The 57671-nt window shown below is 65.7% G+C and carries 50 protein-coding genes (2 of these 50 only partly in view); 21 read left to right on the top strand and 29 right to left on the bottom strand.

What is annotated here, in order from left to right; genetic code table 11:
- The 3 genes in view from J3489_RS14760 to J3489_RS14750 are tightly spaced (at most 8 nt apart) and all read right to left on the bottom strand, a layout consistent with a single transcriptional unit that may run on beyond the window.
- A protein-coding gene (locus tag J3489_RS14760) for a PqiB family protein (RefSeq protein WP_206999181.1) crosses the window boundary here: on the bottom strand, window positions 1-1163 show its 5' portion. 508 nt of this gene lie to the left of the window's left edge; the window shows 1163 of its 1671 coding nt (coding positions 1-1163); it begins with the start codon at window positions 1161-1163; its stop codon lies off the left edge, out of view.
- On the bottom strand, window positions 1156-1812 hold the full coding sequence (locus J3489_RS14755; RefSeq protein WP_206999178.1) for a paraquat-inducible protein A: 657 nt from the start codon (window positions 1810-1812) through the stop codon (window positions 1156-1158). The genes J3489_RS14760 and J3489_RS14755 overlap by 8 nt, the downstream gene beginning before the upstream one ends.
- Window positions 1813-1820: 8 nt before the next feature.
- A complete protein-coding gene (locus J3489_RS14750) occupies window positions 1821-2465 on the bottom strand; it encodes a paraquat-inducible protein A (RefSeq protein WP_206999176.1) in 645 nt (214 codons plus the stop codon).
- Window positions 2466-2782: 317 nt separating this feature from the next.
- On the opposite strand from J3489_RS14750, the gene J3489_RS14745 reads away from it, so the two are divergent.
- From J3489_RS14745 to J3489_RS14735, 3 genes are all read left to right on the top strand, one after another.
- Entirely contained in the window at window positions 2783-3340 is a 558-nt protein-coding gene (locus J3489_RS14745; protein WP_206999175.1) for a cytochrome b, read from the top strand.
- A gap of 8 nt (window positions 3341-3348) precedes the next feature.
- Window positions 3349-3912, top strand: coding sequence for a YceI family protein (locus tag J3489_RS14740; RefSeq protein ID WP_206999173.1), 564 nt, complete (start codon window positions 3349-3351; stop codon window positions 3910-3912).
- 64 nt (window positions 3913-3976) lie between these two features.
- Window positions 3977-4546 carry a YceI family protein gene (locus J3489_RS14735; protein ID WP_206999419.1) on the top strand — a complete coding sequence of 190 codons (570 nt, stop codon included), beginning with the start codon at window positions 3977-3979 and terminating at the stop codon, window positions 4544-4546.
- A gap of 186 nt (window positions 4547-4732) precedes the next feature.
- Here J3489_RS14735 and secF read toward each other — a convergent pair whose 3' ends face one another.
- The 5 genes from secF to queA all read right to left on the bottom strand — a co-directional run bounded on the left by secF (window position 4733) and on the right by queA (window position 10975).
- Window positions 4733-5683, bottom strand: coding sequence for a protein translocase subunit SecF (gene secF, locus J3489_RS14730; protein WP_206999171.1), 951 nt, complete (start codon window positions 5681-5683; stop codon window positions 4733-4735).
- Window positions 5684-5698: 15 nt separating this feature from the next.
- Entirely contained in the window at window positions 5699-7735 is a 2037-nt protein-coding gene (secD, locus tag J3489_RS14725) for a protein translocase subunit SecD (RefSeq protein ID WP_206999170.1), read from the bottom strand.
- A gap of 120 nt (window positions 7736-7855) precedes the next feature.
- Entirely contained in the window at window positions 7856-8185 is a 330-nt protein-coding gene (gene yajC, locus J3489_RS14720; RefSeq protein ID WP_206999169.1) for a preprotein translocase subunit YajC, read from the bottom strand.
- A 362-nt stretch (window positions 8186-8547) separates the two neighbouring features.
- A complete protein-coding gene (tgt, locus tag J3489_RS14715; protein ID WP_206999168.1) occupies window positions 8548-9768 on the bottom strand; it encodes a tRNA guanosine(34) transglycosylase Tgt in 1221 nt (406 codons plus the stop codon).
- Between the two features lie 154 nt (window positions 9769-9922).
- Window positions 9923-10975, bottom strand: coding sequence for a tRNA preQ1(34) S-adenosylmethionine ribosyltransferase-isomerase QueA (gene queA / locus J3489_RS14710; RefSeq protein WP_206999167.1), 1053 nt, complete (start codon window positions 10973-10975; stop codon window positions 9923-9925).
- 163 nt (window positions 10976-11138) lie between these two features.
- On the opposite strand from queA, the gene recG reads away from it, so the two are divergent.
- The 7 genes from recG to ubiA all read left to right on the top strand — a co-directional run bounded on the left by recG (window position 11139) and on the right by ubiA (window position 18291).
- Complete coding sequence (gene recG, locus J3489_RS14705) at window positions 11139-13430, top strand: ATP-dependent DNA helicase RecG (protein ID WP_206999166.1); 2292 nt, start codon at window positions 11139-11141, stop codon at window positions 13428-13430.
- Between the two features lie 151 nt (window positions 13431-13581).
- On the top strand, window positions 13582-14541 hold the full coding sequence (locus J3489_RS14700) for a hydrogen peroxide-inducible genes activator (protein ID WP_206999165.1): 960 nt from the start codon (window positions 13582-13584) through the stop codon (window positions 14539-14541).
- A gap of 145 nt (window positions 14542-14686) precedes the next feature.
- Window positions 14687-14839, top strand: a complete 153-nt coding sequence (locus tag J3489_RS14695) for a hypothetical protein (RefSeq protein ID WP_206999163.1) — start codon at window positions 14687-14689, stop codon at window positions 14837-14839.
- 59 nt (window positions 14840-14898) lie between these two features.
- Window positions 14899-16353, top strand: a complete 1455-nt coding sequence (locus J3489_RS14690) for a catalase (protein ID WP_206999160.1) — start codon at window positions 14899-14901, stop codon at window positions 16351-16353.
- 83 nt (window positions 16354-16436) lie between these two features.
- Window positions 16437-16598: a hypothetical protein gene (locus tag J3489_RS14685; RefSeq protein ID WP_206999158.1), complete on the top strand. Its 162-nt coding sequence runs from the start codon at window positions 16437-16439 to the stop codon at window positions 16596-16598.
- Window positions 16599-16730: 132 nt separating this feature from the next.
- Complete coding sequence (locus tag J3489_RS14680) at window positions 16731-17219, top strand: Dps family protein (RefSeq protein ID WP_206999156.1); 489 nt, start codon at window positions 16731-16733, stop codon at window positions 17217-17219.
- Between the two features lie 208 nt (window positions 17220-17427).
- Entirely contained in the window at window positions 17428-18291 is an 864-nt protein-coding gene (ubiA, locus tag J3489_RS14675) for a 4-hydroxybenzoate octaprenyltransferase (protein ID WP_206999154.1), read from the top strand.
- A 23-nt stretch (window positions 18292-18314) separates the two neighbouring features.
- Here ubiA and proC read toward each other — a convergent pair whose 3' ends face one another.
- From proC to J3489_RS14645, 6 genes are all read right to left on the bottom strand, one after another.
- The gene (gene proC / locus J3489_RS14670) at window positions 18315-19127 is read right to left on the bottom strand and encodes a pyrroline-5-carboxylate reductase (protein ID WP_206999152.1); all 813 of its coding nucleotides are present in this window, start codon (window positions 19125-19127) and stop codon (window positions 18315-18317) included.
- A gap of 63 nt (window positions 19128-19190) precedes the next feature.
- A complete protein-coding gene (locus tag J3489_RS14665; RefSeq protein WP_206999150.1) occupies window positions 19191-19889 on the bottom strand; it encodes a YggS family pyridoxal phosphate-dependent enzyme in 699 nt (232 codons plus the stop codon).
- Window positions 19890-20048: 159 nt separating this feature from the next.
- A complete protein-coding gene (glcF, locus tag J3489_RS14660; RefSeq protein ID WP_206999148.1) occupies window positions 20049-21275 on the bottom strand; it encodes a glycolate oxidase subunit GlcF in 1227 nt (408 codons plus the stop codon).
- Window positions 21276-21283: 8 nt separating this feature from the next.
- A complete protein-coding gene (glcE, locus tag J3489_RS14655; protein ID WP_206999146.1) occupies window positions 21284-22372 on the bottom strand; it encodes a glycolate oxidase subunit GlcE in 1089 nt (362 codons plus the stop codon).
- A 388-nt stretch (window positions 22373-22760) separates the two neighbouring features.
- A complete protein-coding gene (locus tag J3489_RS14650) occupies window positions 22761-24254 on the bottom strand; it encodes an FAD-linked oxidase C-terminal domain-containing protein (RefSeq protein WP_206999144.1) in 1494 nt (497 codons plus the stop codon).
- A 197-nt stretch (window positions 24255-24451) separates the two neighbouring features.
- Window positions 24452-25867: an FAD-binding oxidoreductase gene (locus J3489_RS14645; RefSeq protein WP_206999142.1), complete on the bottom strand. Its 1416-nt coding sequence runs from the start codon at window positions 25865-25867 to the stop codon at window positions 24452-24454.
- A gap of 318 nt (window positions 25868-26185) precedes the next feature.
- Here J3489_RS14645 and J3489_RS14640 point away from each other — a divergent pair, with 318 nt between their 5' ends.
- The gene (locus J3489_RS14640) at window positions 26186-26740 is read left to right on the top strand and encodes a cob(I)yrinic acid a,c-diamide adenosyltransferase (protein WP_206999140.1); all 555 of its coding nucleotides are present in this window, start codon (window positions 26186-26188) and stop codon (window positions 26738-26740) included.
- An 81-nt stretch (window positions 26741-26821) separates the two neighbouring features.
- On the opposite strand, the gene aroG is transcribed toward J3489_RS14640, so the two are convergent.
- Entirely contained in the window at window positions 26822-27895 is a 1074-nt protein-coding gene (gene aroG, locus J3489_RS14635; protein ID WP_206999138.1) for a 3-deoxy-7-phosphoheptulonate synthase AroG, read from the bottom strand.
- A 280-nt stretch (window positions 27896-28175) separates the two neighbouring features.
- On the opposite strand from aroG, the gene J3489_RS14630 reads away from it, so the two are divergent.
- Window positions 28176-28322 (top strand): hypothetical protein, encoded by a 147-nt coding sequence (locus tag J3489_RS14630; protein WP_206999434.1) that lies wholly within the window; start codon window positions 28176-28178, stop codon window positions 28320-28322.
- A gap of 60 nt (window positions 28323-28382) precedes the next feature.
- Here the strand turns inward: J3489_RS14630 and tldD are convergent, their stop codons facing one another.
- The 3 genes from tldD to J3489_RS14615 form a co-directional block, all read right to left on the bottom strand.
- Entirely contained in the window at window positions 28383-29849 is a 1467-nt protein-coding gene (gene tldD, locus J3489_RS14625; protein ID WP_206999136.1) for a metalloprotease TldD, read from the bottom strand.
- 109 nt (window positions 29850-29958) lie between these two features.
- Window positions 29959-30786 (bottom strand): carbon-nitrogen hydrolase family protein, encoded by an 828-nt coding sequence (locus J3489_RS14620; protein ID WP_206999134.1) that lies wholly within the window; start codon window positions 30784-30786, stop codon window positions 29959-29961.
- Between the two features lie 90 nt (window positions 30787-30876).
- Window positions 30877-35133 carry a YhdP family protein gene (locus J3489_RS14615; RefSeq protein WP_206999132.1) on the bottom strand — a complete coding sequence of 1419 codons (4257 nt, stop codon included), beginning with the start codon at window positions 35131-35133 and terminating at the stop codon, window positions 30877-30879.
- Window positions 35134-35234: 101 nt separating this feature from the next.
- Here J3489_RS14615 and glnE point away from each other — a divergent pair, with 101 nt between their 5' ends.
- A complete protein-coding gene (gene glnE / locus J3489_RS14610) occupies window positions 35235-38144 on the top strand; it encodes a bifunctional [glutamate--ammonia ligase]-adenylyl-L-tyrosine phosphorylase/[glutamate--ammonia-ligase] adenylyltransferase (protein ID WP_255555073.1) in 2910 nt (969 codons plus the stop codon).
- Between the two features lie 31 nt (window positions 38145-38175).
- Here glnE and recN read toward each other — a convergent pair whose 3' ends face one another.
- Both recN and J3489_RS14600 read right to left on the bottom strand, forming a co-directional pair.
- Complete coding sequence (gene recN / locus J3489_RS14605) at window positions 38176-39843, bottom strand: DNA repair protein RecN (RefSeq protein ID WP_206999128.1); 1668 nt, start codon at window positions 39841-39843, stop codon at window positions 38176-38178.
- A gap of 14 nt (window positions 39844-39857) precedes the next feature.
- Window positions 39858-40760 (bottom strand): NAD kinase, encoded by a 903-nt coding sequence (locus tag J3489_RS14600; protein ID WP_206999127.1) that lies wholly within the window; start codon window positions 40758-40760, stop codon window positions 39858-39860.
- Between the two features lie 314 nt (window positions 40761-41074).
- On the opposite strand from J3489_RS14600, the gene hrcA reads away from it, so the two are divergent.
- The 3 genes from hrcA (at window position 41075) to J3489_RS14585 (ending at window position 43828) form a co-directional block, all read left to right on the top strand.
- Window positions 41075-42094 (top strand): heat-inducible transcriptional repressor HrcA, encoded by a 1020-nt coding sequence (gene hrcA / locus J3489_RS14595; protein ID WP_206999125.1) that lies wholly within the window; start codon window positions 41075-41077, stop codon window positions 42092-42094.
- A 141-nt stretch (window positions 42095-42235) separates the two neighbouring features.
- Window positions 42236-43303, top strand: a complete 1068-nt coding sequence (gene hemH / locus J3489_RS14590; protein ID WP_206999124.1) for a ferrochelatase — start codon at window positions 42236-42238, stop codon at window positions 43301-43303.
- 117 nt (window positions 43304-43420) lie between these two features.
- A complete protein-coding gene (locus J3489_RS14585) occupies window positions 43421-43828 on the top strand; it encodes an RNA-binding S4 domain-containing protein (protein WP_206999123.1) in 408 nt (135 codons plus the stop codon).
- Here the strand turns inward: J3489_RS14585 and J3489_RS14580 are convergent.
- Window positions 43800-43961: a hypothetical protein gene (locus J3489_RS14580; protein ID WP_169708582.1), complete on the bottom strand. Its 162-nt coding sequence runs from the start codon at window positions 43959-43961 to the stop codon at window positions 43800-43802. The genes J3489_RS14585 and J3489_RS14580 overlap by 29 nt on opposite strands.
- Window positions 43962-44324: 363 nt before the next feature.
- Between J3489_RS14580 and grpE the strand changes: the two genes are divergently transcribed.
- From grpE to pabB, 4 genes are all read left to right on the top strand, one after another.
- Window positions 44325-44897 carry a nucleotide exchange factor GrpE gene (gene grpE / locus J3489_RS14575; RefSeq protein ID WP_206999122.1) on the top strand — a complete coding sequence of 191 codons (573 nt, stop codon included), beginning with the start codon at window positions 44325-44327 and terminating at the stop codon, window positions 44895-44897.
- A 267-nt stretch (window positions 44898-45164) separates the two neighbouring features.
- Complete coding sequence (gene dnaK, locus J3489_RS14565; protein WP_206999121.1) at window positions 45165-47138, top strand: molecular chaperone DnaK; 1974 nt, start codon at window positions 45165-45167, stop codon at window positions 47136-47138.
- A gap of 223 nt (window positions 47139-47361) precedes the next feature.
- Entirely contained in the window at window positions 47362-48498 is a 1137-nt protein-coding gene (dnaJ, locus tag J3489_RS14560; protein ID WP_206999120.1) for a molecular chaperone DnaJ, read from the top strand.
- A 47-nt stretch (window positions 48499-48545) separates the two neighbouring features.
- Window positions 48546-50456: an aminodeoxychorismate synthase component I gene (pabB, locus tag J3489_RS14555; protein WP_206999119.1), complete on the top strand. Its 1911-nt coding sequence runs from the start codon at window positions 48546-48548 to the stop codon at window positions 50454-50456.
- Between the two features lie 42 nt (window positions 50457-50498).
- On the opposite strand, the gene J3489_RS38335 is transcribed toward pabB, so the two are convergent.
- The 8 genes from J3489_RS38335 to J3489_RS14520 form a co-directional block, all read right to left on the bottom strand.
- On the bottom strand, window positions 50499-50633 hold the full coding sequence (locus J3489_RS38335) for a hypothetical protein (protein ID WP_255555072.1): 135 nt from the start codon (window positions 50631-50633) through the stop codon (window positions 50499-50501).
- A gap of 269 nt (window positions 50634-50902) precedes the next feature.
- On the bottom strand, window positions 50903-51718 hold the full coding sequence (panB, locus tag J3489_RS14550) for a 3-methyl-2-oxobutanoate hydroxymethyltransferase (RefSeq protein ID WP_206999118.1): 816 nt from the start codon (window positions 51716-51718) through the stop codon (window positions 50903-50905).
- A gap of 43 nt (window positions 51719-51761) precedes the next feature.
- A complete protein-coding gene (locus J3489_RS14545; RefSeq protein WP_206999116.1) occupies window positions 51762-52445 on the bottom strand; it encodes a deoxynucleoside kinase in 684 nt (227 codons plus the stop codon).
- Window positions 52442-52999: a 2-amino-4-hydroxy-6-hydroxymethyldihydropteridine diphosphokinase gene (gene folK, locus J3489_RS14540; RefSeq protein ID WP_206999115.1), complete on the bottom strand. Its 558-nt coding sequence runs from the start codon at window positions 52997-52999 to the stop codon at window positions 52442-52444. The genes J3489_RS14545 and folK overlap by 4 nt, the downstream gene beginning before the upstream one ends.
- Before the next feature lie 61 nt (window positions 53000-53060).
- The gene (gene pcnB / locus J3489_RS14535) at window positions 53061-54752 is read right to left on the bottom strand and encodes a polynucleotide adenylyltransferase PcnB (protein ID WP_206999114.1); all 1692 of its coding nucleotides are present in this window, start codon (window positions 54750-54752) and stop codon (window positions 53061-53063) included.
- Window positions 54749-55435 carry a histidinol-phosphatase gene (locus J3489_RS14530; protein WP_206999113.1) on the bottom strand — a complete coding sequence of 229 codons (687 nt, stop codon included), beginning with the start codon at window positions 55433-55435 and terminating at the stop codon, window positions 54749-54751. Before J3489_RS14530 ends, pcnB begins: the two co-directional genes overlap by 4 nt.
- Window positions 55436-55460: 25 nt before the next feature.
- Complete coding sequence (gene hda / locus J3489_RS14525; protein WP_206999112.1) at window positions 55461-56216, bottom strand: DnaA regulatory inactivator Hda; 756 nt, start codon at window positions 56214-56216, stop codon at window positions 55461-55463.
- Between the two features lie 12 nt (window positions 56217-56228).
- Complete coding sequence (locus tag J3489_RS14520) at window positions 56229-57305, bottom strand: AI-2E family transporter (protein WP_206999111.1); 1077 nt, start codon at window positions 57303-57305, stop codon at window positions 56229-56231.
- 222 nt (window positions 57306-57527) lie between these two features.
- On the opposite strand from J3489_RS14520, the gene purM reads away from it, so the two are divergent.
- A protein-coding gene (gene purM / locus J3489_RS14515) for a phosphoribosylformylglycinamidine cyclo-ligase (RefSeq protein WP_206999110.1) crosses the window boundary here: on the top strand, window positions 57528-57671 show its start. The gene runs 918 nt beyond the window's last position; only the first 144 of its 1062 coding nucleotides appear in the window; it begins with the start codon at window positions 57528-57530; its stop codon lies off the right edge, out of view.

Below are 57671 nucleotides of genomic sequence, written 5' to 3'. Positions count from 1 at the left end.
GCCTTGCCGGCCGCCGTGCCGCCGCTCTCGACCGATTCGCGGAAGCGCCGGCCGAGGCGGTCGGGGTACAGGTTCATCGTCACCGGCATCGTGAAGTTGCGCGCCTTCGGGTCGTAGTCGACCCCGATGTTCGTCACTTCGCCGAGCACGATGCCGCGGAAATCGACCGTCGCGCCCGGCGAGAGCCCGCGCAGCGACTGGTTGAACTTCATCACGACCGTCAGCGCCGGACCGTCCGGCTCGCGCATCGCCGCGCTTTCGTCGGCCGACAGCCGGAACACCGTGTTGACGGGCGCCGGCTCGCCGACCGCCTGCCCCGGCGGCGACTGGAACGCCAGGCCGCCGACGATCACCGTCGCGAGCGACTGCGTATTGAGCTTCAGGCCGCTCGAATCGAGGCGCAGGTCGACGCCGCTCGCGTGCCACCAGCGCGAGTTGGTGCCGACGTACTGATCGTACGGCGCATTGATGAAGACGCCGATGGTCACGCCGGTGCCGTCCTTGTCGAGCGAGAAGCCCACCACCTGGCCGACCTGCACGCGCCGGTAGAACACCGGCGAGCCGATATCGATCGAGCCGAGCGAATCGCCGCGCAGCGTGTATTGATGGCCCTTCTGGTCGCCCGTCACCGCGGGCGGCGTTTCGAGCCCGACGAACTCGGTCTGGCCCTCGGCCGATTTGCCGGCGTCGACGCCGATGTAAGCGCCCGAGAGCAGCGTATTGAGGCCCGACACGCCGCTCGTGCCGATGCGCGGACGCACGACCCAGAAGCGCGTGTCCTTGACCGCGAAGTTCTCGGCCTCCTTGGTCAACTGCACTTCGACGATGACGCGCGAGCGGTCCTTCGACAGCGTGATGGTCCTCACCGAGCCGATATCGACATCCTTGTACTTGACCTTCGTCTTGCCGCCCGGCTCGAGCCCTTCCGCGCTGGAGAAGCTGATCGTGATGGTCGGGCCGCGGTCGACCACCGCCTTCGCGACGAGCGCCACGCCGATCAGCGCGGCAATGAGCGGAATCAGCCAGACGAGCGACGGCAGCCAGCCGCTCTTGCGCACCTGGATCGGATCGGGAATGTCGGGCGGCAGGCCGGAGCCGCCGCCGGTTCCGCCAGGCTCCGTGCCGCGTGGCGCGTTGTGTGACGGTCCTTGCGGGCTATTCATCGTGTTGTCCTGAGTGGTCCACGTTGTCCCAGATAAGCCGAGGGTCGAATTGCATGGCGGCGATCATCGTCAGCACGACGACCGACGCGAACGCGAGCGCGCCCCAGCCCGCCGTGATGACGGCGAGCGAATTGAAGCGCACGAGCGAAACGGTGAGCGTGATCACGAACACGTCGAGCATCGACCAGCGGCCGATCCGCTCGACGAGCCGATAGAGCTTCGCGCGCTCCAGCGGGCGCCAGGGCGAGCGTCGCTGCGCGGTGATGGTGAGCAGCGTCAGCACGACGAGCTTGAGCATCGGCACGAGGATGCTCGCGATGAAGATGATGATCGCGAGCGGCCAGTCGCCCGACGTCCAGAAGTAGACGACGCCGCTCATGATCGTGTCGTCTTGGCTGCCGACGAGCGACGACGTGTGCAAGACCGGCAGCAGATTCGCCGGAATATAGAGGAGTGCCGCGGCGATCAGGAGCGCCCAGGTGCGCGGGATGCTGTCGAGGTTGCGCTGATGGAGCGGCGCGCCGCAGCGCGAGCAGCGCTGCGGCGGCACGCGCTCGTGCGCGCCGGCCGGCGGGGTGGCGCGCTCGTCGACATGGCCGCACGCATGGCAGGCCATGAAGCCGGCTTGGGCCGCTGTGATATAGGTCATCGACTGTTTCAGCTAGTGCGGCGCGCGACGTGTTCGCGCGCGCGGCGATAGGGCAGTGTGTCCGCGATGTCCCACAGTGTGCGCGGGTCGAACATCACGACGACGGCGAACATCAGCGTGAGCGCGCCGAACGCGAAGAGCGAGGCCTCGGGAATGACGCGCGCGAGGCTCAGCATTTTCACGACCGTAATCAGGATGCCGAGCATGAACACTTCGATCATCCCCCAGGGCCGCACGAATTGAATCGCCCGCAAGACCCGGTTGAAGCCGGGCGGCACGAAGCCCGCACGCACCGGAATCAGCACGTAGAGCAGGGCAAGCAGCTCGGTCAGCGGAAAGAGGATCGTCGAGCAGAACACGACGACCGCGACGATCTCCATGTTCTCGTTCCATAGCGCGACCAGTGCGCCGATCAGCGTGGTCTGCGACGTGATGCCGTTGACCTCGAGTTCGACGATGGGAAACGCCTGCGCGATCAGGAATGTGATCAGCGCGCCGAGCGTCACCGCGCAGATGCGCTCGAGGTGAATCGAGCTGCTGCGATAGAGCGTTGCCCCGCACCTTGGGCAGCGTGCGCTCGTCTTTTTGCTTAAACGCGGTTTGTGCAACAGTGCGTCGCATTCATGGCATGCAATCAGATCGGTTCGTTTCATAGGCGCAAATGTCCGCTTGTTGAGCCGCGCGACAGGCGACGCACATGCTATGTGGCTGGAATCCGCGCCAATGTTATCAAATGGTGCGATGCGGGAACGCTTGGGCGGGGTGGGGCAGACTGCGTTGGATAAAATTCTGAGGATCTCGTGCTCGGTTGCGAAGAGGCCGGCTGTCTGCCCGGTCGGAAAATTTTGCCGCCCGGATCTGTCGGTTTTGCTTGCTTGAGTTAGGATGGCGCCGGTAGAGCCTGTCATGCGCGTACGGAACATTTGCGCTGACCGATCCGTTTACCGCTTACGTACCCGCTGCACCTTCCATGACATATCCCATGTTTGCCGAGTCCGATTCCTACACGCGCACCGCCATTGCGCTGCACTGGCTGATCGCGCTCCTGATCGTCTGCGGCTTCGCGCTCGGCTGGGTGATGACCGACATCCCCGGCTTTACCCCCACCAAGCTCAAATACTTCTCGTGGCACAAGTGGATCGGCGTTACTGTGTTCGCGCTCGCCGTGCTGCGCATCCTCTGGCGCGCAACCCACGCCGCGCCGCCGATGCCGCGCCGCATGCCGCAGTGGCAGAAGGCCGCCGCGAACCTCGTCCATGTGCTGCTCTACGTGCTGATGATCGCGATTCCGGTGTCGGGGTATCTTTACAGCTCGGCGGCGAATATACCGGTCGTCTATCTCGGCATCGTGCCGCTGCCGCGGATCATCGCGCCGAATCCGGAGCTCAAGGTCATCCTCAAGGCCGTGCATGTCGCGCTCAACTACAGTCTGCTCGGGCTCGTCGCGCTGCACGTGGCCGGGGCCGCCAAGCATCAGTGGCTCGACCGCGACGGGCTGCTCACCCGCATGATCCCTTTCCTCAAATAAGGATAACCATGAAGGCCTCGTTTTCCCGCTACATGCTGGCCGCCTTCGCCGCGACCTCGCTCGCCGCGGCAAGCGCTGCGTTCGCTCAGGTCGACCTCGCCAAGAGCACGATCACTGCGACTTCCAAGCAGATGAACGTACCCGTCGAAGGCACGTTCAAGAAGTTCTCGGCGCAGGTGAGCTTCGATCCGGCCCAGCCGGCGGCGGGCAGCGCGCAGATTACCATCGACACCAGCAGCTACGATCTCGGCGACCCGGACTACAACAAGCAGGTGGCGGGCACGGACTGGTTCGACGCGAAGGCGTTTCCGACCGCCACGTTCGTCTCCAGCGCGATCGCGCCGGCGGGCGGCAACCAGTTCAAGGTGACGGGCAAGCTGACGATCAAGGGCAAGTCGCAGAGCGTCACCGTGCCGGTTACGGTGGCGCAGCAGGGCGCGACGCAGACCTTCGACGGCACCCTGCCGATCAAGCGCCTGCAGTTCGATATCGGCATGGGCGAGTGGAAAGATACGTCCACCGTTGCCGATGACGTATTGATCAAATTTCACCTCGTTACCGCCAAACGTTGATTTCGGCTTTGATACTGCCGCCCGTGCGGGCGGCCTGCTTTAGGAGACTGACTTGAAAAAGAACCTGTTGATCGCCGTTGGTGTGCTGGCTTCGTCGATGTCGTTCGGTGCGTTTGCCGCCGTCGACACTTACCAGCTCGACCCGAACCATACCTACCCGAGCTTCGAGGCCGACCACCTGGGCGGCGTTTCGATCTGGCGCGGCAAGTTCACGAAGTCGAGCGGCACCGTGACGCTCGATCGCGAAGCGAAGACGGGCACCGTTGACGTGACGGTCGATCCGGCGTCGATCTCGACCGGCGATGGCAAGCTCGACGAGCACCTGAGGACCGATGAGTTCTTCGACGTCGCGAAGTACCCGACCGCGACCTACAAGGGCACGTCGATCAAGTTCGACGGCGACAGGCCGTCCGAAGTGGTCGGCACGCTGACGATGCACGGCGTGACGAAGCCGCTGAACCTGAAGATCGAGTCGTTCAAGTGCATCATGCACCCGGTGTTCAAGCGCCAAGACTGCGGCGTCGAAGCGAGCGCGGAGTTCAATCGTGCCGACTGGGGCATGGATTTCGGCAGCAAGTATGGCTTCAGCATGGAGACCAAGCTGCACATTCAGGCTGAAGGCATCAAGCAGTAAGCCGGGCTGCGTCATTTTCGGCCTTCTCGCCGGGAATTCCCTGCAAAACCGCTTCAGTCGCTTCGTGACGAAGCGGTTTTTCATCATGCGGCCGCTCGGCGCCGTGGCCAAAGAAAAAGGCCGGTTCGTTCGAACCGGCCTTTTTGCTAGCGCATCGAGCGCGCGTTCAACGCAAGGGCTCAGGCATCAAACCTGGGCGCCCGCGTTGGGATCGTTCGGATCGTGCTGGGTCTTCTTTTCCTTGAGCAGATCCTCGCGCTTCACGCCGAGCCACATCGCCAGCGCTGCGGCCACGAACACCGACGAGTAGATGCCGAACAAGATGCCGATCGTCAGCGCCAGCGCGAAGTAATGCAGCGTCGGGCCGCCGAACAGGAACATCGACAGCACCATCATCTGCGTGCAGCCGTGCGTGATGATGGTCCGCGAGATCGTGCTCGTGATCGCGTGGTTGATGACTTCCATGACGGTCATCTTGCGTTCGCGGCGGAACGTCTCGCGGATCCGGTCGAAGATCACGACCGATTCGTTCACCGAGTAGCCGAGCACCGCAAGCACGGCCGCGAGCACCGACAGCGAGAACTCCCACTGGAAGAACGCGAAGAAACCGAGAATGATCACGACGTCGTGCAAGTTCGCGATGACGCCGGCGACCGCGTACTTCCATTCGAAGCGGAACGACAGATAGATGATGATGCCGACCACGACGGACGCGAGCGCCATCAGGCCATCGGTGGCGAGTTCCTTGCCGACCTGCGGACCGACGAATTCGACGCGCTGCAGTTGCACCTGCGCGTTCTGCGCCTTGAGCCCCGTCATCACCTGATCGCTTTGCTGCGCGGACGTAAGGCCGGCTTTCAGCGGCAGGCGGATCAGCACGTCGCGCGACGTGCCGAAATTCTGCACCAGCGCGTCCGGGTAGCCGAGCGTGCCGAGCGTCGAGCGTACCGGTTCGAGCTTCGCGGCCTCCGGATATTGCACCTCGATGACCGTGCCGCCCGTGAACTCCACCGAAAGGTGCAGCCCGCGATGCAGCAGGAAAAACACCGCGGCAATGAACGTCAGGAACGAGATCGCGTTGAAGATCAACGCGCGCTTCATGAACGGAATGTCTTTATGGATGCGGAAAAATTCCATGTTCTTCTCCGGAAATCAGCGGGACGAATCCGGCTTCTTGGGCGAAACGTTGGGTTGGCCCGGTTGCGAGCGGCGGCGCAACGCCGGCTTGCCGGCGCGCGCAGGTGCCCCCTTCGGCGAGCTGGCCGCCGCGATGGCGCGCCCGGTGTCGGTGGCCGAATCGCCTGCGCCCAGATAGGCGCCGCTTTCGACGGTGGCCGGTTTCCACACCTGGCCGATCGCGAGGGACTTGAGCTTCTTCTTGCCGCCGTACCAGAGGTTCACGAGACCCCGCGAGAAGAACACCGACGAGAACATCGACGTCAGAATGCCGATACAGTGCACGATCGCGAAGCCGCGCACCGGGCCGGAGCCGAACGCGAGCAGCGCGAGACCGGCGATCAGTGTCGTGACGTTCGAGTCGAGGATCGTCGCCCAGGCGTGCGCGTAGCCGTTCTGGATCGCCAGTTGCGGGGACGCGCCGTTGCGCAATTCTTCACGCACGCGCTCGTTGATCAGCACGTTCGCGTCGATTGCCATACCGAGCGCGAGCGCGATAGCGGCGATGCCCGGCAGCGTCAGCGTGGCCTGCATCAGCGACAGGACCGCGATGAGCAGCAGGAGGTTCACCGACAGCCCGATCATCGACACCAGGCCAAACAGCATGTAGTACGCGATCATGAAGACGGCGATCGCGGCAAAGCCGTAGACGACTGAATCGAAGCCCTTGTGGATGTTGTCGGCGCCGAGGCTCGGACCGATCGTGCGTTCCTCGATGATGTCCATCGGTGCGGCGAGCGAGCCGGCGCGCAGCAGGAGCGCGAGATCGGCGGCCGATTGCGGGGTCGGCTGGCCGGTGATCTGGAAGCGGTCGCCGAGCTCCGACTGGATCGTCGCGACCGTCAGCACTTGGCCCTTGCCCTTCTCGAACAGCACCATGGCCATCGGCTTGCCGATGTTGTCGCGCGACACCGAGCGCACCGCGCGTCCGCCCGCCGAATTGAGGCGGAGGTTGACCGACGGACGGTTGTGCTCGTCGAAGCCGGCCGAGGCGTCGATGATGCTGTCGCCGGTGAAGATCACCTGCTTGCGCAGCAGCACCGTCAGGCCGTTGGCATCCTTGAACGCTTCGTCTTCCGGCGGGACCGGATCGGTCGGGTTCGCGAGATAGGTGTTGACCGGGTCGGCGAGGCGCGATTCGAGCGTCGCCGTGCGGCCGATGATGTCCTTCGCCTTCGCGGTGTCTTGAACGCCCGGCAATTCGACGACGATGCGGTCGGCGCCTTGCTGCTGGATCACCGGCTCCGACACGCCAAGTTCGTTGACCCGGTTATGCAGCGTCGTGATGTTCTGCTTGACCGCCGCGTCCTGAACGGCCTTCTGCTCGGCCGGCGTGAACGTGCCGACGACCTGGAAGCCGCCGCCCGGAGCCGGCTGGGTTACCCACTGGAGTTCGGTGGTGTTCGTGGAAAGCTGTTGGCGGGCGGCGTCGGCGACGCTCTGGTCGGCAAAACTGACGACCACGGCCTGGCCGACGCGGTTCACGCCGCCGTCACGGATATTCTTGTCGCGCAGGAAGGTGCGCGCATCCGACGCATCGGAGTCGAGGCGCTTGTTCAGCGCGCCCGCCATGTCGACTTGCATCAGGAAGTGCACGCCGCCGCGCAAATCGAGGCCGAGGTACATCGGCAGCGCGTGGAGCGCGGTCAGCCAGTGCGGCGACGCGCTTTGCAAGTTCAGTGCGACGATGAACTGCGGATCGCTCGGATCGGGGTTCAGCGCCTTTTGCAGCAGGTCCTTCACGCGCAATTGCGTGTCGGTGTCCTTCATGCGCACGCGGATGTTCGCGTTGGTCTGCGAGTTGTCGAAGGTGATGTCGTCGGGCTTGATGTTGTCGGCGGTGAGCGCCGACTCGACTGCGGTGAGCGTCGACGAATCGAGGCGGACGGTCGCCTTGCCGCTCAGCACCTGCACCGCCGGCGCTTCGCCGTAGAAATTGGGCAATGTGTAGAGAAGGCCGATGGCGAGCGCCACGGCCATCACGACATATTTCCAGAAGGGGTATCGATTCATGGGATGGGCCGAACGGGAAAGTTGGCTTGGGAGCGTTGCGTCCGGCGTGGTGCGCGGGTCGATGGTTCAACGCGGGATTCTTCGACCCGGCAAGGCCGGGCCGGACGCAAGAGAGCGGCCTTACAGCGACTTGATCGTGCCTTTCGGGAGAATCGTCGTGACCGAAGCCTTCTGCACGGTGATTTCCGTGCCCTCGGCGATCTCGACGCCGACGTACGCTTCGCCGACCTTCGTCACCTTGCCGACAATGCCGCCGTTGGTCACGACTTCATCGCCCTTCGCCATCGCCGCGAGCATGTTGCGATGGTCCTTCTGACGCTTCATTTGCGGGCGGATCATGATGAAGTACAGCACCGCGAACATCAGAATCAGGGGCAAGAAGCTCATCAGGCTCGATTCGGCGCCGCCGCCGGTTAGGCCCTGCGAGAACGCACTGGAAATGAACGACACGTTGGTCTCTCCGTTATGACGATCAAAAAGTTAGCCGGATATTCTACCACCGCCGGTACCGGCCCCGGCTCGCGACGGTATGGCAAATCGGCTTTGGGATCAAGCTTTTATCGCATGATCCCGGCGGATTTCGAGCGATTTGCCAGCCGCGGAAAACCGTGGCGCAGGCCGATTGTAGGGTCGAAGCGGATGCGGGTTGTGGGACCCTTGGCTTCGTCCGCGCAATCGGGCGGCGAATTGAGATAGTGGAGATAGCGACCATAGCTCGCAAGGACTTAAAAATCGGCGCCGGCTCAACACCTCTGGTTACGCGGCACAGGGCGTTCTAGATGCGAGGTGAGTCCGTCCGATGCACCAGCCGTCTAGTCGATGCCTCGTGCCCGCTCATCCGCAAAGCGTTTCTTGAACGCGTCGAACGTATGGGTCTCGATCGCCGCGCGGATTTCGGCCATCAACTGCAAGTAATAGTGCAGATTGTGGATCGTGTTCAACTGCGCGCCGAGAATTTCCCCGACGCGGTGCAGGTGGTGCAGATAACCGCGCGTGAAGTTGCGGCACGTGTAGCAGCCGCAGGTCTCGTCGAGCGGACGCAGCGAGTTCTTGTGCGTCGCGTTGCGGATCTTGACGTCGCCGAAACGCGTGAAGAGCCAGCCGTTGCGCGCGTTGCGGGTCGGCATCACGCAGTCGAACATGTCGATGCCGGCGGCGACGCCCGCTACCAGGTCTTCCGGCGTGCCGACGCCCATCAGGTAGTGCGGCTTGTCGGCCGGGAGCTTCGGGCCGATGTGGTTCAGGACGCGCATCATGTCCTCCTTCGGCTCGCCGACCGAGAGCCCGCCCACCGCGAGGCCGTGGAAGCCGATATCGGAGAGCCCGGCGAGCGATTCGTCGCGCAGGTCCTCGAACATGCCGCCCTGGACGATCCCGAAAAGCCCGTTCGGATTGCCGAGGCGGTTGAATTCGTCGATCGAGCGCTTCGCCCAGCGCATCGACATGCGCATCGAGCCGGCGGCCTCGTCGCGCGTCGTCGGCACGCCGTTGACCGCGTACGGCGTGCATTCGTCGAACTGCATCACGATGTCCGAGTTCAGCACCTTCTGGATCTGCATCGACACTTCCGGTGACAGGAACAGCTTGTCGCCGTTGATCGGCGACGCGAACGTGACGCCGTCCTCGGTGATCTTGCGCAGGTCGCCGAGCGAAAAGACTTGGAAGCCGCCCGAATCGGTGAGGATCGGCCGCTTCCAGCCCATGAAGCCGTGCAGGCCGCCGTGCGCCGCAATCGCGTCGAGGCCGGGGCGCAGCCACAGGTGGAACGTGTTGCCGAGGATGATCTGCGCGCGGATTTCTTCGAGTTCGCGCGGCTGGATCGCCTTGACCGTGCCGTAGGTGCCGACCGGCATGAAGATCGGCGTTTCGACGACGCCGTGGTTCAGCGTGAGGCGGCCGCGGCGCGCTTGGCCGTCGGTCGTGAGAAGGTCGAATTCGAGGCCGTTTTCGGGGGCTTCGTGCGGGACGTGGGTGCCGGTGGGGGCGTGGGCGTGGCCGCACTCGTTGCTATCGTGGGTATGACCGTCGGTCATGCTTTGGCTCCTATGCCACCGGAATGCGTTGCATGGGATAGGAGTAAGCGCTGAAGCGCTAACTCCTATCGACACAGTCCGGCGCAAACAATAAATGCCGCCGGGCGTAGCCAGGCGGCGATCGAATCTGCGAAATAGTTGTTACGCGCGGATCTTACGCATCCTCGCGCCGCGTGAGCAGCATCGCGTCGCCATAGCTGAAAAAGCGATAGCGCTCCTCGATCGCGTGCCGATACGCGCTCTTGATCGTCTCGACACCCGCAAACGCCGACACCAGCATCAAGAGCGTCGACTTCGGCAAATGGAAATTCGTCACGAGCCGGTCGACCACACGGAAACGATAGCCGGGCGTGATGAAAATATCGGTCTCGGCGGACGTGGCGGCGAGAGGGCGGCCTCGCGCTTCGGCGTCGCGCGCTGCGGCCTCGAGCGCGCGCATCGACGTCGTGCCGACCGCGATCACGCGGCCGGCGCGCGCGCGCGTGGCGGCGATCTTGTCGACGAGCGTCTGCGGCAATTGGTACCACTCGCTGTGCATCTTGTGTTCGGCGATGTTCTCGACGCGCACCGGCTGGAACGTGCCCGCGCCGACGTGCAGCGTGAGCGTCGCGCGCTCGACGCCGCGCGCGTCGAGCCGGGCGAGCAGCGCGTCGTCGAAATGCAGGCCCGCAGTTGGCGCGGCCACCGCGCCCGGGTTCTGCGCGAAGACCGTCTGGTAGCGCGTTTCGTCGGTCGCGTCGGGGTCGTGCTCGATGTAGGGCGGCAGCGGCAGCCGGCCGTATTGCTCGATCAGCGTGAGGCAGTCGCCGGGAAAGTGCAGCGTATAGAACGGGTCGGCGCGCTCGCCCACCGTCACGTCGAACGCGTCGGCCAGACGCAGCGTCGTGCCGGCCGCCGGGCTCTTGCTCGCGCGGATTTGCGCGAGCGCGGTGCACTCGCCGGTCAGGCGCTCGATCAGCACCTCGATCCTGCCGCCGCTCGCCTTCTGGCCGAAGAAGCGGGCCTTCAGCACCTTGGTATCGTTGAAGACGAGCAAGTCGCCCGGCGCGACGCACTCGGGCAGGTCGGCAAACTGGCGGTCGAAAAGTCGCGCGGGCTCGGTCGTGTTGTCCACTTCGAGCAGGCGGCTCGCGCTGCGCTCCTTGAGCGCCGTCTGCGCGATCAGCTCGGGCGGCAGATTAAAATCAAAATCGGAAAGGGTGAACATGCTGCTGCGCTGGTTTGTTGCTGCGGGAGGCACCATCCGATGGTCAGGCTGCCGGAGCGGCCGCTATGATGGCGTGGCGCGTCAGGCGGTCTGGTGTCCGAACCGGCTTGCCCGTTGATCCGCCAACCCTGTTAAAGCCGCTATTGTACTTGCGAAGAGACTCATGCCCTTGCCCGACCGCCGATTGCCCGATGCCGACGACGATGCGCCTGTGAAGCCGAAGCGCCGCGCGGGTCGGGCCGGAGCGGCGGCCGGGCCCGAGGCGCCGCTCGCGCAAGCCGCTGCCGCGAAGCCGGCGCGGGCTGCCGCCAAGCGTGCGCCCGCCGGGCAGGCCAAGCAAGACAAAGACGAAGCCCCCGCGAAGCTCCCCAAAACCGCCGACAAACTCGCAAAACTCGGCCTGAAAAGCGACATCGACCTCGTGCTGCATCTGCCGATGCGTTACGAAGACGAGACGTCGCTCACGCCGATCGGCGAGTTGCTGCCCGGCGAGACCGCGCAGACGGAAGGCGTCGTGTTCGACAACGAGATTGCCTACCGGCCGCGCCGCCAGCTGCTGGTCAAGCTGCGCGACGACGCCGGCGAAGAACTCGTGCTGCGCTTCCTGAATTTCTACGGCTCGCAGGTGAAGCAGATGGCGGTGGGCACGCGTCTGCGCGTGCGCGGCGACGTGCGCGGCGGCTTCTTCGGCATCGAGATGGTGCATCCGGCGGTGCGTCCCGTCGACGAGGACACGCCGCTGCCGCAGGCGCTTACGCCCGTGTACCCGAGCACGGCCGGGGTCTCGCAGGCGTATCTGCGTAAGGCGATCGACAACGCGCTCGCGCGCACCACGCTGCCCGAGCTGATGCCGCCGCCGGTCGCCGACGCGTACTTCCGCCCGTTGAACCTGCCGCCGCTGCTGCAGGCGGTCCGCACGCTGCACCATCCGAGCGCCGGCGCGGATGAAACCGCGCTGATCGACGGCACGCATCCGGCGTGGTCGCGGATCAAGTTCGAAGAGCTGCTCGCGCAGCAGCTTTCGCTCAAGCGCGCGCACGAGGAGCGCCGCACGCGCTCGGCGCCCGTCATGCCGCAGCGCGCGGCGCACGATCCCGAATCGTTGGCGGCGCGCCTCACGCGCGCGCTGCCGTTTGCGTTGACGCGCGCGCAGCAGCGCGTCGGCGCCGAAATCGCCGCCGACCTGACCCAGCCGCACCCGATGCAGCGCCTTTTGCAAGGCGACGTCGGCAGCGGCAAGACGATCGTCGCCGCGCTCGCCGCCGCGCAAGCCATCGACGCGGGCTACCAGGCCGCCTTGATGGCGCCGACCGAAATCCTCGCCGAACAGCATGCACGGAAGCTGCGCGGCTGGCTCGAACCGCTCGGCGTGACGGTCGCGTGGCTCGCAGGCAGCTTGAAGGCGAAGGAAAAGCGCGCCGCGCTCGAAGCAGCGGCGTCCGGCGCGGCGCAGCTCGTGATCGGCACGCACGCGATCATCCAGGACGCCGTCGAGTTCGCGCGGCTCGGCTTCGTGATCGTCGACGAGCAGCACCGCTTCGGCGTTGCGCAGCGCCTCGCGTTGCGAGCGAAGGCCCATCCGCCAGGGGGACTTCCTTCGGGGCGCAACGCGGCTGACGGCGCGGCCGGCTTCCAGCCGCACCAACTGATGATGTCCGCGACCCCGATCCCGCGCACGCTCGCGATGACCTACTACGCGGACCTCGACGTATCCACGATCGACGAACTCCCGCCCGGGCGCACGCCGATCCTGACGAAGCTCGTTTCCGACGCGCGCCGCGACGAGGTGATCGGCCGCGTGCGCGAGGCGGCGCTGACGGGCCGGCAGGTCTATTGGGTCTGTCCGCTGATCGAGGAAAGCGAGACGCTGCAGCTTCAGACCGCGGTGGAAACGTTCGAGACATTGGCCGCTGCACTGCCGGAACTGCGCGTCGGCCTCGTGCACGGGCGGCTCGCGCCCGCCGAGAAGGCCGCCGTGATGGACGCGTTCTCGCGCAACGAAGTGCAGTTGCTCGTCGCGACGACGGTGATCGAAGTCGGCGTCGACGTGCCGAATGCGTCGCTGATGGTGATCGAGCACGCCGAGCGCTTCGGCTTGGCGCAGTTGCACCAGTTGCGCGGCCGGGTGGGGCGTGGGAGCGCGGCGTCGGCGTGCGTGCTGCTCTATAGCGGGCCGCTGTCGCTGACGGCGCGCGCGCGCCTGCAGACGATGCGCGAAACCACCGACGGCTTCGAAATCGCGCGCCGCGACCTCGACATTCGCGGCCCGGGTGAATTCCTCGGCGCGCGGCAATCGGGCGAGGCGATGCTGCGCTTCGCCGACCTGCAGCAGGACGGCTGGCTGATCGAGCCCGCGCGCGAGGCGGCCGCCCGGCTGCTCGCCGAATATCCCGAGGTCGTCACGCAGCATCTCGCGCGCTGGCTCGGCGCGCGCGAGCAGTACCTGAAGGCTTAGCGTCCGCCCGGGCCGCCCGGGCCGGTTTTTTGCCGGTCCGATGGCATAGGGCGCTGCAGGCAACGTGATGGGGACCTTTGAAGGTTGGCGAATCGGCCGCATCGGTGTATAACTTAAACCTATCGACTCCAACGCCTTGATTGGTCCCTCAATGACGCTCACAGAACTGAAATACATCGTCGCAGTGGCCCGGGAGCGCCACTTCGGCCGCGCGGCCGAGGCGTGCTTCGTCAGTCAGCCGACGCTTTCGGTCGCCATCAAGAAGCTCGAAGACGAGCTCAACGTGCAGATTTTCGAGCGCGGCACGAGCGAAGTCAGCGTGACGCCGATCGGCGAGCAGATCGTCACGCAGGCGCAGCGCGTGCTCGAGCAGACGCTCGCGATCAAGGAAATCGCCAAGCAGGGCAAGGACCCGCTCGTCGGCGCGCTGCGTCTCGGCGTGATCTACACGATCGGACCCTACCTGCTGCCGACGCTCGTCAAGCAGATGATCAGGAACGTCCCGCAGATGCCGCTGATGCTGCAAGAGAACTACACGCTCAAGTTGATCGAGCTGCTGAAGCAGGGCGAGATCGACGTCGCGATCATGGCGCTGCCGTTTCCCGAAACCGGGCTGATGGTGCGCCCGCTGTACGACGAGCCGTTCGTCGTCGCGCTGCCGTCGGGGCACGCCTGGGAGACGCGCAAGAAGATCGACGCCACCGACCTGAAGCAGGAAACGATGCTGCTGCTCGGCAGCGGGCATTGCTTCCGCGATCACGTGCTCGGCGTCTGCCCCGAGCTGATGCGCTTTTCGCAGAACGCGGACGGGATTCAGAAGACGTTCGAAGGGTCGTCGCTGGAGACGATCCGGCACATGGTGGCGAGCGGCGTCGGCATTACTGTGCTGCCGCGCATGTCGGTGCTCGAGGTGAAGCCGCATGCGCCGGGCGTGGACGCCGGCCTCTTGAGCTACGTGCCGTTCGAAGAGCCGGTACCGGACCGGCGCGTCGTGCTCGCGTGGCGCAAGAGCTTTACACGCATGCCCGCCATCGAGGCGATCAGCGAGGCGATCGCGTCGTGCGAGCTGCCGGGCGTCAGCAAGCTCGACATGCCGGTTGCGCTCAACTGACGCCGCCGCGCTCTCGAAAGCGCGGCATCGAGCCGTATTTAGGCGCCGCCTATCGCATAGATATAATTAATCAAATTTTAGAAGTCGATAGGTAAAAGTAGACTTTGCTCCATGGATCTCGAATCCGATACTCATGGAGGAAGTCATGAATCAGCCCTTTGTTCCGCTCTCGACGAACCCGGCCCAACCTGGCGTCGCGCCTCAACCCGCCAGCGCCGGCGCCCAGGCTGCCTCGATGTTTCGCGGAGCGCGCACCGTGGCATTCTCTCTTCTGGTCGATCGCGCGCTGTCGGCATAAGCCGCGCAACCGGCCCACTGCTGTCCAACTCTCCCAAGACCCCCCAATAGGAGCTTCGGATGTCCGACCGTACTCTCACCACTGCAGCAGGCGCGCCCGTCGCCGACAACCAGAACTCGATCACCGCCGGTCCGCGCGGCCCGATCGCTCTGCAAGACGTGTGGCTGCTCGAGAAGCTCGCGCATTTCGACCGTGAAGTGATCCCCGAGCGCCGCGTCCATGCAAAGGGCTCGGGCGCCTTCGGCACGCTCGAGGTCACGCACGACGTTTCACGCTACACGAAGGCGAAGCTGTTCTCGCAAGTCGGCAAGGAGACGCCGCTCTTCATCCGCTTCTCGACGGTCGCGGGCGAGCGCGGCGCCGCCGACGCCGAGCGCGACGTGCGCGGCTTCTCGATCAAGTTCTACACGGAGGAAGGCAACTGGGATGTGGTCGGCAACAACACGCCCGTGTTCTTCATCCGTGATCCGCTCAAGTTCCCGGACTTCATCCATTCGCAGAAACGCGACCCGTACACGAACCTGCGCAGCAACGTCGCCGCATGGGACTTCTGGTCGCGCCATCCCGAATCGCTGCACCAAGTCACGATCCTGATGAGCGACCGCGGGATTCCGAAGAATCATCGCCAACAGCACGGTTTCGGCTCGCACACGTTCTCGTTCATCAACGCGAACAACGAGCGCTTCTGGGTGAAGTTCCACTTCAAGTCGCTGAACGGCGTCGAGAACTACACCGACGCCGAAGCGGCGCAAGTGATCGCGGGCGACCGTGAAAGCGCGCAGCGCGATTTGATCGAGAACATCGACAACCGCAATTTCCCGAAGTGGGCGTTCCGCATCCAAGTGATGCCGGAAGCGGACGCGGCCAAGGTGCCGTACAACCCGTTCGATATCACGAAGATCTGGCCGCACAAGGATTACCCGCTGATCGACGTGGGCGTGATCGAGCTGAACCGCAATGCCGGGAACTACTTCGCGGACGTCGAGCAGTCGGCATTCACGCCGGCCAACGTCGTGCCGGGCATCAGCTTTTCGCCGGACCGCCTGCTGCAAGGGCGCCTGTTCTCGTACGGCGACGCGCATCGCTACCGCCTCGGCGTGAACCATCACCAGATTCCGGTGAACGCGCCGAAATGCCCGGTCCACCACTCGTTCCATCGCGACGGCGCGATGCGCACGGACGGCAATCTGGGCGGCACGGTGAACTACGAGCCGAACCGGTTCAGTGAATTCACGCAGGACCGCAACGCGGCTGAGCCGCCGCTCGCGGCGGGCGTGGTCGACCGCTACGACCATCGCGAGGACACCGACTACTACAGCCAGCCGGGCGCGCTTTTCCGCTTGTTCGACGCGGGCCAGCGCGAGCGTCTGTTCGCGAACATCGCGCGCCATATCGACGGCGTGCCGGAAGACATCGTCGCGCGTCAGATCGAGCATTTCCGCCAGGCCGATCCGGCCTACGCTGAAGGCGTGACCGCGGCGATCGCGAAGCAGAAGGCCGCAAAGGCGAAGTAAGCAAGCAGGGCGAAGCGGACAGGGCGCAGCTGGTGGGAAGCGACGAGCGCCCTGTCCGCAGCCAAACTCAAGGAGAAACGATCATGACCCAGGTGATGTTGAGTATCGGCGATGCGTTGTTCGCGCAACCCGCAACGCGCAGGAACGGCATCGCCTTCGCCCAGAAGGCGATCGGGCTCGCGATCGTCGGCAGCGGCTTTGCAGTGATCGTCGCGCACGGGCTGCAATTCGCGCTCGGCCGATGAGTTCGCACAACGTGCGGCCGGCACGCCGCGCGTCATCGTTCCACCCTAAACTGTCCGGCGCCTGAACGGACGCCGGCCGATGCTCGGCGGTCCGTTCCAGCAGGTTCGTTTCACACTTCTCACGGAGTCGTCATGGCGAAGAAAAATACCGCAACGCAAATCAACATCGGCATCAGCGACAAAGATCGCAAGAAAATCGCGGACGGCCTCTCGCGCCTGCTCGCAGACACCTACACGCTGTACCTGAAGACCCACAACTTCCACTGGAACGTCACGGGCCCGATGTTCAACACGCTGCATCTGATGTTCGAGACGCAGTACAACGAACTGGCGCTCGCCGTCGACGCGATCGCCGAGCGCATCCGCGCGCTGGGCGTGGCGGCACCGGGCAGCTATAAGGAATTCGCGAAGCTGTCGTCGATTCCCGAGGCGGACGGCGTGCCGGCTGCGGAAGAGATGATCCGCCAGCTGGTCGAAGGCCAGGAAGCGGTGGTGCGCACGGCCCGCGAGATCTTCCCGGCGACGGAAGCGGCCAACGACGAGCCGACCGCCGATCTGTTGACGCAACGCATGCAGACGCACGAAAAGACGGCGTGGATGCTGCGCGCGATGCTGGCTTAAGCGGCTGGGTTCGTCACTGGCAGCCCCCGGTGCGAAAAGGGCCTCCCCGATCCGGGAGACCCTTTTCGTGTCGACCCGAGTTAGCGCTTTAGCGGTTACTCGGGTCCCATGCAGAGCGGTCGACCCGAGTTAGCGCTTTAGCGGTTACTCGGGTCCCATGCAGAGCGGGAGGCTCTAAAATATCGGCATTGCTTTCACTCGCCCGCCCATGTTCGCCCGACTTCCTCTCTATCTGCGCCTTGTCCGCATGGACAAGCCGATCGGCAGCCTGCTTCTGCTCTGGCCCACGCTCAACGCGCTGTGGATTGCGTCGAACGGCCGTCCGTCGCTCCCGCTCTTGGTGATCTTCGCGCTCGGCACGCTGCTGATGCGCTCGGCGGGCTGCGCGATCAACGACTACGCCGACCGCGATTTCGACCGGCACGTGAAGCGCACCGAGAATCGTCCGCTCACGTCGGGCAAGATCCGGGCGTGGGAGGCGGTTGCCATCGCGGTGGGGCTGTCGATCGTCGCGTTCCTCTTGATACTTCCGCTCAACACGCTGACGAAGGAACTGTCGGTGGCGGCGCTGTTCGTCGCGGGCTCGTATCCGTTCACGAAGCGTTTCTTCGCGATTCCGCAAGCGTACCTCGGCATCGCGTTCGGTTTCGGCATTCCGATGGCGTTCGCCGCCGTGCAGGACCATGTGCCGATGCTTGCATGGGTGATGCTGCTCGCGAACGTATTCTGGTCGGTGGCGTATGACACCGAGTACGCGATGGTCGATCGCGACGACGACATCAAGATCGGCATCCGCACGTCGGCGCTCACGTTCGGCCGCTTCGACGTGCTCGCGATCATGATCTGCTATGCGGTGACGCTCGGCATCTACGTGTGGATCGGCATTGCGCTCGGCTTCGGTGCGCTGTATTGGCTGGGGTGGGCGGCGGCGGCCGGCTGCGCGGTCTATCACTACACCCTGATCCGCGGCCGCGAGCGGATGCCTTGCTTCGCGGCGTTCCGTCATAACAACTGGCTGGGCGGGGTGTTGTTCGTCGGGATTGCCGCGCACTACGCCGCGGCGGGGTTCTGACGCACAGGCCGGGCATCCTCGGCTTACTGCTTGCCCAACTCATCTCCCATTTCTTTCGCTCGCGCCTCGGCGGCCAGCACGCCGCGCACGATTGCATCCTTGACGCCTTGCGCGTCGAACGACGCCAGCGCGGCAGCCGTCGTGCCGCCCTTCGACGTGACGCGTTCGCGCAGCACGCTCGCGGGTTCGCCTGACTGCGCAGCCAATTGCGCCGCGCCGGTGAAGGTCGCGACGGCGAGCGCGCGGCCTTGGGCCTCGTCCATGCCGAGCTGCCGCGCCGCTTCCTGCAACGCTTCGATGAAATAGAACACGTAGGCCGGGCCGCTGCCGGAAATCGCGGTGACTGCGTCGATCTTCGATTCGTCGTCGAACCAGACGGTTTCGCCGGCCGCGCCGAGCACTTCTGAAGCGAGCGCACGGCCCGCCTCGTCGACCCCCGGCAATGCCGCGAGCCCCGTCACGCCCATGCCGACGAGCGCCGGCGTGTTCGGCATGGTCCGCACGACGCGCGCGTAGCCGCCCAGCCAGCGCGACAGGTCCGCACCGCGAATGCCGGCTGCGATGCTGATGACGAGCTGTTTCGACAGATGCGGCGCGAGCGCTTCGCTCACGCTTTTGAGCACTTGCGGCTTGACCGCCAGCACGATCGCGTCATAGCCGCTCAGCGCCGCGTCCGCAGCGGCGCCGGTCTCGACGCCGAACTGCTGGGCAGTCCGTGCGCGCGCTTCTTCGCTGACGTCGATCGCGTAAAGATCGAGCGGCGCAACGCCGCGCTTGATAAGACCGCCGATCAGGGCCGCGGCCATGTTGCCGCCGCCGATGAATGCAATTTTCATGATGTGCGAGGTGAGGGAGTCAATGGAAGAGCGCGAGCGATGCGCTTCGCGCCCAGGGCGTGCTTATTGCGCGTACTGACGCGCGCCGAAAATCGCCGTGCCGACGCGCACGATCGTCGCGCCTTCGAGCACCGCCGCTTCGAGGTCGCCCGACATGCCCATCGACAGCGTGTCGAGCTCGAGCCCCTCGGCGCGCAGGCGCTCGAACAATTCGCGCAGCGCGCGATGCGGCGCGCGCTGCGCTTCGACGTCGCCGGCCGGTTCGGGAATCGACATCAGGCCGCGCAGACGCAGCTTCGGCAGCGCCGCGATCTCGCGCGCGACGGAAGGCACGTCGGCGGGCGCGACGCCGCTCTTCGTGTCCTCGCCGCTGACGTTCACTTGCAGACACACGTTGAGCGGCGGCAGGCCGTCGGGGCGCTGCTCGGCGAGCCGCTGCGCGATCTTCAGGCGGTCCACCGAATGCACCCAGTCGAAATGCTGCGCGACGGGCTTGGTCTTGTTCGATTGCAGCGGGCCGATGAAATGCCATTCGAGATCGGCGCGCAAATCGGCGAGCGCTTCGATCTTCGCGATCGCCTCTTGCACGTAGTTTTCGCCGAACGCACGCTGGCCTGCGGCATGCGCTTGGCGGACATCGTCGGCGGGAAACGTCTTCGAGACCGCAAGCAGTGCGATCGAGGCGGCGTTGCGCCCCGCGGACTGCGCGGCGCGCTCGATGCGTCGATGCACCGAGGCGAGATTGTGAGCGAGATCGGACATGGGAAGCGAGTCGAAAAGCGGCGGCTGAGGCGATGCCTCGAATTATACGGACGCGGCCTGAATTCGCCGGTCCAGCCGTCGCCCGGCGGCGCGAGCCCTGCGCCGGGGCGGCGGCGCCCCGGCCGTGCCGGCGGCACGCGTGCGCAGGCGAGCGCGGTTTCAGCCGAACAGCAAATGCTCGACGAGCTGAATCCAGTGTGCGACGGGCACCGACGTGCCGCTTTGCAGATGCGCGATGCAGCCGACGTTCGCCGACACGATCATCTGCGGTTCGAGCGCGTACAGGCTGTCGAGCTTTTGATCGCGCAGCTTGTAGGACAGCGTCGGCTGCGTCAGCGAATAGGTGCCCGCCGAGCCGCAGCAGAGGTGGCTGTCGGCCGGCAGCCGCACTTCGATGCCGAGCGAATTCAGCAGGTGCTCGACCTTGCCGCGAATCTGCTGTCCGTGCTGCAGCGTGCACGGCGGATGAAACGCGACCGTATGCACGCCGCGGCGGCGTGTGAGCGCGGCGAGTTCGGTTTCGAAGCCGGGGAGAATCTCGGCGACGTCGAGCGTCAGCTCGGAGATACGCCGCGCCTTCTCCGCATACTGCGGATCGTGCCGCAGCAGATGCCCATATTCCTTCACCGTCGCCCCACAGCCCGAGGCGTTCATCACGATCGCCTCGACGCCGCCTTCGACATGCGGCCACCACGCGTCGATATTGCGGCGGATGTCGTCGAGCGCTTCGTCGTTGTAGCCGAGATGCAGGCGGATCGCGCCGCAACAGCCCGCGTCGGGCGCGATGACCAGCTCGACGCCGAGCGCGTCGAACACGCGGGCCGTCGCGATGTTGATGTTGGGCAGCATTGACGGCTGCACGCAGCCGGCCAAGAGCAGCATCTTGCGGTCGTGCGCGGTGCCCGGCCATTCGAGCTGGCGCTGGCGGGCCGGCACCTTGTCGCGCAGCTTGCGCGGCAGGAGCGGCCGCAGGTGCTGGCCGAGCCGCATCGCGGGCGAAAAGAGCGCGCTGTTCGGCACGAAGCTCGCGAGCAGCCGTCGCAGTATCCGCTGACCGGCGGGGCGCCGCACTTGCTCTTCGACGTGCTTGCGGCCGATCTCGACGAGCCGCCCATATTGCACGCCCGACGGGCACGTCGTCTCGCAGCTCCGGCACGTGAGGCAGCGGTCCAGGTGCAATTGCGTGCTGCGCGTGACGGGCGCGCCCTCGACCATCTGCTTGATCAGATAGATGCGTCCGCGCGGGCCGTCGAGCTCGTCGCCAAGCAGCTGGTAGGTGGGGCAGGTTGCCGTGCAGAAGCCGCAATGCACGCACTTGCGCAGGATGGCGTCGGCCTCTTCGCCGTCCGGCGTGTTACGGAGAAAGTCCGCGAGATTGGTCTGCATCGCGTCGCTCAGAAATCAGGGTAGAGACGGCCGCGATTGAATACGCGGGCCGGATCGAACGCGGCCTTCAGGCCGCGGTGGATTTTCATCAGCGGCGCGGGCAGCGGCGTAAAAACGCCTGCGCTGCGGTCGTAGCCGTGGCCGGTGCGGAAGATCGTCGCGTGGCCGCCGGCCTGCTTCGCGCTCATGCGAACGGTCTGCGCGTCGGTATCGGTGATCCACCAGCGCTGCGCGCCGCCCCATTCGACGAGTTGCGCGCCCGGCAATTGAAGCGGTTCGGTGATCGACGGCAGTCCGAGCCGCCACAGCGCGGCCTTGGGCGGGATCGTCGAGAAGAACGGATCGGTTTGCTCGCGCAAGCCTTCCCAGAAGCGCTCGGCCTCGACCGCGTCGACCACTTCGCCGCCGAGCGCAGTGCGCGCCGCCTTCACCGCACTTTCCGCGCCCGCGAGCCGCACGGCGAGCGTGCCGTTGCGCCACGCGCTCGCGGTGATCGGCAGCGGACGGCCGCCCCACTCGTTGAGCTTGCGCACGGCGTCGGTGCCGTTCATGTCGAACTTGATCGTGGCCTCGGCGGCGGGGCGCGGCAGCACCTTCACCGACAGTTCCAGAATCAGCCCGAGCGTGCCGAGCGAGCCCGCCATCAGCCGCGAGACGTCGTAGCCGGCGACGTTCTTCACGACTTGGCCGCCAAAATGCAGCGTCTCGCCCTGGCCGTTCATCAGCACGACGCCGAGCACGAAGTCGCGCACGGCGCCGGCCGCAACGCGCCGCGGCCCGGCGATGCCCGCCGCGATGCAGCCGCCGAAGGTGGCGGCGCGGCCGAAGTGGGGCGGCTCGAACGCGAGCATCTGGTTGTGCTCGGCGAGCGCCGCTTCGACTTCCGCGAGCGGCGTGCCGCAGCGCGCCGTGATCACGAGCTCGGCGGGATCGTACGAGAGGATGCCCCGATACGCGCGGGTCTCGAGGATCTCGCCCTCGAGTGCCTGACCGTACCAGTCCTTCGTGCCGCCGCCGCGAATGCGCAGCGGCCGTCCGTCGGCGGTGGCCGAGCGGATGCGTTCCGACCAACCGGCGACGATGTCGTCCTCTTCCATGGCACTCCGCTTGAATGGGTAGTCAGTGAAACAGCCCCCGCGCTCACTGGCGTTCGCTGCCCCCAGGGGCGCCGGCAGGCATGGGGCGGTCCCGCACAGTGAAGCAGCCCCCACGCTCACTGGCGTTCGCTGCCCCCCCAAGGGGGCGCCAGTACGCTTGGGGGCGGCCCGGCGCGTACTGGGGGGATATGGGGGTCGATTGTACCGGGCGACTCCGGGCAAGCAAGCCGGAGCCGCCCGGCCCGGGTAAATCCGTGTTGTGGGGCGGGCCTTATTGGGGCGTTTGGCTACGGCTTGCCGGAAGCGGATCGGGCGTTGACGTGCGGACGATGCCGGCGGCCGGTCAGCCAGCCGGCCCAGCCGGAACCGCGGGTTGGTTCCGGGCCGCTCAAAAGCGCGGCAACTCCGCATGCGGCAGCAGCCCGCCGCGCACATGCATCTTCCCGTACTCGGCGCAGCGGGACCGCGTCGGAATGCCCTTGTCGGGATTGAGGAGCCCAAGCGGATCGAACGCGCGTTTGACGGCAAAGAACGCATCGCGCTCCTCCGGCGAAAACTGCACGCACATCGAATTGATCTTTTCGATGCCGACCCCGTGCTCGCCCGTCACCGTGCCGCCCAGCTCGACGCACGTCTCGAGGATGTCGGCGCCGAACGCCTCGGCGCGGTGCCATTCGTCGAGATCGTTGCCGTTGAAGAGGATCAGCGGATGCATGTTGCCGTCGCCCGCATGGAACACGTTCATGCAGCGCAGCCTGTACTTGCGCTCCATCGTCTCGATGCGCGCGAGCAGCGGACCGATGCTGCGGCGGGGCACGGTGCCGTCCATGCAGTAGTAGTCCGGCGAGATGCGCCCGGCGGCCGGAAACGCGTTCTTGCGGCCCGACCAGAACTTGAGCCGCTCGGCTTCCGAGCGCGAGATCTGGATGCGCGAGGCGCCGTGCTCGCGCAGCACGGCCGTCATCCGGACGATTTCCTCGGCCACTTCCTCCGGCGTGCCGTCCGATTCGCAGAGCAGGATGGCAGCGGCGTCGAGATCGTAGCCGGCGCCGACGAACTCCTCGACGGCGCGCGTCGCCGGCTTGTCCATCATTTCGAGCCCGGCCGGGATGATGCCCGACGCGATGATGCCGGCCACGGCATCGCCGCCTTTCACCACGTCGTCGAAGCTCGCCATGATGACTTGCGCGGTCTGCGGCTTCGGAATCAGCTTGACGGTGACTTCGGTGACGATCGCGAACATGCCTTCGCTGCCGATCAGCACAGCGAGCAGATCGAGCCCCGGCGAATCGGGCGCGAGCGAACCGAATTCGACGATGTCGCCTTCCATCGTGACGGCACGCGCGCGCAGCACGTTGTGCACCGTCAGGCCGTATTTCAGGCAGTGCACGCCGCCCGAGTTTTCCGCAACGTTGCCGCCGATCGTGCAGGCGATCTGCGACGACGGATCGGGCGCGTAGTACAGGCCGTAAGGCGCGGCTGCATCCGAGATCGCGAGATTGCGCACGCCGGGCTGGACGATGGCGATGCGCGCGTAGGAATCGACTTCGATGATCTTCTTGAAGCGGGCGAGCGACAGCACGATGCCGTTCTTGATCGGCATCGCGCCTCCCGACAGGCCGGTGCCCGCGCCGCGCGGCACGATCGGCACGCCAAGGCGCCGGCAGATCTGCACGATGCGCTGCACCTGCGCTTCGGTCTCCGGCAGCGTGACCGCGAGCGGCAGCCTGCGGTACGCCGCGAGGCCGTCGCATTCATAGGGCGTCGTGTCTTCTTCGCGGAACAGCAGGCAATGCGTCGGCAGCACGGCCATCAGGGCCTGCACGACTTCGCGCTGGCGTTCGGCGAGCGCTTCGGCCGAGAGTTCGGCGGGGTGGTTCATGATGCCTCCCGCCGGGCCGCCCCAAGGAAGGCATCCGCCCCCTCGGGGGGAGCTTTGCATGGGGCCGGAGTAAGCGCCAAAGCGCTAACTCCGGTCGACAGCGAACGATAGTGAGCGTGGGGGTGGTTCATATCTCCTCCTGCAAGGTCGGCGCTCTAGGTCGCTGTTTGTCGCCGGCGGTCGCGCCAGCCCGCGCACTATGCCGCATAGGAAAAAATCTTACCCGGGTTCATCAGATTGCGCGGATCGAGCGCGTGTTTGATGGCGCGCATCGCGTCGATCGCGTCAGGGCCGTGCTCGTCGAGCAGGAAGCCCATCTTGTGCAGCCCGACGCCATGCTCGCCCGTGCAGGTGCCGTCCATGCGCAGCGCGCGCTCGACGATGCGGCGGTTCAGCCGCTCCGCTTCGTCGAATTCTTCGGGCTTGGCCGGGTCGATCAGCATCGCGACGTGGAAATTGCCGTCCCCGACGTGGCCGACGATCGGGCACGGCAGTGGCGAGCCCTTCAAGTCCTGCTCGGTTTCGACGACGCATTCTGCCAGCCGCGAGATCGGCACGCAGACGTCGGTCGTGACCGCGCGGCAGCCCGGCTTCAGTTGCAGCATCGCGAAATAAGCGTTGTGCCGCGCGTTCCACAGGCGGCTGCGGTCTTCGGGCCGGGTGGCCCATTCGAAGCCGCTGCCCGCGTTGTCGGCGGTGATTTGCTGGACGGTTTCCGCCTGCTCCTTCACGCCGGCCGCCGTGCCGTGGAATTCGAAGAAGAGCGTCGGCGACTCGGGCAGCGTGAGATTCGAGTGACGGTTGATCGCGCGAATCGCGAGCGAATCGACGAATTCGACGCGCGCGATCGGCACGCCCAGCTGAATCGTTTCGATGACGCTTTTCACGGCATCGCCCATCGACGGAAACGCACAGACCGCCGCCGACACCGCTTCCGGCTGCGGATAGATCCGCACCGTGATTTCGGTGATGACGCCGAGCGTGCCTTCGGAGCCCACGAAAAGCCGCGTCAGGTCGTAGCCCGCCGACGATTTGCGCGAGCGCGTGCCGGTCTTCACGATGCGGCCGTCGGCGAGCACGACGGTCAGGCCGAGCACGTTCTCGCGCATCGTGCCGTAGCGCACGGCGTTGGTGCCGGAGGCGCGCGTCGCCGACATCCCGCCGATGCTCGCATCCGCGCCCGGGTCGATCGGGAAGAAGAGGCCGGTGTCGCGCAGCGCCTCGTTGAGGGCCTTGCGCGAGACGCCTGCCTGGACAGTCGCCGTGAGGTCCTCGGCGGCGATCGACAGCACCTGGTTCATCGCGGACAAGTCGATCGACACTCCGCCTTCGACCGCGAGCAAATGCCCCTCGAGCGACGAACCGTTGCCGTAGGGAATGATCGGCACGTTGTACTGACCGCAGAGTTTCACGGCGGCCTGCACATCCTCGGTGGAGCGCGCGAAAACGACGGCGTCGGGCAGTTGCGGATCGAACGGCGATTCGTCGCGGCCGTGATGCGCGCGCACGGCTTCGGAAGTCGAGGCGCGCTCGCCGAAGGCGGCTTTCAGCGCGTCGAGCAATTCAGCGGGAACGGGGCGGCGAACGGAGGACGGCGGCACGGGATGATTCACGGATGTCTCCTGGCGGCGGGGTGGAGCGTGTTATGGCGAAGAGGCGTTTGCAGTGCGTGGGCCTCTACGGGCTTTGGCGAGGTTCTGACCGCGGCCTTGACGGACCGCGGCGGCAAGAAAGCCGCAAATGAAGCGAACCGGTGCTTGCAATTGAGGCGAACCATTCTACGCTGAACGTCCCTGCCGGACCCTCGAGATATCCCAAAATCCTATAATGGTGGCCGCTATGCGGCGGCCTGGCCGGCGCCGCTGATCAAAGACGCGCCGGCCAGCGGCCCGGCGCCCCGAAGGAAGTCCCCTTGGGGGACGGGAGGCATCATGGGTCACCGTTTGAGCAAGATCGCCACGCGCACGGGCGACGACGGCACCACCGGTCTCGGCGACGGCAGCCGGGTACGCAAGGACGACGCGCGCATCGCCGCGATCGGCGACGTCGACGAGCTGAACTCCCAGATCGGCGTGCTGCTGTGCGAGCCGCTTCCTGACGACGTGCGCGGCATGCTGACGGCAATTCAACACGATTTGTTCGATTTGGGCGGCGAGCTGTGCATCCCCGGTCATACGTTGGTCGCCGATACGCATCTGGCGCAGCTCGACGGCTGGCTCGCGCAATGCAACGCGGATTTGCCGCCGCTCAAGGAATTCATCCTGCCCGGCGGCTCGCGCGCGGCGGCGCTCGCGCACGTTTGCCGGACCGTTTGCCGGCGCGCGGAGCGCTCGATCGTGGCGCTCGGTGAGGCGCACGCGATCAACGAGGCGCCGCGCCGCTATGTGAATCGTTTGTCCGACCTGCTGTTCGTGCTGGCCCGCGTGCTCAATCGCGCGGACGGCGGCAGCGATGTGCTGTGGCAGCACGATCGCGGCGCCGGTTGAGCCGCGGCGTGCTTGCCGCGGGGCACAGGCGGGCAGCGTAGCTGCCCGGAGCCTGCGCCGACGGCCTGCATCGGCAAACCCTCAATTTCCGCTGCCGCGCGCGACGCGCCGCTGCCTGACGCTTTGCGCAAGCCCTTCGAGCACGCCGAGGCTGTCTTCCCAGTTGATGCACGCATCGGTGATGCTCTGGCCGTACGTCAGCTCGCAGCCTTCCTTGAGGTCCTGCCGGCCCGCGACCAGGTGCGATTCGATCATCACGCCGACGATCCGCTCGTCACCGGCCGCAATCTGGCGGCCGATATCGGCGCACACCGGAATCTGGTTCTCGTGCTTCTTCGAGCTGTTCGCGTGGCTCGCGTCGATCATCAGGCGTGCGGCGAGGCCGGCCTTGCTGATGTCGGTGCAGGCCGCATCGACGCTCGCCGCGTCGTAGTTCGGCACCTTGCCGCCGCGCAGGATGATGTGGCAGTCCTCGTTGCCGGCCGTCGACACGATCGCCGAGTGCCCGCCCTTCGTCACCGACAGGAAATGGTGCGGCTGCGACGCCGCCTTGATCGCATCGACGGCGATCTTCACGTTGCCGTCGGTGCCGTTCTTGAAGCCGACCGGGCAGGAGAGCCCCGAGGCCAGCTCGCGATGCACCTGGGATTCGGTGGTGCGCGCGCCGATCGCACCCCACGAGATCAGGTCGGCGATGTATTGCGGGCTGATCATGTCGAGATATTCGGTGCCGGCCGGCAGCCCCAGCTCGTTGATGTTGACGAGCAGCTCGCGCGCAGTGCGCAGGCCGTCGTTGATCTTGAAGCTGTTGTCGAGGTACGGGTCGTTGATGAGGCCCTTCCAGCCCACCGTCGTGCGCGGCTTTTCGAAGTACACGCGCATCACGATTTCGAGTTCGTTGGCGAAGCGCTTGCGCTCTTCGACGAGCCGCCCCGCATACTCCATCGCCGCCTTCGTGTCGTGGATCGAGCACGGCCCGATGATGACGATCAGGCGGTCCTCCATGCCGTGCAGGATGCGGTGCATCGACCGGCGGGTGTTGAAGATCAGGTCCGACATGGGTTCCGTGCACGGGAACTCGCGGATCAGGTGCGCGGGCGGGGTGAGTTCTTTCAGTTCTCGAATTCGGACGTCGTCGGTATTGTGCGGGGGCATTCTGGCTCTCCTGTGTCGGCCGGAGTTGGCGCCTTAGCGCTTACTCCGGTCCCATGTAAAGCTGCGGTGTGGTTCGCTCAAAGCACGCGTTTCCGGGAAAGCGATGCCGAAGCGGGCGGTATTCAAAAAGCGTTCAAAGATTCGTGGCGATTAAACAGTCGATTGATCGAGGCCAAAGCACGGGGCGAAAAAAAACCGCCAGACTCGCTGGCGGTTTTTTCGGGAATTCTGGGTGCCTTTTCGTGCACTATCACTCCTCTCGATCCGCCAGCGGTCTGAGATGCCAAAAGAAGTAAAAGTAAAACTTGGCGGACATCATGGCTTGGAAAGGAAGTGGCTTGTCAAAAAGGTACTCGGCTTTATAACCCGGGCGGGCGCGGCTGACAACCCGCAAACCCAAAAAATGCGGGATTTCCGCATCGCTTGAGGGAAACGCGCAGGAAATCTGCGCATTTCCCTCGGCGGCAATGCACGCGGGGAGCTCGCGTCAAACGGTGCCGCCGACCGTCATCCGATCGATACGCAGCGTCGGCTGGCCCACGCCCACCGGCACGCTTTGGCCTTCCTTGCCGCACACGCCGACGCCCGTATCGAGCGACATGTCGTTGCCGATCATGCTCACGTACTTGAGCGATTCCGGTCCGCTGCCGATCAGCGTGGCGCCCTTGACCGGATAGGTGACCTTGCCGTCCTCGATCATGTAAGCCTCCGACGCCGAGAACACGAACTTGCCGTTCGTGATGTCGACTTGGCCGCCGCCGAAGTTCACCGCGTACAGGCCGTTCTTCACCGACGCGATGATCTCCCGCGGGTCCTTGTCGCCGTTGAGCATGTAGGTGTTGGTCATGCGCGGCATCGGCAGCGCGGCGTACGATTCGCGGCGCGCGTTGCCGGTGACGGGCATCTTCATCAGGCGCGCGTTCAGCGTGTCTTGGATGTAGCCCTTCAAGATGCCGTCTTCAATCAGCGTCGTGCACTGGGTCGGGTTGCCTTCGTCGTCGATATTGAGCGAGCCGCGGCGGTTCGGCAGCGTGCCGTCGTCGACCACCGTCACGCCCTTCGCCGCGACCTGCTCGCCGATGCGTCCGGCAAATGCCGACGAACCCTTGCGGTTGAAGTCGCCTTCGAGGCCGTGGCCGATCGCCTCGTGCAGCAGCACGCCGGGCCAGCCCGGCCCGAGCACGACAGTCATCGCGCCGGCCGGAGCCGGGCGCGCTTCGAGGTTCACGAGCGCCGCCTTCACGGCGTCGTCGACGTAGCTCTCGAGCACGGCGTCGGTGAAGTAACCGTAGTCGAAGCGGCCGCCGCCACCGCCCGTGCCGATCTCGCGCCGGCCGTTCTGCTCGGCGATCACCGTCACCGAGACGCGCACGAGCGGGCGGATATCCGCGGCGAGCGCGCCGTCGCTGCGCGCGACGAGCACGACGTCGTATTCGCCGGCAAGGCCCGCCATCACCTGCGTGATGCGCGGGTCGCGGGTGCGCGCCATCTGTTCGACGCGCTCGAGCAGCTTGACCTTGGCCGTGGCGTCGAGCGAGGCGAGCGGATCGGCCGGCAGATACAGATCGCGCCCGGCCACGCCCGTGAGCGACGATGCCGCCTTCACCTTCTGCTTGCCGCCGCCCGCCTTGGCGATCGCGCGCGTGGCCTCGGCGGCTTGCGCGAGCGCTTGCGGCGACAGATCGTCCGAGTAGGCGAACGCCGTGCGGTCGCCGGACACGGCGCGCACGCCGACGCCCTGATCGATACTGAAGCTGCCCGATTTCACGATGCCTTCCTCGAGACTCCACGCTTCGCTGCGCGTCGCCTGGAAGTAGAGGTCGGCGTAGTCGACGCGATGCGTGAAGATGTCGGCGAGCGTGCGCGTGAGCAGCGCTTCGTCGAGCCCGTAAGGCGTGAGGAGGACGTCTTTCGCGGTCGCGAGATTGCGGATGCCGGGTTCGATGATGTTCATGCGTGTGTGGGTAGATTCCGGGTAGATTCGAAAAAACGGTTGGGTCGCGGCGCTTCAGTTGATGTCGGGGAGGTAACGGTTTAACGGTGGCCGTGCTTGGGGAGGCGAGTCATGCCAGCACGCGATGCCGCCACGCGGGCAGGCTCTGGCGCACTTCGGCGATGCGCGCGAGGTCGATATCGCCCGCGACGACTCCCGCGCCTTCGTCGCGCACCGCCACGATTTCGCCCCAGGGATCGACCAGCATGCTGTGGCCCCAGGTGCGGCGGCCGTTCTCATGCGTGCCCCCTTGGGCCGCGGCGAGCACGTAGCACTGGTTCTCGACCGCCCGGGCGCGCAGCAGCATCTCCCAATGGGCGCGTCCAGTCGTGTACGTGAACGCGGACGGCACGACGATGAGCGCACAGTCGCCCATCCGCCGATACAGTTCCGGAAAGCGCAGATCGTAGCAGACCGACAGGCCCACTCGTCCGAACGGCGCATCGAACGTCCGGACCGTGTCGCCGGGCCGGATCGTGCGCGCTTCGTCGAACGACTCGCTGCCTTTCTCGAAGTTGAAGAGGTGGATCTTGTCGTAGCGCGCCGCTTCCTCGCCTTCGGGCGAGAAGACGAGCGTCGTGTTGAGCACCCTGGATGCTTCCGGCGCCAAGAGCGGCAGTGTCCCGCCGAGCACCCAGACGCCGTGCCGCCGTGCCGCGTCGGCCAGAAAGCGCTGGATCGGGCCATCGCCGTAGGGCTCGCGCACGGTGAGCTTGTCGGTGTCCTTGAAGCCCATGAAGCAGAAGTACTCGGGCAGCAGCACGAGCTTCGCGCCGCCGGCGGCAGCCTCGGCGATCAATTGGCCGGCAGCGTCGAGATTGCGTTCGCGATCGGGCGTGCTGACCATCTGCAGCGCGGCGACGCGGTAAGGCGTGGAACTAGGGAGTGGCTCGCTCATGTCGTGAACTGTGGCATTCGCTCGAATCGCAGAAACGGCACCGTGGCGGCGACTGATCCGGCCCTGGCGGGGCGGCCGCCCGGCGGGCCGTCACTGACCCGTCGCTTCGGCTGGGGCTGGGGCCGCCTCGGCCGGAGGAAGAATCATCTTACCGCGATCGCCGTGGAGCCGCTCAATGTGCGGATGCGCCCACGAACCGGTGATCGCGTACTGCAGCGCGAAGGCGTGCGCGAGCGATTCCGACAGCGCGAAGTTCGCGACGAGCGCGCCCAGGCCGAAGAGCGGATTGATGATCGTCGCGGCGATCACCGCCGAGCCGGCGCTGACGGTCGGCGTTACGTCGACATGCAGATTCTGCGTCTCGCCCGCGAGATCGACCGTGCCTTTCATGCTGGCGCGGGCGGGCGCGGTCACGATCCGGAAATCGTCGGTGCGGCCGATGCCGTTCTTGATCTGGCCGGTGCCCGTCACGCTTTCGAACGGCAGGCCTTCGCCGATCACATCCTTGAAATTGAGCGTCAGCACGCGCGTGAGGCTTTGCAGGCTCAGCACGCCGAGCAGCTTCGCGACGCCCGGATCGACCTTCAGGATCTGCCCGTGATGCAGGTCGACGGCGACGTTGCCGTTGAGCGTCGGATAGTCGATCGCCGTCGGGCCGCCGCGCCAGCCGACCTTGCCCGAGAGCGATCCGCTGCCCGCCTTCACCGTGCGCGGCAGGCCGAAGCGCTCGAGCAGCGCGCCGGCGTCCGCGATGTCGAGCTTGAAGTCGATCACGGTGCGCCGCGGCGAGTCGTCGGGCGCGCTCGCGCCGAGGCGGCGCGAGGTGCGCCAGTTGGCGGTGGCGGAGAGCTTCGCGGCCGGATTGCTCACCTCGAACTTGTCGAGTTGCCAGACCGGCACGCCATTGTCGTCGAAATTGTGGGCGTCGACTTCGAGCCGGCCGATGTCGCGATTGCGCACGGTGAGATCGTCGACGACGAGATCGATGGCCGGCATTTTCGTCGCGGGCGCGTGGGCGACCTGGCTGACCAGCTCTTTTTCCATCGCGCTGGGGATCACGAGCTTGGCGAGGCGCGCCTGCAGCAATCCCTCGTTGTTGCGGCCGGCGCCCGGCTGCCACGACAGGTAGCCGGAGACCTGATCCGACGCGATGTTCGCCTGCCAATTCGGACCGATACGCGAGGCGCCGACAACCACATTTTCCCAATTGCGATGCATGAGCTTCAACGTGTCGAAGTGCAGCGCGAAGCGGCTCGGCAGATATTGAGCGGGGGTGTTCGTGCCGCTGCCTGCACTTGCGTTCGCCCCTGCCGCGGGCTGCGCGGCAGGGGCGGCGCCGGCGCTGGCGGCGTCCGGCGACGGCGTTTCGTTGGCGGCATGCAGGCCGCCATAGAGCGTGCGCCATGCATCGGCATCGAACTCCTGGACGTCGATATTGGCGATCACGCCCTCGTCGGGCAGGTCCGCCGGACGGTTGAAGCCGATCGCGCCGCGCACGACCGTCGGCGCCTCGTGCGGCGGATGACTGAGCACGTAGGCAGCGACGAGCGGACCGAACGTCAGGTCGGCGCGCTGCAGGTCGGCGCCGTCGCCGGTGTCGAGGGGCTTGAACGTGAACGAGAGCGGCATCGCCGTGCCGAGCGGCTTGTGGTACGGCGCCGGCAGATCGAGCGCGAGGCCGGTCAAGTCGGAGGTCGCCGTAACGTCCGGCAGGCGGCCTTTCGCGCCTTGCACGTTGATCGAGTAGGACGCGCTGCCCGACACGTGCGTCAGCAGCTCTGCGGCCGTGCCGTGCAGATTGAGGTCGCGCGCGGCATCGACGGCGACGCGCCCGGCGACGTTGAGCGCATACGTGCCGCTTGGACTGAGCGCGCCGTCGGCGCGCACGTCGCCGCCGAGCCAGCGTCCGTTGATCCGGTCCAGCGTGACGGAATGCTCGGTAAAGCCGACCTTGCCGGTGAGCTGCGACAGCGGCGGCACATTGCCGGCGGCGAGTTCGTTGCCAAAGAGTCCGATCGACCCCGCGACAGCCACGTGCGGCTTCGGATGGCGCGGAATCGTGAGCGTCAGCGCGAGCGTCGCCGGGCCGCTGCCGCGCACTGTGTCGGCGGCGTGGTTGGTCATGCCGGCGAGCGCGCTGTTGTTCGCGTAGTCGAGCAGGTCCGCGAGCGGGCCGTGCGCGCGGCCTTCGATGATGAGCGGCGAGCCTTCCTTGTTGCCGAGGTCGTCGATGCGTCCGGCCACCTTGGTGACGCGCACCCCCTTGTAGCGCCCCTTGTCGATGTCGAGGCGCAGCACGTTTTCCTTGAGCGTGAAGACGCCGTCGATGTCGTCGAAGGCCGGCCAGATGTCGGGCGTGCCGTTCTTCAGTTTCTTCGGAGGAAACGGCGAGGGGTCGAACTTGCCGCCCGAGAACGGTGCGGTGATGCGGAAGATGCCGGCCTTCGGATCGAGCGAGTAGGGGAACTTGTCGAGGTTGCCGTGCACCTCGATCACGCCGTTCTTCGCCATGCCGCCTTGCAGCCCGTGGCCGAGGTATTCGCGCAGGTGCTCGCTGATGCTCGTCGGCAGATATCGCGTGATGCGCGTGACGAGCGCGTGGTCGATGTTGGCCGTGAGGTCCAGCGTGCCGCGTCCATGGCCGGGATTCGAGTAGTTCGCGACGATGTGGCCGGCCGTGTCGGCATTCGCGACGTTGAAGTCGGATACCGTGACCACGAACGGCTTGTGTTTTTCGCCGGGCTGGGCAGGAAGGATTGTCCAGTTGCCGCGGCCGCTCAGGCGGTCGAATGTGAGACGCGGGTCGTCGAACTCGCCGGGGATCGTGACAGCCGCATGGACCGTGTCCAGCGTCACGGTGCCGTGCGTTTCGTCGGCGTCGACCGTGCCCCATAGATTCTCGAAGCCGGGGACGCCGGCGCGCGGGTGGCCCTTCGGCGACAGGCCCGGCGGCGGTTCCTGCGCGGCGAGGCTGATGCCTTGCAGGTCGGCCTTGAAGCGGTAGTGGATGACCGGCGCCGCGCCGCTCACGCGCTGCTCGCTTGCGGCTTCGTCGTTCTCGGGCTTCGCGCGCTCGATGGACATCTCATAGTTGGCGACGAGCCCGCGCGGATCGAAGCGCACGAGTTCATTCAGGAAGCGCCGGGGAAACGGCAGCGCGCGGCTGAATTCGGCGAGGATGCCGAGGTCCACGCGGTCGCCGGTAACGCTCATGGACTGCCCGCGCTCCACGCTCGGCGCGCGGTAGTGGCCGACGAGCGTGTTGAACGCAAGCGTGCGCGAGATCGGCGTGCCGTCAGGCAGCGGCGGCTGGCCGAGCTCGGCGCGCAGGTTCGACAGCCGCAGCGTGTAGTCGCGCCGCGGGTCGATATCGACCGACCACGAGAAGTGGGCGATCGGCACGTCGAGCTTCGGTTGCGTCGGGTGTACCCGGAGCGCGACGTCGTAGCCTTGCAGGTCGCCGCTCGCCGAATGGATGTGGCCGCCCGAGAAATTCACCCAGATCGAGTTCGCGACGCGCCCGGCGTAAGTTTGGATCGGGAAGCTGACGTAGCGCGCGAGCGCCGGCAGATCGACGAGCCCCGTCGAGATGTAGGCCTGGCCGGTCCAGTTCACCGGCTTGCCGATCGCGTGAAGATGCGCATGACGGAACTGCGCGCGGAAGTCGAGCGGGCCGTGCAGCACCGTGCCGTCGGCGGGCGCCTGCAATGCGATGCGGTGATCGGCGCCGTGGTTCAGGATCGCGAGGCGGATGTCGCGCAACGCGAGTTCCGGCGCGTCGTGCTGCGCATCCTGCCAGCGCAGCGTGCCGCCGCGCAGCACGATCGCCTGCTGTTCGAGGAGCCAGGTCGAAAACGTATCGTTGCCCTTGTGGGCCGTCGGCACCTGCACGCCCGCGACCAGTAACGACCCGTCCGCCGAGCGCTCGACGAGCACGTCCGGCTGATCGACCACGAGGCTCGACAGCGTCGGCTTGAAGTGCACGAGGGAGCGCCACGACACGGCGGCCGTCGCATGCGGGATGTTGAGCGCGAGCTTGCCGTCGCGGCCTCGGATGGTCAGATCGGTCACGTCGATGCCCGGCTGGAAGCCGGACCAGTGCGGCGCGAGCTTGCCGATCCGCAATTGCGCGTGGAGCTTTTCGGAGACGAGGGTTTCGATGCGCGGACGGAAGTCGTCGATGCGCGGCAGGAGCACGTAGCGCAGGCCGACGAGGGCGCCGATCGCGATGAAGTAGAGGACGAGCGCGACAGTCAAAATCGTCCGCAACGCATGCCTGAGCACTGCGTGGTCGTGCCGCGGGGGGGTGGCTTCGGCCGGATCGACGGCTTCCTTGCGGGCGGACATGCTGCGGCGAGTCGGCAATATGGTAGTTTTGCGGTCTAACGACGAAATGTAACACAGGGGCATGCCGCTCAAACCAACGGCTACGCCTTGTTACACGGGCATTGCTTACCGAGTTTCTTACCCAGTTTCGCCCCGGTCACGAGATCGTTGCAAGAGGCGGGCGAAACGCCGAGCAACCCCGTCTTAAACGGGAATCAACCAGCGCTTCCGAGTCATTCATGACTGATGTCTTCCTCCTGAGTTCCAGCTATTCGAACTATGCGGCGCGGGCGATTGCGGCCCGCCCGGAACTGGCTGCGCGCATCGCTGGGTGGGCCAATGAGCCGCTCACGCGGGAGCGCATCGACGCGCGGCTCGACGCGCTCGTCGCCGGGCAAGCGGGCACGTCCGATGCGCCGCTCGCCGAAGACGCGCTGCGCCGTGCGCTGCGCCAGTTGCGCACGGAGGTGTTCGGCGCGGTGATGGAGCGCGATCTCGCGGGGCAGGGGGATGTCGCCGAAGTCACCGGCACGATGACGGATCTTGCCGAAGCGACGATCCAGCGCGCGCTCGCGGTCTTGTCGGCGGAACTCGAAGGGCTCTACGGCGAGCCGCGCGGGCCTGACGGCGAGCGGCTGGCGCTGGGCGTCGTCGGCATGGGCAAGCTCGGCGGGCGCGAGCTGAACGTCTCGTCCGACATCGATTTGATCTTCGTCTACGAGGACGACGGCGAGACGGCGGGCGGCACGCGCTCGCCGATCGCGACGCAGGAATTCTTCACGCGGCTCGGGCGGCGGCTCATCGGCGCGCTCGCCGAAGTGACCGCGGACGGCTACGTATTCCGCGTCGACATGCGGCTGCGTCCGAACGGCGATTCGGGGCCGCTCGTCTGCAGCCTCGGCATGCTGGAAGAGTATTTCTATGTGCAGGGCCGTGAATGGGAGCGCTACGCGTGGATCAAGGGGCGGCTCGTCTCGGAGCACGAGAGCGCCGCCGCCAAGCGCCTCGCGACGCAGCTCGATGCGCTCGTCAAGCCGTTCGTCTACCGGCGCTATCTGGACTTCGGGGTGATCGGCGCGATCCGCGCGCTGCATCTGCAGATCCGCCAGGAAGCGCAGCGCCGCGCGGCGATGCGCCCCGACAAGGCCGACGACATCAAGCTCGGCCGCGGCGGCATACGCGAGATCGAGTTCAGCGCACAGGTGTTCCAACTGATTCGCGGCGGGCAGGATGCCGGCTTCCGGATTCGTCCGACGCTCGCCGTGCTGCGCCACGCGGCGGGGCGCGGACTGATCGCGCCGAAGGTTTGCGCCGATCTCACGCAAGCCTATAAATTCTTGCGCGTGCTCGAACACCGGCTTCAATACCGCAACGACGCGCAGACCCACGCGATGCCCGTCGATCCCGATGAACGCGCGCGCCTTGCCGCGTCGCTCGGTTTCGCCGACTACGCGGCGCTGATGGCGAAGCTCGACGGCCACCGGGAAATGGTCGAATCTCAGTTCGACCAGATCTTCGCGGACAAGGTGAGCGGCAACGGCGGCTGCGGCGTGGCAGGCGACGGCGCGGCCGCCTGGATCTGGAGCAGCGCGCTCGGCGACGACAGCGCCGACGAAGCACTTCTCGAACGCCTCGCCGAACTCGGCTTCATCGACCCGGCCGATTTGCTCACGCGCATGCGCGCGGTCTGGCAATCGTCGCGCTATGCGGGACTGCCGGAGAAGAGCCGCCAGCGCTTCGACACGATCGCACAGCGGGCGCTCGAAGCGGCCGCGTCGCTCGAACCCGCCGAGAAACGCGGCCAGACGATCGCGCGCCTGTTCGACTTGCTCGAAGCGATCGGCCGGCGCGGCGCCTATCTGGCGCTGCTCAACGAATATCCGGCGGCGCTCGATCGCGTGCTCTCGGTGCTCGGCGCGTCGCGCTGGGCGGCCGGCTATCTGATCCGGCATCCGCAGTTGCTCGACGAACTGCTCGACGACGAAGCGATCGCGAGCCCGTTCGACTGGGCGGAGTTCAAGACGTCGCTGCGCGCGCGTCTCGCGGCGGCCGCCGACGTCGAGCAGCAGATGGATCTGCTCCGCCACGCGCAGCAAGCCGAGGTGTTCCGCATCCTGCTGATCGACCTGGCCGGGAAGCTGTCGGTCGAGCATGTCAGCGATCGTTTGTCGGAGCTGGCCGACTCGGTGCTCGACGTGACGATCGAAGCCGTCTGGAAACAGTTGGCGAAACGCCATCGCGAGGTGCCGCGCTTCGCGGTGATCGCCTACGGCAAGCTGGGCGGCAAGGAACTGGGCTATGCGTCCGACCTCGATCTGATCTTCCTCTACGACGACCCGGACGACGCCGCCGCCGACGTCTACGCCGCCTTCACGCGGCGTCTCATCACGTGGCTCACGACGGCCACCGGCGCCGGCACGCTGTTCGACGTCGATCTGCGTCTGCGGCCGAACGGCGAATCGGGCCTCCTGATCACCGACCTCGACGCGTTCCGCCGCTACCAGTTGCGCGAGGGCGATGCGGCGAATACCGCGTGGGTGTGGGAGCATCAGGCGCTGACGCGCGCGCGCTTTTGCGCGGGCGATGCCGAGATCGGCGCGCAATTCGAGGCGATTCGCGAGCAGGTGCTGACCACGCCGCGCGAAGCCGCGCCGCTCGCCGCGGAGATCGCGGCGATGCGCGAGCGCGTGTTCACCGGCCACCCGAACCGCACCGAGCTGTTCGACTTGAAGCACGATCGCGGCGGGATGGTCGATATCGAGTTCATCGTCCAGTACTGGGTGCTGCTGCACGCGCAACGGCATCCGGAGATGATCCGCAATACCGGCAATATCGCGCTGCTGCGCGAGGTGTCGCGTTTCGGGCTGATGAGCCCGGACGAGGCGGAGACCGTGGGCGGCGCCTACCGGACGTATCGGAAGATGCAGCACAAGCTGCGTCTCGATGGGATGGAAACGGCGCGGGTCGTGCCGGAGCGCGTCGCCGACGAAAAGTCGGCCGTGTTGCGGCTGTGGCAGCGAGTGTTCGGGTGAGCAGGGCGCCGCGCGACGCTCGAAGCGAACGCTAGGCCGTCAGCATTTCCTTCGCGTGCTTGCGCGTCGTGGCGGTGATTTCGAGGCCGCCGAGCATTCGCGCGACTTCCTCGATGCGGCTCGCCTTATCGAGCGGCGAAACGGTGCTGACCGTGCCGCCATTCGTATCGGCCGCTTTGGCCACCTGGAAATGATGGTCGCCGCGTGCGGCGACTTGAGGCAAGTGCGTGACGCACAGCACCTGCCGGTCGCGGCCAAGCTGGTGCAAGAGGCGCCCGACCACTTCGGCGACACCCCCGCCGATTCCGGTATCGACTTCGTCGAAAATCAGCGTCGGCGTCGGGCTGGCGGCGCTCGCGATTACCGCGAGCGCGAGACTGATGCGCGCGAGCTCGCCGCCGGACGCGACTTTCGCAAGCGGCCGCAGCGGCACGCCTGCGTGGCCGGCGACGCGAAACTCGATTTGCTCGAGCCCATGCGCGCCGCCTTCAGTGAGAGGCACGAGCGCGACTTCGAAGCTGCCGCCCGCCATCGACAATTCCTGCATCCCCGTTGTCACCGCCGCGCCGAGTGCCTTCGCGGCCTTCGCGCGCGCCTTCGACAGCGCCTTCGCTTCAACCAGATAGGCATCCTTCGCCTTGCCTTCCGCTGCGCGCAGCCCGTCGAGATCGGCGGCGGCATCGAGCGCCGCAAGCTGCGCCCGGCGGGCCTCGTGTTCTTCCGGCAGCGTCTCGGGCTGCAGGCGGAATTTGCGTGCGGTCGAATGCAGTGCGTCGAGCCGTTTTTCGACCTGCGCGAGCCGGTCCGGATCGAGTTCGAGCCTTTGTGCGTAATGCGTGAGCGAGTAGGCCGCCTCCCGCACCTGGATTTCGGCGGGTTCGAGCGACGCAAGCGCGTCGTTGAGCGCCGGGTCGATCTCGGCGAGATCGCGCAGCTTGTTCACGATCGAGCCGAGCCGGGCAACCATCGCGTCGTCAGCCTCGGACAGCGCGTTTAACGCGCCCTGCACGCCGTCGATCAGGTTCGCGGAATGCGACAGCCGCCGGTGCTCGGCGCCGATCTCTTCCCATTCGCCAGGCTGCGGCGCGAGCTTGTCGAGTTCGGCGAGCTGCCAGGCGAGCCGCTCACGCTCCAGTTGCAGTTCGCGGTCGCGCGTTTGCGCCAGTTCGACGGCATGGGCCGCATCGCGCCACCCCCGATGCGCGCGCGTGACGCCTGTCGCGGCGGCGGCGAGCCCGGCGTGCGTGTCGAACAGTTCGCGCTGGGCGTCCGAGCGCATCAGCAATTGATGCGCGTGCTGGCCGTGGATGTCGACGAGCATTTCGCCGACCTCGCGCAACTGCGTCAACGTCGCCGGCGTGCCGTTGATGAACGCGCGCGAGCGTCCGTTCGCGTCGACAACGCGGCGCAGCAGCACGCAGTCCTCGTTGTCGACGTCGCCGTTATCGCCGAGCGCCTGCTCGTCGAGCCAGCGTGCGACGTGCTCGTGCGCGGCGAATTCGGCGGTGATGTCGGCGCGGCTCTGGCCGGTGCGCACGACGCTCGCGTCGACGCGGGCGCCGAGCGTCAGCGCGAGCGCGTCGATCAAAATCGATTTGCCGGCGCCCGTTTCACCTGAGAAAACCGTAAAGCCGCGGTCGAATTCGAGATCGAGCGCGGCGACGATGACGAAGTCGCGTATCGAGAGGTGACGGAGCATGGAGGGTCGTGAGGTTACACGAGCGAATCGTCGTCGAGCGACGGGTGTTCGTTCCAGTGCAGCTTCTTTCTGAGCGTCGCGTAATAGCTGTAGCCGACCGGGTGCAGGAACGGCACCGAATGGCGCGAGCGGCGCACGTCGATCGTATCGTTGAGCTCGAGCGCGGTGAACGACTGCATGTCGAAGTTCACGTTGACATCGCGGCCCGCGATGATCTGAATGCTGACTTTGCTGTCGTCGGGCAGCACGATCGGCCGATTGGACAGCGCATGCGGCGCGATCGGCACGAGTACGATGCCCTCCAGTTGCGGATGCAGGATCGGCCCTTGCGACGACAGCGCGTAGGCGGTCGAGCCGGTCGGCGTCGCGACGATCAGCCCGTCCGAGCGCTGGTTGTACATGAAGCGGCCGTCCACCGACACACGCAATTCCGCCATGCCCGAAAAGCCGCTTCTATTCACCACCACGTCGTTGAATGCGAGTGCGTGATAGATCGGCTCGCCGTTGCGCATGATGCGCGACTCGAGCAGCGTGCGCTCTTCGCGCTCGAAGCTGCCGGCGAGCATCTGCAGGACGACCTGCTGCATGTCGGACGCGGCAATATCGGTGATGAAGCCGAGCCGCCCGTGGTTGATGCCGATCAGCGGCGTCTTGTACGGCGCGAGCTGCCGGCCGATGCCGAGCATCGTGCCGTCGCCGCCGAGCACGACGGCCACGTCCGCGCGCGCGCCGATCTCCGCGGGGGTGAGCGCCGGGTAGCCGGTCACGCCGATATCGTGCGCCGTCTCCGCTTCGAACACGACCTCCAACCCGCACTTTGCGATGCACGCGGCGAGCGTCATCAGCGGCTCGCTGATGGCCGGTGTGTTGCTGCGCCCCACGAGCGCAACGGTCTTGAACTGGCTGCCGATTTCCATGCCGGCATTACACCATAGGTGCGGTTTGAAAAGAACCGTCGTTGCACGTCTCTTGGCGCCCCGGCTTTACGTTTCGTGTATGCGGCCGGCATCGATTTGTCGCTAGAATGGTGGCGCCCTGATGACATTTCAGGCATCCGCGTTCTGCCGGCGCGGGAGCGTCGAGCGGGGCGGGGGCGCGTATCGCGGGCCGCTGACCGGTTGGCCGGTTGGCCCGGCGGCCCGCCAGTGCGGAGCCGCGGCCCGGATTCCGCTTGGCCGCGTCATTGCTGCGCGTTCGCGGGGCAGCCGCCGTTAAGCTAGAATTTTGCGTCATGTTAGATCCACGCGCACAAACCCTCCTCAAGACGCTGATCGAGCGATACATCGCCGAAGGTCAGCCGGTCGGCTCGCGCACGTTGTCGCGCTATTCCGGGCTCGAGCTGAGCCCGGCAACGATCCGCAACGTGATGTCCGATCTCGAGGAGCTGGGTCTCGTGATCAGCCCGCACACCTCGGCGGGCCGGATTCCGACGCCGCGTGGCTACCGGCTGTTCGTCGACACGATGTTGACCGTCGAGTCGAAGGCCGAGGAGGACGCGGTCACCCAGACGGTCAAGACCACGCTGCAGGCGGGCGAGCCGCAGAAAGTGGTGGCCGCTGCGGCGAGCGTGCTGTCGAACCTGTCGCAGTTCGCGGGCGTCGTGTTGACGCCGCGGCGCAGCCACGTGTTCAAACAGATCGAGTTCATGCGTCTGTCGGACAAGCGCATCCTGCTCATCATCGTGACGCCCGAAGGCGACGTCCAGAACCGCATCATGGCGACGCAGCGCGACTATTCGCCGTCGCAGCTCACGGAAGCCTCCAACTACATCAACGCCCATTTCGCGGGCCTCTCGTTCGACGAAGTGCGCCGGCGTCTGCGCGAGGAGATCGATCAACTGCGCGGCGACATGACAACGCTCATGCACGCGGCCGTCACCGCGAGCACGGATGAAACGGACACCGGCGAGACGGTGCTGATTTCGGGCGAGCGCAACCTGCTCGAAGTGGCGGACTTGTCGTCCGACATGGCGCGGCTGCGCAAGCTTTTCGATGTTTTCGATCAAAAGACGAGCCTCCTTCAGTTGCTCGACGTGTCGAGCCACGCGCAAGGCGTGCAGATTTTCATCGGCGGCGAATCGAATCTCGTGCCGATCGAGCAGATGAGCGTCGTGACGGCGCCGTATGAAGTGAACGGCAAGATCGTCGGCACGCTCGGCGTGATCGGGCCCACGCGCATGGCTTATAACCGCGTGATTCCGATCGTCGACATCACCGCGCGCCTGCTTTCGATGGCGCTCAGCCAGCAGTAGTGTCCGCGCGCCGATGCGCGCTGCCAATCGGCCGAACGGCGGGGTATGCGCGTCAAACCGCGCCGCTATAATGATCCGGATCTGAACCGATGCTTTGCCGCTTGCCCCAAGCGGGTTCGAGCGCGCTTTTGCTGCTTGCCTATGCGTTTTGACCTCGAGCTGCCATCGCAGCCTGCCACGTCGCACCGTGTCGCCGTGCTGCTGATCAATCTCGGCACGCCCGATGCGCCCACGCCGTCCGCGGTGCGCCGATATCTCGCGCAGTTTCTGTCCGACCCGCGCGTCGTTGAGATCCCGGCGCTCGCCTGGCAAGTCATTCTGCGTCTGGCGATTCTGCCGCTTCGCGGGCGCGCGTCCGCGAAGAAATATGCGGCTGTCTGGATGCCGGAGGGCTCGCCGCTGCGGGTTTATACCGAAAAGCAGGTCGAAGCGCTGCGCCAGTTGCTGAACGTGAACGAGTATCACGTGATCGTCGAATACGCGATGCGCTACGGCACCCCCAGTATTCCCGCCATGCTCAACCAGCTTAAGCTCGCGGGCGCCGAACGCGTGCTCTTGATGCCGATGTACCCGCAGTACTCGTCGTCCACGACGGCGACCGCCTTCGACGACGCTTTCGCCGCGTTAAAGCGCATGCGCAACCAGCCGGAAATTCGCACGGTGCGCCACTACGCCGATCATCGGGCGTATGTCCGCGCGCTTGCCGAGCAGGTGCGCCAGTATTGGGCCGCGCACGGCCGCCCGAATTTCTCGGCCGGCGATAAGCTGGTTCTGAGCTTTCACGGCGTGCCGAAGCGCACGCTGGATCTCGGCGACCCATACCACGACCAGTGCCAGCAGACCGCCGCGCTGCTGATGGCCGAGCTTGAACTGACGCCGGTGGCGTGCCGGGTGACGTTCCAGTCGCGTTTCGGCCGCGCCGAATGGCTGCAGCCATACACGGCGCCGACGCTCAACGAATTGGGTGCCGCGGGCGTGCGGCGGGCGGACGTCTTTTGTCCGGGGTTTACCGCCGATTGCCTCGAGACCATCGAAGAGATCGGCCTCGAAGTGCGTGACGAATTCCTTCATGCTGGCGGAAAGGAATTCCACCGGATTCCGTGCCTGAATGCATCGCCGGCGTGGATCGCCGCCCTTGGCGAGATCGTCGCGCAGAACCTGCAGGGGTGGCCGGTCTACGCGGCGTCGCCGTTGAGCGCGGTGATGTAACGGGCTGCGGCGAACAACGGCGGGACGGGCAGGCCGTCCGCGCCGATCGACCTATTCTTGCCGGCACGGATGGCCGCACCGGCTTGTTTCCGACGCGATAGCGTCCAGATGAATCTTATGAACTACAAGATTTCGACCGAACCGGGCGCACGATTGCGCATCGACAAGTGGCTCTGGGCCGCGCGCTTTTTCAAGACGCGCTCGCTCGCGGCGGACGCCGTCGAAAAGGGGCGCGTCCGCATCGGCGGCGCGCCCGTCAAGCCGGCAAAAGACGTGCGGGTGGGCGATCTCGTCGAAATCGACATTGAATGGATCGTGTGGCAGGTTCAGGTGTTGGGAATCTGCGAAGTGCGCGGACCGGCGAGCGTCGCGCAGACGCTTTATGCGGAGACGGCGGACAGCCAGGAAAAGCGCGCGGCCGAACTCGAGCGGCGCAAGACGTTTCGTGAGCCGGCGGCCGCGTTGCACGGCAGGCCGACCAAGCGCGACCGCCGCATCATCGACAAACTTTCAGGTGGGGGTTGAACAACTGTTCGAACGTGGCGTGCACGCTGCCATATTCGGTCGTGTTGTCGTTGACGGCCCCGGACATACAGATGGTGGTGGTCCCCGCGATGAGTACCAGCGCGACCACCGCTATTGCAAAGGTCAGTTTCACGGTACTCCCCCTGGGAAAGCGATTCGGAAACGGGAGATTCAGCGGTTTAGCGGCTTCTGGCGGGCTACGGTTGACCTGCCTTTTTCTTGATCCTGGAACGAAGTTTAGGGCAAACCCGAATAGCGCTCAACGTGGATGTGATAGCGAACCGGTAATCAATGTAACGGCCTATTTCGGGCGCCCGCCGCGGGTGCAGAAACTTGCTGGGAAGCCCTTGAAATCGTCCTCTGAGCCCTCATTTGCACCCGCGACACGCAATGATCATGTTGCGTCTTTACAACGCTCAATGGCGGCGAAACGGTGCCTGGCAGATCCCGCACCGTCGCGCCTCGGATTCACTTTTTTAGACGACTTTTCAGCGACATGGAAAACACGCAAGACAATCCATCGACCCAGAACTCCACGACGGCCGACGAGGCCGCTCGCGAGGCAGCCGAGAACGTGACGCCTGAAACCGCCGCCGAGCAGGCCGCGCCGCAGGTCAGTCCGGAGGCCGCGCTGGCGGAGGCTCAGGCCAAGATTGCCGAATTGCAGGAAAGCTTCCTGCGCGCCAAGGCGGAAACCGAAAACGTGCGCCGCCGTGCGCACGAGGAAGTGCAGAAGGCTCACAAGTTCGCGATCGAGAGCTTTGCGGAGCGCCTGCTCCCGGTGATGGACAGTCTCGAGGCCGCGCTCGCCGATTCGACGGGCGATCTGGCGAAGATCCGCGAAGGCGTCGAGCTCACGCTGCGCCAGCTGACGAGCGCCATGGAAAAGGGCCGCATCGCCGTCGTGAATCCGGTCGGCGAGAAGTTCGACCCGCATCGTCACCAGGCCATCTCGATGGTGCCGGCAGAGCAGGAGCCGAACACCGTCGTCGCCGTGCTGCAAAAGGGTTACGTGATTGCCGACCGCGTCCTGCGTCCGGCGCTCGTGACCGTCGCGCAGCCCAAGTAAGCGGCGCTCGCGCATCTCGTCCCCATTGTGCGGACTGCCTCAACTGCGAAATCGCGAAGAAAGCGATGCTCTCGCAGCCGGCCGCGATCCGCGCCCTTGGCGTCGGCGATTGAAAAAAATTAAAGACCGCATCGTGTTGAGGGTCTTGAAAACGAAGCGGGTGCACTCACTTTGAGTGCAGGTTTGAATTTAGCGTGGCGGTCCCTGCCGAGACCTTACCGGACAAGGCCCGCCCCAAAGCGATCAAAAGTTAGGAGATTAGGAAAAATGGGCAGAATCATCGGCATCGACCTCGGCACCACGAATTCGTGCGTGGCGCTGATGGAAGGCAATCAGGTCAAGGTGATCGAAAACTCGGAAGGCGCCCGCACGACGCCGTCGATCATCGCCTACATGGACGACAACGAAATCCTCGTGGGCGCGCCTGCGAAGCGCCAGTCGGTGACCAACCCGAGAAACACGCTGTTCGCGGTCAAGCGCCTGATCGGCCGCCGTTTCGAAGAGAAGGAAGTCCAGAAGGACATCGGCCTGATGCCTTACAAGATCATCAAGGCAGATAACGGCGACGCCTGGATCGAAGCGCACGACCAGAAGCTCGCGCCGCCGCAAATCTCGGCGGAAGTGCTTCGCAAGATGAAGAAGACCGCTGAAGATTACCTCGGCGAGCCGGTCACCGAAGCCGTGATCACGGTGCCCGCGTACTTCAACGACAGCCAGCGCCAGGCCACCAAAGACGCGGGCCGCATTGCCGGTCTCGAAGTGAAGCGGATCATCAACGAGCCGACGGCGGCAGCGCTCGCGTTCGGTCTCGACAAGGCCGAAAAGGGCGACCGCAAGATCGCGGTGTACGACTTGGGCGGCGGCACGTTCGATATCTCGATCATCGAAATCGCGGATGTGGACGGCGAAATGCAATTCGAAGTGCTGTCGACGAACGGCGACACGTTCCTCGGCGGTGAAGATTTCGACCAGCGCATCATCGATTACATCATCGGCGAGTTCAAGAAAGAGCAGGGCGTCGACCTCTCGAAGGACGTGCTCGCGCTGCAACGCCTGAAGGAAGCGGCGGAAAAGGCGAAGATCGAACTGTCGTCGAGCCAGCAGACCGAAATCAACCTGCCGTACATCACGGCGGACGCCTCGGGTCCGAAGCACTTGAACCTCAAGATCACGCGCGCCAAGCTCGAAGCGCTTGTCGAAGAGCTGATCGCCCGTACGGTCGAGCCGTGCCGCATCGCGATCAAGGATGCGGGCGTTAAAGTCGGCGACATCGATGACGTCATCCTGGTTGGCGGCATGACGCGCATGCCGAAGGTGCAGGAAACGGTGAAGGAGTTCTTCGGCAAGGAACCGCGCCGCGACGTGAACCCGGACGAAGCCGTGGCAGTGGGCGCCGCGATTCAAGGCCAGGTTCTGTCGGGCGACCGCAAGGACGTGTTGCTGCTCGACGTGACCCCGCTGTCGCTCGGCATCGAAACGCTCGGCGGCGTGATGACGAAGATGATCAACAAGAACACGACGATTCCGACGAAGCACTCGCAGGTGTATTCGACGGCGGACGACAACCAATCGGCCGTGACGATCAAGGTGTTCCAGGGCGAACGCGAGATGGCAGCGGGCAACAAGCTGCTTGGCGAGTTCAACCTCGAAGGTATTCCGCCCGCACCGCGCGGGGTGCCGCAGATCGAAGTGACCTTCGACATCGACGCGAACGGCATTCTGCACGTCGGCGCGAAGGACAAGGCGACCGGCAAGGAAAACCGCATCACCATCAAGGCGAACTCGGGCTTGTCCGAGGCCGAGATCGAAAAGATGGTGAAGGATGCCGAGGCGAACGCGGAAGAAGATCACAAGCTGCGTGAGCTGGCCGACGCGCGCAACCAGGGCGATGCGCTGGTCCACAGCACGAAGAAGGCGCTGACCGAGTACGGCGACAAGATCGACGCGTCGGACAAGGAAAAAATCGAAGCCGCGCTGAAGGAGCTGGAAGAAACGCTCAAGAGCAATTCGAGCGACAAGGCGGCGATCGAAGCCAAGATCGAAGCGGTTGCGACGGCGTCGCAGAAGCTCGGCGAGAAGATGTACGCCGACATGCAGGCTGCTCAAGGCGCGGCAGCAGGCGCGGCGGGTGCAGCAGCGAGTGCCTCGGCCGGCACGGCCAACGGCGGCGGTGCTTCGGCTTCGGGCCAGCCGGACGACGACGTGGTCGACGCCGAGTTCAAGGAAGTAAAGAAGGACTGAGGCATCAGTCACTGCAGAACGGCGGCCGGCGCTCGAGCGAGTTTCCGGCCGCAATGAACGCGCCTGGCGAACCTTTTTGGTTCTCCGGGCACATTTGTTTTATGGAGGGCGGCGCTTTTTTGCCGGGCAAACCGGTGACGAAGCGGCTGCCAGACGAGTCGCGAGACTCCACAGCATGCGAAAGGAGCGGCCGCGCGAGGTGTGCGGCCGGCGTTGAACCGACATGGCGAAACGGGATTATTACGAGGTTCTGGGTGTCGCGAAGAACGCGAGCGACGACGAGATCAAGAAGGCTTATCGCAAGCTCGCGATGAAGTACCACCCCGACCGCAATCCGGACAGCAAGGATTCGGAAGAGCATTTCAAAGAGGCGAAGGAAGCCTATGAAATGCTGTCGGACTCGCAAAAGCGCACGGCGTACGACCAATACGGTCATGCGGGCGTCGATCCGAACATGGGGGCGGCGGGCGCACAGGGCTTCGGCGGTTTTGCCGATGCGTTCGGCGATATCTTCGGCGATATCTTCGGCCAGGCAGCGGGCGGCGCCGCGCGCGGCGGACGCGGCGGCCCGCAGGTGTACCGCGGCGCGGACTTGCGCTACAGCATGGAGATCACGCTCGAGCAGGCCGCGCATGGCTACGACACGCAGATCCGCGTGCCGAGCTGGGTGTCGTGCGATGTCTGCCACGGCTCCGGCGCCAAGCCGGGTACGAAGCCCGAGACTTGTCCGACCTGTCACGGCTCCGGCGCAGTCCGGATGTCGCAAGGCTTCTTCAGCATCCAGCAGACCTGTCCGAAGTGCCACGGCAGCGGCTCCTACATCCCTGAACCGTGCGCGCATTGCCACGGTGCGGGCAAGGTGAAGGAAACGAAGACGCTCGAAGTGAAGATCCCGGCGGGCATCGACGACGGCATGCGCATCCGCTCGGCTGGCAACGGCGAGCCAGGCATCAACGGCGGGCCGTCGGGCGACTTGTACGTAGAAATTCACATCAAGCCGCACTCGGTGTTCGAGCGCGACGGCGACGACCTCCATTGCCAGATGCCGATTCCGTTCACCACGGCGGCGCTCGGCGGCGAGATCGAGGTGCCGACGCTGGCGGGCCGCGCAAGCTTCTCGGTGCCGGAGGGCACGCAGTCGGGCAAGACGTTCCGTCTGCGCGCGAAGGGCATCAAGGGGCTGCGTTCGAGCATCGCGGGCGATCTCTACGTGCACGTGCAGGTGGAGACTCCGGTGAAGCTGACCGAACAGCAGCGAGATCTGCTCAAGCAATTCGAGAAGTCGCTCGTCGAAGGCGGTCCGCGTCACAGCCCGCAAAGCAAGAGCTGGTTCGACCGCGTGAAGAGCTTCTTCGATTGATCGATAGGGTGGGGCAGGACGCTCGGCGCATGAGGCTGGTGGTGTAGATGACGGCTGATGACGTGAGTGCGGGCACCGCAATGTTCGCGCTGCTCGACGATTGCGACTCGACCGCCGCTGTGCGGTCGAGTCGTTTGTACACGGGCTTCGTGCGCGAGCATGCGTGCAGCGACGGTGCGCGGCTCGACGAAGCCTGCGCCGCTGCTGCCGGCGATGCGCGCCGCGGTCTCCACGCTGTCGTGCTCGCCGACTATGAATTTGGGCGAAATCTGTCCCTGTCGAACGACAAAGGCTTCCTCGGGTCGCAAAGAACGCAGCTAGGCTCCGCCTCGCTGCGTTTTTTAATGTTCTCGCGCTGTGAAAAGCTGTCGCGCGACGAGACCGACGCCTGGCTCGCCGGTCTCGACGGCGGTACGCAGGAGCCGTCCGTGGCGGGCGTGCTGAATGTCACCGAGAGCGTGACCGAGGATGAGTTCAACGCAGCGATTGCCGCTGTCCACGACGCGCTGCGCGACGGCGAGTCGTACCAGATCAACTACACCTATCGGCTCGGCTTCGATGTGTTCGGCTCGCCGCTTGCGCTGTATCGGCGGCTGCGCCTGCGTCAGCCGGTGCGATACGGCGCGCTCGTCGCGCTGCCGGGCGGTGCGTGGGTGGTGTCGTGCTCGCCGGAGCTATTCGTCGAGAAGGCGGGCGCGCGCTTGCGCGCGCGGCCCATGAAGGGGACGACGGCACGCGCCGCGGACCCCGCGGACGATGCGCGCGCTGCCGCGTTCCTGGCAAACGACCCGAAGAACCGCGCCGAGAACGTGATGATCGTCGACTTGCTGCGCAACGACCTCTCGCGTATCGCAACGACCGGGTCGGTCGTCGTGCCGGCACTGTTTTCGATCGAGCCCTATCCGTCGGTTTGGCAGATGACGTCGACCGTCGAGGCCACGATGCGCGCCGGCGTCACGTTTGCCGACGTGCTGCGTGCGCTCTTTCCGTGCGGCTCGATTACCGGCGCGCCGAAGTATCGGACCATGCAATTGATCGACGAGATCGAGACGTCGCCTCGCGGTCTTTACACGGGCGCGATCGGATGGCTGGACGCGCCGCCGCAGACAGAGGTCTTGAACGAAGCGCCGGTTTGCGGCGACTTTTGTCTGTCGGTGGCGATTCGGACGCTGGAGCTCAGCCCCCCTTCGGCGTCGGGGCAGCGTCGCGGGAGGATGGGCGTCGGCGGCGGCATCGTGCTCGACAGCGTCGCGGCCGATGAATATGCGGAGTGTCGCTTGAAAGCACGATTCCTGACGGGAGCCGATCCCGGTCTTCAGTTGTTCGAAACGATGCATGCAGCGCGCGAGGCGGGCGTGCGTTACCTGGATTTGCATCTGGCGCGGCTTGGCGCGAGCGCCCGGCAACTCGGCTTTGCGTTTGACGAAGCCGGAGTGCGCGCTCGGCTTGCCGAACGTTGCGCGGAGTGGCCCGCCGGAGTCGAACACAGGTGTCGCGTCGCGCTGTCGAAGACGGGGCACGTCGAGATCGTCGCGGCGCCGCTTACTCCGCTTGCGAGCGACGTAGTCGGCGTGATGCTCGCGCCCGATCACGGCTTCGCGCCGACGCAAGCCGCCGATCCGCTGCTCACGCACAAGACCACGCGCCGCGCCGAATACGACCGCGGCTGGCGTGAAGCGGAGGCGCACGGCGGCTTCGACATGCTGTTTTTCAACGAGCATGGCGAGCTGACCGAAGGCGGCCGGTCGAATGTCTTCGTGAAGCTGGACGGGCGCTGGTGGACGCCGCCGCTATCGTCGGGTGTGCTGCCTGGTGTGATGCGCCGAGTTCTGCTCGACGATGCGAGCTTTCAAGCGGCCGAGCGCGTGCTCGTTCTGGCGGACCTGCTGAATGCCGAGGCGTTGATGGTCTGCAATGCGTTGCGTGGCGCGTTGCCCGCGCGGGTCACACGGGGTTAGCTGCGGGAAACGAGCCGTGGCGCGGCTGCGCCCGGCCTGCCGTCATGCCAGGCGCTTGGCGTGAAGGCGCAGCATCCAGCCGGCAAAACGGACGCACAGCGCGCGAAAACGGTTTGGGTTCGGTGCGGTGGCGTCTTTGCGAAGTTGCGCCACGTCGATCAGGCAAAAGGGGCTCATGGTGGTCTGTCCAAAGTTAGGCGGCGTTGCCGCAGGTGGACGGACCAAGATAGTCGACCGAGCTGCGATAAGCGATCAGAAAAATCTGAAAAAACTAAGAATTAGTCTGAAGTGGTGTTGATCAGCGGGTATCTGTCGATAAGTATTCCGTCTGAAAACGTTGCTTGAAGGCTGCTCTTCCGTCGCTCCGGACGCTTGCGCTTTCGTGCCGGCACTGGGCCCGGGCTGTCGGTGCGGGCGGGACCCTCCAGTCCCGCCCGCATCCAGACTCAGAACGTATGCTCCGGCCCGGGGAACGAGCCGTCCTTCACTTCGCGCACATAGGCCTCGACCGCGGCAAAGATGCTCGGCTGTCCTTGCATGAAATCCTTGACGAAACGCGGCCGCTTGCCCGGGAAGATGCCGAGCATGTCGTGCAGAACCAGCACTTGTCCCGAGCAATCGACACCCGCACCGATGCCGATCGTCGGAATGTGCAATTGCTTCGTCACCTCGGCGGCGACGAGCGCCGGGACCGCTTCGAGGACGAGCAACTGCGCGCCGGCGTGCTGCATGGCGAGCGAATCGCGGATGAGCTGGTTCGCGCCGGCTTCCGTCTTGCCCTGCACCTTGAAGCCGCCGAACGCATGCACCGATTGCGGCGTGAGGCCGGCGTGCGCACACACCGGCACCGAGCGCTCCACCAGAAAGCGCACCGTATCGGCGAGCCATTCGCCGCCTTCGAGCTTGACCATCTGCGCGCCGGCGCGCATCAGCTTCGCCGCGCTCGCGAACGCCTCGGCGGGCGTGCCGTAGGTACCGAACGGCATGTCCGCGACGATAAGCGCGCCCGGCTGCGCCCGCGCGACGCACGCGGTGTGATACGCAATGTCGTCGAGCGTGACGGGCAGGGTCGTCGTCTGGCCTTGCAGCACGTTGCCGAGCGAATCCCCGATCAGCAGCACGTCGACGCCCGCGCGGTCGAGCAGCGACGCGAAGCTCGCGTCATAGCAGGTGAGCATTGCGATCTTTTCGCCGGCGTCACGCATGGTTTGCAGTTTCGGCACCGTAACGGCCTGCCGGCTCGCTTCCTGCAAATAAGTCATGGGAAGTTCCGTTGGTGAAAAAAGAGGAGGGCGGCGCCGCTGATCACAGCGACGTGCCTTTGACGAAGAATTCCTTGCGCCCGCGCATCGTCTCGATGCGTTCGACCAAGAGCGCAAGATCGTCCGCCGATTCGAGCGGATTCAGATGTTCGGCGCTGACGGTCAGCACGGGGGCGCCGTCGTAGTGATAGAAGAACTCGTTGTACGCGTCGCAGAGCGCGCGCAGGTAGGCGTCCGAGATCTGCAGTTCCGGCGGCCGCGCGCGCTTCTGGATGCGCGCGAACAGCACTTCGGGGCTGGCCTGCAGGTACACGACGAGATCCGGCTGCGGCGCCGCGACGGTATCGATATGCGCGGCGAGCGCGCGATAGAGCTGAAACTCGTCGTCGGGCAGCGTGAGGCGCGCGAAAATGTCGTTCTTCTGCGCGATGAAGTCCGCGATGAGTGAGGCGCCGGCCGCGCGTGCCGCGATCACTTCGCGCGCCTCCTGCGCACGTTGCAGCGCGAACTGCAATTGCGTCGCGAGCGCGTAGCGGGCGGAGTCGCGATAGAAGCGTTCGAGGAACGGATTGTCGTCCGGGCGTTCGAACAGCGGCCGCATCGACCAGCGTTCGCTGAAGATGCGCGCGAGCGACGTCTTGCCGACGCCGATCGGCCCTTCGATTGCGATGTACGGATACGGCGGACGCAAATGCGGCGCGGTGACGGTGAGCGGGTTGGTCGTCATTTGCAGCCATCGCCCCTGGCAGGTCTGGCGGAGGTGTCGTTGCCGCCGCGGAGCGCTTCGAGCAGGCACTGGCAGGGCGACTTCACCCTCTCGATGCGCTGGACCTCGACGGCCGGAAGAAACGCATCCGCCCGGCCGAGCCGCGGAATTTCGAGCGCCGGCTCGATTTCGACGAGCGGCACCAGTGCGAATGCGCGTTCGGTGAGGCGCGGGTGCGGCACGATCAGCTCGGGCTCGTCGATGCACTCGCTGCCGAAAAGCAGGATGTCGATGTCGAGCGTGCGGGGCGCGTTGCGAAAGGGGCGCTCCCGGCCGAAGTGCTGCTCGATCTTGTGACACAGCGCGAGCAGATGGTGCGCGCCAAGCGTCGTTTCGAGCTTCACGGCGAGGTTGAAATAGTCATCGCCGCCCGCGTCGATCGGGGCAGAGCGATAGAGGCTCGACTTTCCGAGCACCGTGATGGCGTGCTGTTGCGCCAGGCACACCACCGCGTCTTTCAGGGTCTGGCGCGCGTCCCCGAGATTCGCGCCGAGGCCGAGATAAGCAACCGTCATGGCATAACTTCCTGCGAAATTCGTCCGACAGCGTCGTCTGGCAGCGCGTGCGGCGGCCGTCTCAGTCTTCGTGTGCGCCGCCGCGGCCCACGTCGTTCGACTGCCTGCCATCGGCCGACCTGCCTGCCTTCGCCCCGGGGGAAGTCCCCGTGGGGGATTCGCCCCCCTCCATCCGTTCGCCCGTCTTGCGGCTTCCGGCGCCACTGCTGCGCCGCCGTCGTTTTTTGGGTGCCCGGTCCCTGCCGCCTTGCGATAGCAATGCTTCACGCGTGGCAGCGTCTGCGTCGATGAATTCTGTCCACCATTGCCCGATCGACGAGTCCAGCTCGCCGGATTCGCAACGCAACAGGAGGAAATCATACCCCGCTCTAAATCTTTGGTGTTCCAGCAGCTTCAGCGCGCTGCGGCCCGAGCGTTTCTCGAGGCGCAACTGCAAGCCCCAGATCTCGCGCATGTCGGCCGAGAAGCGCTTGTGGATCGCGAGCTTTTCGGTCTGCATGTCGAGCACGTCGTCCATCGCGCGATGCAGCGCGGGCACCGCGTATTCGCCGTTGGCCTCGTATTGCTGCCAGCGCTGCTGCATGTCGTGCCACAGGAGTGTCGCGAAGAGGAAGCCCGGCGATACGGGTTTGCCAGCACGCACGCGTTCGTCGGTGTTGTTCAGTGCGAGCGTGATGAATTTCTCGCCGTGCGGCTGTTCGAGCACGACGTCGAGCAGCGGCAGGAGCCCGTGGTGCAGCCCTTCCTTGCGCAGCTGCTTCAGGCACGCGAGCGCGTGCCCCGAGAGCAGCAGCTTCAGCATCTCGTCGAAGAGGCGCGCGGCGGGCACGTTGTTGATGAGATCGGCGAGCTTCTTGACCGGCGCGCGCGTCGCGTCTTCGATCTCGAAGCCGAGCTTCGCGGCGAAGCGCACGACGCGCAGCATCCGCACCGGGTCTTCGCGATAACGCGTGGCCGGGTCGCCGATCATGCGCAGCACGCGGGCACGCACATCGGCGAGGCCGTTGTGGTAGTCGAGCACGGTCTGCGTCGCCGGGTCGTAGTACATCGCGTTGATCGTGAAGTCGCGGCGCGTGGCGTCTTCGTGCTGCTCGCCCCAGACGTTGTCGCGCAGCACGCGGCCGCTCGCGTCGACGGCGTGCGTGCGGCGGTCCAGCTCGTCGCGTTTCAGGCGCTTGGGAGGAGGCGTACCCCCCGGGCCTTCCTTCCGGGCGTCTGCGGGCGGCGGACCCCCCAGGGGGGCTTCCTCCGGGGCGTCGACGAGCGCGCGAAACGTCGACACTTCGATGATCTCCTGCCCGAACTGCACGTGCACGATCGTAAAGCGCCGGCCGATCAGGCGCGCGCGGCGAAAGAGGCGCTGCACTTCGTCGGGCGTGGCGTCCGTGGCGACGTCGAAGTCCTTCGGCGCGACGCCCAGCAGGAGGTCGCGCACCGCGCCGCCGACGATGAACGCCCGGTGTCCCGCCTGCTGCAGCGTATCGGTGACGCGCACCGCGTTGCGCGAGATCAGCTCGGGATCGATGCCGTGAATGTCGGCCGACAGGATGACGGGCGCGCCGGGATCGCGTGCGCCGGCGCGGGCGGTCTTGGCGGCGCTCTTCGTCGTCTTGCGGCGTTGTTTCGCGACCTCTTCGGTGCGCGTTTCGGACGCGTCATCGCGGCTGGCTGCGGCGTCGAACGGTCCGCCGTCCGTCTCGCTCTTTGCCGCCGGTTCTTGTCCGAACAGCTTGCGGATGAGTTTCTTGATCACGACGGTTCAAAGAGATCGAGGATGCGCCAGCCCTTCGCTTGAGCATGGGCGCGCAGTGTGGCGTCGGGATTGGTCGCGATCGGGTCGGTGACTTTTTCGAGCAGGGGGATGTCGTTGCGCGAATCGCTGTAGAAATAGCTGCGCTCGAAATCGCGCCACGTCTTGCCGAGCGAGGCGAGCCATGCCTCGGTGCGCACGATCTTGCCTTCGCGGTAGCTCGGCGTGCCCGTGCCGCGGCCTGTGAACGCCGAGTGCGGCTGGCCGTCGACCGTTTCCACTTCGCAGGCGATCAGCGCGTTCACGCCGAACGCGGCGGCGATCGGCCGAGTGATGAATTCGTTGGTCGCAGTGACGATGCAGCAGAGGTCGCCGTCGTCCTGGTGCCCGCGCACGAGTTCGACTGCCGCCGGGATCAGCGCGGGCTTGATGACTTCGTGCATGAACTGCTCGTGCCATTGCGCAAGCTGCGCGCGCGAGTATTTCGCGAGCGGCGTGAGCATCGCCGTGAGGTACGCCTGGATGTCGAGTTTGCCGGCCTTGTAGTCGGCGAAGAATTTGTCGTTCTCACGCGCGAAGCTCTCGGCATCGACGATGCCGAGCTTCACCATGAAGCGGCCCCATTCGTGGTCGCTGTCAGTGGGGATGAGCGTGTGATCTAGGTCGAAAAGGGCGAGATTCGTCATGAGGGCGCATTTTACTTAAAGCGGATCATTTGAACCGGGCGGCAGCCTCGCCGGGTTCGGGTGCGGCGGCGTTGGCGCTGCCTGCCGCTTCTGGAGACGCCAGCATCGCGCGCAGCAGCGGCAGCGTGACCGCGCGCTTTTGTTCGAGCGAGAAACGGTCGAGCGCGTCGAGCAGCGACATCAGGCTCGGCATGTCGCGCCGGAAGTGGGTGAGGAGGTAGGCGGGGACGTCGTCGGCGAGCGCGATGCCGCGTTCCTTCGCCGCGTGCTTCAGCACGGCGGCCTTGCCTTCGTCGGGCAGCGGCGCCAGGTGGAACACGAGGCCCCAGCCGAGGCGCGTGCGCAAGTCCTCGCGCACGGAGAGTGCGATCGGCGCGGCGTTGCCGGTGGCGACGAGCGCGCTCGTCGGATGCGCGCGCACCTCGTTGAAGAGATTGAAGAGCGCGATTTGCTGCGCGCCCGAGAGCCGGTCGCAGTCGTCGACCGCATAGAGCGAGACGCGCGGGTCGAACGAAAAGGCGGCGAGTGCGCTTTGCGGGCTCAGAAAGCGCGCCTGGCCCGGGGCAGCCTCGTGCACGAGCGCCTGCAGCAGGTGGCTGCGTCCACAGCCGGCGTCGCCCCAGATGTAGAACGTGCGGTCTGCGAGCGGCCCGGCGGCGAGCGCGCCGTCGAGTTCACGCAGGCGCGTCACCAGTTCGGCGTTCGCACCGGCGAAGAAGTTGTCGAAAGTCGACGGCGGCGGGGTGCCGAGATCGAGCGTCAGTTGACGTTGGGCGGTCACAATAAAAACGAATCAGTTCTTGTAGAGCGTGCTCGCCAGATAGCCGCGCTTCAATTCGCGCAGTGCGGTCGAGATGATCGCGCTGACCGGCAGCGCCATCAACACGCCGAAAAAGCCGAACAGCTGGCCGAACGCGAGCAACGCGAAGATCACCGCGAGCGGATGCAGGCCGATGCGCTCGCCGACGAGCCGCGGCGTCAGAAAGAATCCTTCGAGGATCTGGCCGACGCCGTACACGACCGCGACCGCACCGAAGCCGTACCAGTCGCCGAACTGCAGCAGCGCGGCGACGAGCGCGAGCGCGAGGCCGGTCGCGTAGCCGACGTACGGGATGAACACGGCAAGCCCGGTGAACACGCCGACGGGCAGCGCGATCTCGAAGCCCGCGATCGTCAGCGCGATCGCGTAGAACGCCGCGAGCACGCCCATCACGAGCAATTGGCCGCGCAGGTATTGCGACAGCACCTGGTCCATTTCCTTCGCTAGCTGCAGCGTTTTTTCGAGCCAGCGGCGCGGAATGAAGCTCTCGAGGCGCGCGATCATGCTGTGCCAGTCGTACAGCAGGTAAAACAGCACGAGCGGCACCATCACGACATTGCCCACCAAGGTGATCATCACGTTGCCGCTCGTGCGGATCGACTTCCATGCGGTGAGCGCGACCGTTTGCGCGCTGCCTTCGAGCTGGCTTGTGAGCATGTCGCGGATGCTCGCGAAATCGAGCGAATCGGACAGGCCGAGGAGCGCGAGCTTCGGCTGCAGCCAGACGTTCAGCCTGGAGACGAACACGGGTATCTGCTGCTTGAGCTGCGGGCCTTCCTTCTGGATCACGGCGAGCACGAGCAGCACGAGCACCGTGATCATGCACGCGAAGACGAGCATCATGAGCAGCGCCGCGAGGCTGCGCGGCACGCGGTGGCGCACCAGCCAGTCGACGCCGGGCTGCAGCATGTAGGCGAGAATCGCGCCGAGCAGGAATGGGGTGAGGACGGGGCTCAGCACCCACAGCAGAATGCCGAGCCCGAGCGCGACGGCGAACCAGAAGAAGGCCTGGCGCTGGTACGGCGTGAGTAGGGGAGAGGTCTGCGACAAGTGGTGTTCCCTGTGTGGTCGAAACGCGACCCGGTCGAAACGCGACCCGGTCGAAACGCGCTTCCTGAAAATCTGGGACGGCCCGCAGTTTCTCGATCGGGAGAATCCCAGCCAACTGGCCGGCTACGGTGTATGTATGGGGCCAGGGTAAGCGCTGAAGCGCTTACCCTGGATCGACATCGGGTAAAATCGCATTTTACCGACCTTCTCGCTCTTCCCCCAATGAATCAACCGAAATCCGCCCCCGATCGCGAATCCCAAGGCCTGTCGTATCGCGACGCGGGCGTGGACATCGATGCGGGCGACGCGCTCGTCGACGCGATCAAGCCTTTTGCCAAGAAAACCCTGCGCGACGGCGTGCTCGGC

Origin of the sequence: Trinickia mobilis (genome assembly GCF_017315705.1) — a bacterium.
Lineage (GTDB): Bacteria > Pseudomonadota > Gammaproteobacteria > Burkholderiales > Burkholderiaceae > Trinickia_A > Trinickia_A mobilis.
Note: the sequence above shows the minus strand (reverse complement) of the source record. Positions and strands in the feature narration are given on the sequence as shown.

What these genes read in the sequence shown, in the direction of transcription:
- J3489_RS14640 (WP_206999140.1), top strand. Translation starts at nt 26,186, where the DNA reads ATGGGTCACCGTTTGAGCAAGATCGCCACGCGCACGGGCGACGACGGC.
- J3489_RS14530 (WP_206999113.1), bottom strand. Translation starts at nt 55,435, where the DNA reads ATGACGAATCTCGCCCTTTTCGACCTAGATCACACGCTCATCCCCACT.
- tgt (WP_206999168.1), bottom strand. Translation starts at nt 9,768, where the DNA reads ATGACCGACGGTCATACCCACGATAGCAACGAGTGCGGCCACGCCCAC.
- J3489_RS14545 (WP_206999116.1), bottom strand. Translation starts at nt 52,445, where the DNA reads ATGACGACCAACCCGCTCACCGTCACCGCGCCGCATTTGCGTCCGCCG.
- J3489_RS14750 (WP_206999176.1), bottom strand. Translation starts at nt 2,465, where the DNA reads ATGAAACGAACCGATCTGATTGCATGCCATGAATGCGACGCACTGTTG.
- recG (WP_206999166.1), top strand. Translation starts at nt 11,139, where the DNA reads ATGCCCTTGCCCGACCGCCGATTGCCCGATGCCGACGACGATGCGCCT.
- aroG (WP_206999138.1), bottom strand. Translation starts at nt 27,895, where the DNA reads ATGCCCCCGCACAATACCGACGACGTCCGAATTCGAGAACTGAAAGAA.
- panB (WP_206999118.1), bottom strand. Translation starts at nt 51,718, where the DNA reads ATGACTTATTTGCAGGAAGCGAGCCGGCAGGCCGTTACGGTGCCGAAA.
- glcF (WP_206999148.1), bottom strand. Translation starts at nt 21,275, where the DNA reads ATGCAGACCAATCTCGCGGACTTTCTCCGTAACACGCCGGACGGCGAA.
- J3489_RS14615 (WP_206999132.1), bottom strand. Translation starts at nt 35,133, where the DNA reads ATGTCCGCCCGCAAGGAAGCCGTCGATCCGGCCGAAGCCACCCCCCCG.
- J3489_RS14665 (WP_206999150.1), bottom strand. Translation starts at nt 19,889, where the DNA reads ATGTCCGATCTCGCTCACAATCTCGCCTCGGTGCATCGACGCATCGAG.
- folK (WP_206999115.1), bottom strand. Translation starts at nt 52,999, where the DNA reads ATGACGGTTGCTTATCTCGGCCTCGGCGCGAATCTCGGGGACGCGCGC.
- ubiA (WP_206999154.1), top strand. Translation starts at nt 17,428, where the DNA reads ATGTTCGCCCGACTTCCTCTCTATCTGCGCCTTGTCCGCATGGACAAG.
- secF (WP_206999171.1), bottom strand. Translation starts at nt 5,683, where the DNA reads ATGGAATTTTTCCGCATCCATAAAGACATTCCGTTCATGAAGCGCGCG.
- tldD (WP_206999136.1), bottom strand. Translation starts at nt 29,849, where the DNA reads ATGAACATCATCGAACCCGGCATCCGCAATCTCGCGACCGCGAAAGAC.
- hemH (WP_206999124.1), top strand. Translation starts at nt 42,236, where the DNA reads ATGCGTTTTGACCTCGAGCTGCCATCGCAGCCTGCCACGTCGCACCGT.
- pabB (WP_206999119.1), top strand. Translation starts at nt 48,546, where the DNA reads ATGACGGCTGATGACGTGAGTGCGGGCACCGCAATGTTCGCGCTGCTC.
- J3489_RS14620 (WP_206999134.1), bottom strand. Translation starts at nt 30,786, where the DNA reads ATGAGCGAGCCACTCCCTAGTTCCACGCCTTACCGCGTCGCCGCGCTG.
- J3489_RS38335 (WP_255555072.1), bottom strand. Translation starts at nt 50,633, where the DNA reads ATGAGCCCCTTTTGCCTGATCGACGTGGCGCAACTTCGCAAAGACGCC.
- J3489_RS14700 (WP_206999165.1), top strand. Translation starts at nt 13,582, where the DNA reads ATGACGCTCACAGAACTGAAATACATCGTCGCAGTGGCCCGGGAGCGC.
- glcE (WP_206999146.1), bottom strand. Translation starts at nt 22,372, where the DNA reads ATGGAAGAGGACGACATCGTCGCCGGTTGGTCGGAACGCATCCGCTCG.
- J3489_RS14650 (WP_206999144.1), bottom strand. Translation starts at nt 24,254, where the DNA reads ATGAACCACCCCGCCGAACTCTCGGCCGAAGCGCTCGCCGAACGCCAG.
- queA (WP_206999167.1), bottom strand. Translation starts at nt 10,975, where the DNA reads ATGTTCACCCTTTCCGATTTTGATTTTAATCTGCCGCCCGAGCTGATC.
- dnaK (WP_206999121.1), top strand. Translation starts at nt 45,165, where the DNA reads ATGGGCAGAATCATCGGCATCGACCTCGGCACCACGAATTCGTGCGTG.
- proC (WP_206999152.1), bottom strand. Translation starts at nt 19,127, where the DNA reads ATGAAAATTGCATTCATCGGCGGCGGCAACATGGCCGCGGCCCTGATC.
- recN (WP_206999128.1), bottom strand. Translation starts at nt 39,843, where the DNA reads ATGCTCCGTCACCTCTCGATACGCGACTTCGTCATCGTCGCCGCGCTC.
- J3489_RS14745 (WP_206999175.1), top strand. Translation starts at nt 2,783, where the DNA reads ATGACATATCCCATGTTTGCCGAGTCCGATTCCTACACGCGCACCGCC.
- J3489_RS14630 (WP_206999434.1), top strand. Translation starts at nt 28,176, where the DNA reads ATGCCAAAAGAAGTAAAAGTAAAACTTGGCGGACATCATGGCTTGGAA.
- J3489_RS14680 (WP_206999156.1), top strand. Translation starts at nt 16,731, where the DNA reads ATGGCGAAGAAAAATACCGCAACGCAAATCAACATCGGCATCAGCGAC.
- J3489_RS14690 (WP_206999160.1), top strand. Translation starts at nt 14,899, where the DNA reads ATGTCCGACCGTACTCTCACCACTGCAGCAGGCGCGCCCGTCGCCGAC.
- dnaJ (WP_206999120.1), top strand. Translation starts at nt 47,362, where the DNA reads ATGGCGAAACGGGATTATTACGAGGTTCTGGGTGTCGCGAAGAACGCG.
- J3489_RS14740 (WP_206999173.1), top strand. Translation starts at nt 3,349, where the DNA reads ATGAAGGCCTCGTTTTCCCGCTACATGCTGGCCGCCTTCGCCGCGACC.
- hrcA (WP_206999125.1), top strand. Translation starts at nt 41,075, where the DNA reads ATGTTAGATCCACGCGCACAAACCCTCCTCAAGACGCTGATCGAGCGA.
- grpE (WP_206999122.1), top strand. Translation starts at nt 44,325, where the DNA reads ATGGAAAACACGCAAGACAATCCATCGACCCAGAACTCCACGACGGCC.
- J3489_RS14755 (WP_206999178.1), bottom strand. Translation starts at nt 1,812, where the DNA reads ATGACCTATATCACAGCGGCCCAAGCCGGCTTCATGGCCTGCCATGCG.
- J3489_RS14585 (WP_206999123.1), top strand. Translation starts at nt 43,421, where the DNA reads ATGAACTACAAGATTTCGACCGAACCGGGCGCACGATTGCGCATCGAC.
- secD (WP_206999170.1), bottom strand. Translation starts at nt 7,735, where the DNA reads ATGAATCGATACCCCTTCTGGAAATATGTCGTGATGGCCGTGGCGCTC.
- J3489_RS14600 (WP_206999127.1), bottom strand. Translation starts at nt 40,760, where the DNA reads ATGGAAATCGGCAGCCAGTTCAAGACCGTTGCGCTCGTGGGGCGCAGC.
- J3489_RS14685 (WP_206999158.1), top strand. Translation starts at nt 16,437, where the DNA reads ATGACCCAGGTGATGTTGAGTATCGGCGATGCGTTGTTCGCGCAACCC.
- J3489_RS14695 (WP_206999163.1), top strand. Translation starts at nt 14,687, where the DNA reads ATGAATCAGCCCTTTGTTCCGCTCTCGACGAACCCGGCCCAACCTGGC.